The organism is Streptomyces sp. UW30 (assembly GCF_008042075.1).
Classification (GTDB): Bacteria; Actinomycetota; Actinomycetes; order Streptomycetales; family Streptomycetaceae; genus Streptomyces.
Genome location: NZ_RDBN01000005.1, coordinates 692,915 through 742,903, shown reverse-complemented (window position 1 = coordinate 742,903; position 49,989 = coordinate 692,915). Strand labels below are relative to the sequence as shown.

The following is a 49,989-nucleotide window of genomic DNA, read 5'->3' as shown; positions in this document are numbered from 1 at the left end:
CGCCACCGCCGCCCCGACCGAGCCCAAGGACGCCCGATGAGCACGCCCCAGCCCCCGATGCCGCAGACCGCCGCACCGAACTGGCAGGCGGCGCCCGGCACTCCGTACCCCACCTACACCTCGCCGATCCCCGTGACGCGCACGCACCTCGGGCACGCGCTCGCCTCGGAGTGGACGAAGATCCGCTCGGTGCGCTCCACGATGTGGACGCTGGGCGTGTTCGTGCTGCTCGTCGTCGGCATCGGCCTGGCCGCCGCCGCGCTGGTCTCCGCCAACTCGTCGGACGAGAGCCTGGCCGGCGAGAGCCCGCTGTCGTTCGGCTTCTTCGGGCTGCTGCTCGGCACCATGTGCATCATCACGCTCGGCGTGCTGACCACGGCCTCGGAGTACGGCACGGGCATGATCCGCACCACGATGACGGCGTGCCCGAGCCGTGGGCGGGTACTGGCGGCCAAGTCGATCGTGTTCTTCGTCGTCGCGTTCGTCGTGACGCTGGCCTCGGCCCTCTTGGTCGCCCTCGCCGACGTGGCCCTGCTGGAGGGCTCGCGCGAGCCGACCGGTCAGGAGTGGCTGAAGGGCACGGTCGGCATCTCGTTCTACATCGCGCTGCTCGGCCTGCTCTCGCTGGTCGTGGGCTCGATCATCCGGCACTCGGCGGGCGCGATCACGATCATGATCGGCGTCCTGCTGGCCCCGCTGGTCATCGCGCTGTTCATGTTCTCGGAGTCGCTCCAGGACCTCCAGCAGGCCCTGTTCGAGTACTCCATCCCGAACCAGCTCAGCGTCTTCTACGCCCAGTCCCTGTCCGAGTCCGGCCCGTCCGGCTGGGACCCGCTGTGGATCATGCTCGGCATCACGGCGGTCGCGTTCGCCGGCGCCTTCGCCCTGCTGGAGAAGCGCGACGTGTGAGCCCGACCGGCTAGAACTTCGGCGCGTTCCGGGACCGCTGCACCCTCGTGGTGCGGCGGTCCTTCGCGTTCCAGCACGCCTTGTGCCAGTGGCGGCGGTCGTCCACGCCCGCGTGCTCCGGCCAGGCGACGACGTGCGGGACGCCGTCCGGGATCATCTGGTCGCAGCCCGGGCAGCGGTACGCCTTGCCCTGGGCGCTGGAGCCCGCCACATGCCGTACGTTCCACTCCTCGCCGTCCCAGTTCTGGGTGGACTGCCAGCCGCCGTACCGGCCGGGACGGTCGTCCTCGGCGCTTTGTCCGGCCGAGCCTGAGTCCTTGGGTCGGTTGCGACGCGGGGACACGGAACACCTCACGGGGCTATACAGGATGCACGGGTCATGTTCCAGCCTACGCGGCGCGAACAGGGGTAGCCGTACGGCACCAACCCCCACAAGTCCCTCACAGCGGCTGTCGATTCTGCAGACAATCCGCAAATCCCTTCGCCAAGCCGTGTCCTCGTCACGTGTCAGACGGTTATGCCCGGTGGGGGAGCTCCGCGTCGGAGCCAAGGAAGCAGGAAAAAGCAATGCGTGTAGGAAGTTTCGTGCTGGCGGCCCGGTTCCCGGGTCAAGGCGATGGGGAGGCGCTGCACCGGGCGGTCCGCTCCGCCGAGGTCGCCGAAGAGGCGGGGCTCGACGCGGTCTGGCTGGCCGAGCACCACTTCGTGCCGTACGGCACCTGTCCGTCGGCGATCACCCTGGCCGCGTTACTGCTCGGCCGCACCAGTCGGCTGCGGGTCGGCACGGCGGTCAGCGTACTGCCCACCGCCCACCCCGTGGCCCTCGGCGAGCAGGCGGCGCTGCTGCACATCACGTCCGGCGGGCGGTTCTCGCTGGGTGTGGGGCGCGGTGGGCCCTGGGTCGACCTGGAGGTGTTCGGCTCGGGCCTCAAGGCGTACGAGGAGGGGTTCCCGGAATCACTCGATCTGCTGGTGCGCTGGCTGCGCGAGCCCTCGGTCGCGGCCGCCGGCGAGCGGTTCGGCTTCCGCGAGGTCGCCGTCGTACCGAGGCCGTCGGACTGCCTGACGGACGCCGAGGGGCCCGAGGTCGTCGTCGCCTGCACCTCGCCCCGCAGTGTGCGCCTCGCCGCCGAGCGCGGGCTGCCGATGCTGCTCGGGATGCATGTGGGCGACGAGGAGAAGGCCGAGATGGTCGCCCTGTGGCGGGAGCACGCGCGCGCGGCCGGGCGGCCGGCGGACGAGATCCGTGGCGCGGCCCATGTGTCGGCCGGCATCTGCCAGATCGCGGACCGGCGCACGGACGCGGTGGAGACCCTGACGAAGGCGATGCCGGGCTGGCTGCGGCAGGGCCTGGACGCCCATGTGACCGTCGACGGCCGCCATCGCGCGATGCGCGACCCGCTGGCGTACACCGAACTGCTCTGCGGGCTGCACCCGGTGGGCACCCCGCGCCTGGCCGCCGACCGCCTCGCGGCGACCAGCGAACGGACCGGCATCTCCCGCTTCGCGCTGCTCGTCGAGGGCTCGGGCGACCTGGCGGCGACCGAGGAGAACGTACGACGGCTGGGTGCCGAAGTCCTGCCGCACCTCGGCTGAAACGCCCCGTGCCCACGGAACGGGCCCGGTCCGCCAGGGGGCTTGCCGCCCCGGTACTGATTGCACCTCCCGCGTACGGAGCGGCAAGCAAGCGACTCAGTGCGTCAGCAGTCCCTGAACTCCGGGGACTGGTTCATCACCTGACTGCGCACCGAGGTGAAGCGGGACAGCGTCTCGTCGACCGAGGAGTCAAGCGGGAACACCGCCACCCGGTGGCAGTTCTGGAAGGCCAGTCGCACCCCGAAGTGCCGCTGTAGCGCGCCGCGTATCGCGTCACTCGCAAGCGCACGCAGCAGCTGGCCACGTGCCTGCTCGTCCGGCGGGGGCGTCTGGTTGTCGGCGAACGAACCGCCGTCGACCTTCAGCTGGGCCACCAGGGAGCTGATCATCTCCCATGCATAGGGCAGGGAGGTCCGGACGCAGTCGACGAAGGCGGCTTCGTCGACCTCGCCTCGCTCGGCCTGTTCGAGTAGGGCCGGTGAGACGTCGAGCGACATGGGTTCTCCTCTCGCACCCCCGCAGCAGCAGGGGTTGCCGGACAGATAAGGGAGTTCGCGATACCGGACACTCTGTGTACACGCCTCGCGACCTCCCGTTTAATACGGTAGGCAACAGACGGTGACGGCACCAGGAGAATGCGTACATGGGCGGGGCTCGTTAGGAGCACAATCGGCCAGAAATGAACAGGGGCAGTCCGGGGTCTTACGGACTCCCCCAGGGCGAATCGCGTCGACACCAGCCCGTCGAGTAGCGTTGCCGACCATGCGTCTCGTCATTGCCCGATGCTCCGTCGACTACGCGGGCCGGCTCACCGCCCATCTGCCCTCGGCGCCCCGTCTGATCCTGGTCAAGGCGGACGGCAGCGTCTCGATCCACGCGGACGACCGGGCCTACAAGCCCCTCAACTGGATGTCGCCGCCCTGCACTCTGAAGGAGGGGGACGGCGAGCAGCAGGACGTCTGGACGGTCACCAACAAAGGGGGCGAGAAGCTGATCATCACGATGGAGGAGATCCTCCACGACTCCTCGCACGAACTGGGCGTGGACCCSGGCCTGATCAAGGACGGCGTGGAAGCGCACCTCCAGGAACTCCTCGCCGACCGCATCGAGACGCTGGGCGAGGGCTACACGCTCATCCGCCGCGAGTACATGACGGCGATCGGTCCGGTCGACATCCTGTGCCGGGACGCGGAAGGCCGGACGGTCGCGGTCGAGATCAAGCGGCGTGGCGAGATCGACGGTGTGGAACAGCTCACGCGCTACCTGGAACTGCTGAACCGCGACCCCCATCTCGCCCCGGTACGCGGCATCTTCGCGGCCCAGGAGATCAAGCCCCAGGCCCGGGTCCTCGCGACGGACCGCGGCATCGGCTGCCAGGTCCTGGACTACGACGCGATGCGGGGCATCGAGGACGACAAGCTGCGGTTGTTCTGAGCGACGGTTCCTGTTCTTTCTTGACAGTTCTACGACGGTGAGGGCCGGGTCCGCTGGACGGACCCGGCCCTCTTGTCTTGATCAGTGCGTCAGATGACGGCGTCCGAGCTGCTCGGTGAGCCTGCCTCGGTCGTCTCCGGCGCGCTTGCCGAGGTGCTCGCAGGAGCGCTGGAGGCGGGCCCGCTGGCTGAGTCGGAGGAGGACGGCGACGTGGGAGGCGGTTCGCTGGTGGGCGGCTCCGACGTCGGAGGTTCACTCGTCGGCGGTTCGGAGGTCGGGGGCTCGGACGTCGGCGGCCTCGACGTCGGGGGCTTCGAAGTCGGCGGCTTCGTCGACGTCGGCGGCTTCGTCGGCGAGTTCGTGGAACCGCCGCTCGAACCCTGCGTCCCGCTCGGCTCGTCCGACGGGTCCGTCGGGTCGTCCGAGGTGCCGAGCGTGCCGTCAGTGCCCGGATCCGTCGGCCGGCTGGTGGCCGTGCCGGTGTCGCCGGAGCCCTTGTCGTCGTTGCTCTCCACCTTGTCCGCGCCCAGGCTGTCGTCACCGGGGCCCTGGCTGGCCGACGGGTTGACGCCGACCTGGTTGGACGGGGTGTTCGGGTCGTTGTCGGACGTGGCGCCGAGCGTCACCACCGTGCCGAGCACGGCCACGAGCAGCGCGCCCGAGCCGGCCGCGACGAGGTTGCGCCGCGCGAAGCTACGGATGCCGCCGCGGCCCTTGTGCGAGGTGGCGGAGGACGACGCCGAGGCCTGGTGGGTGACCAGCGTCGTGGCGTCACCGGCGGGCGGGAACGCGGCCGGTACTCCGCCGGGCGGCGACTGCGACTCCTCGTAGCGCGCGTCCGGCACCTCCTCCCCCGCGGTCGCGGCGAACGCGGCCACCCCGGGCGTCGTACCGGAGCGGTCCGAGACCAGCGCGAGCGCGCGGCGCCCGGAGACGGTGCCGCGCTTGTCGGCGAGGGCACCGCGCAGACCGATGGAGGTCTCCAGCTCGGTACGGGCCCGGTCCAGCTGGCCGCCGCAGAGCGCGAGGATGCCCAACTCGTGGTGAAAATAGGCCTGTTCGGATACGTCACCGGCCAGGCGGGCGGCCTCGGCACCGGCGCGCAGCGCACGCTCCCAGGCGCTCCAGTGCAGCCCTGCCGCGAACGCGGGCGCCGCCGTGCGGGCCAGCTCCACGGTGGGGCTCTCCTCGCCCTCGGCGGGCGGTGTCGTCGCCGGCACCAGCACGCCCAGCGCGGCGAGCACGGCGTCGGCCTCGGCGCAGACCCGCTCCGGCGTGACCGAGGGGTGTCCGGCCCACCAGGCGTAGTGCTGCACGGCGGTGCGGGCGTTGTCCTGGGCGTCCTCGGCGTATCCGGCGGCCTCCAGCTGGGCCTGTACGCCGGCGGACAGCCGGTAGCGGGAGCCGACCGGCGAGACCAGCCCGCAGTCGGCCAGCTCGCCCAGCGCGGCGTCCGCGTGGGTGTCACCGACCAGCGCGGGCAGGTGCGCCTGGTGCGGCACCTCGCCGCCGAGCGCGACGGCGAATCTCAGGGTGGTGCGGGCGGAGGCGCTGAGCCGGGAGGCGAGCAGCCGCGCCGGTCCCGCCGCCTCGCCGAGCGAGGGCAGGGGCGTGTCCTCGCCGCCGCCCTCGGTGGCCACCGGCGCCTCGAAGGGCGCGTCGGCGGGAGGGACGTCCTCGAAGACGCCGTACTCGTCGACGGCGTCCGCGCCTGCCCGCAGCCGGTCTCGCTGACGCAGCAGCGCCCCGGCCTGGACGAACCTGAGCGGCAGGCCCTCCGACTCGAACCACAGGTCGCCGGCCCAGTTCGCCTCGTCCTCGGTGAGGACCCGGCCGATCCCGTGCTCCAGGATCTCCACACCGGCGGCGCGGTCGAGCCCGCCGAGGACGACCTCCTCGATGCCGGATTCGGCGGACGGCGCGGGCGCGTCGGGTGTGGCGCCGAACAGGAAGGCGCACTCGGGGGTCGCGTCGAGCAGCTCGTCGAGCGCGGCGCCGCCGAACTCGACGTCGTCCAGGACGACGACCGCGCCGATCTCACGGACACAGGAGAGCAGTTCGTCGCGTTCCGGGCGGTACAGGGGCGCGCTGTAGACGGAGTAGAAGAGGTCGTACAGCAGATCGGCGGGCGTGCGACGGAAGCCGGTGAGGCGGACCACGCCGTCGGGGGCGAGGTCCACGCAGTCCTCGGCGACGAGGTCGAGCAGGCTCGTGCGGCCCGCGCCACGGGCGCCGACCAGACGTACGGAGCGGCCGCGGGCGAGCATCCGCACCAGCTGTTCGCGCTCGTCCTGGCGGGCCAGGAGCGGCTGCGCGGGACGGGTCGGCCCGGGCGGGACGGGCGGCCTTGCGGCGCGGTCGACCTCGGCGCGTTCGGCCGGGGTCAGCTTCTCGGGCCGCCCGGGACGCTCCGCGGGCGGGCAGACCTCGATCTCGCTGCCGTCGACGGGGTTGACGGTGAGCAGGTAGTCGCCCGAGACCAGTTGCACCGTGCGGGCGAGTGCGGGCGTGTGCTGTCCGAAGTCGGGTGTGAGGGGATCCCTGGGCGGGCGCTGGCGGGACGACTGGCCGTCGCCGTCATGGCCGTACTCCTCGGGTCCCCGGTTGTTCGGGTCCATAGGTTCAAGCCCCCCAAAAGCGTCGTGTGCGAAAGCCAAGCCCCTCCCGGCCTTGCTGCACACCGCGCTGTCGCTTCTGGTCCGGGCCCGCTCGAAGGGGTTTGTCTAGGCGGCGGGCAGCCGAACCCTAAACCTTTGCACAGTATCTACGACAGGCCGGGGTACCGCGCCGTCCGAGACATCACAGTCTCGTGAGAATTGTGCGCGTCGTGCGCTTCGCAACCGGAACGCCCGACTGTCCCGCCCCACCCGTGCCGGGTGTCACACCCGGGGCAGGGACTCCACCCCGATGCCGCCTTCGATCGCCAGGATCCGGTGCAGTCGGGTGGCCACCAGCAGGCGCTGCATCTGCGGCGGCACGCCGCGCAGCACCAGGCGCCGGCCGCAGCGGCCGGCCCGCCGGTGAGCCCCCATGATCACCCCGAGTCCGGTGGCGTCCCAGAACTCCAGCTCGGACAGGTCGAGCACCAGATCGCCGACTCCGTCGTCGACGGCCGAGTGCAGGACCGTACGGGCGTCCGCCGCGCTGCGGACGTCGAGGCGGCCCCCGACGACCAGCTCGGCGTGGTCGCCCCTGATGTGCATATCGCTCCCCTAAGCGTGCGTTCGTGCTCCGCGATGTGTTGTCTGTGCCGGTGTCTGTGCTTGCCGTGCCTGTGTTTGCTACGAGTCTTCGCTGTGGCCGGTGATGCAACCTCTGACTGCGTTGAGCGGTCAGAGGTTGCCGTCTGTAAGCGAACCGATACCGAATTCACCCCATCGCGTGACACGTCCAAGGGCTGTGCGGTGGTCTACGAAACCTCAGTAGCTGTAAAAGCCTTGCCCGCTCTTGCGGCCGATGTCACCCGCGTCCACCATCCGGCGCATCAGCTCCGGCGGGGCGAACTTCTCGTCCTGGGACTCGGTGTAGATGTTGCTGGTGGCGTGCAGCAGGATGTCGACGCCGGTGAGGTCGGCCGTGGCGAGCGGGCCCATGGCGTGACCGAAGCCCAGCTTGCAGGCGAGGTCGATGTCCTCGGCGGTGGCGACGCCCGACTCGTAGAGCTTGGTGGCCTCGACGACGAGGGCCGAGATCAGCCGGGTGGTGACGAAGCCGGCGACGTCCCGGTTGACCACGATGCAGGTCTTGCCGACGGACTCGGCGAACTCGCGCGCGGTGGCGAGGGTTTCGTCGCTCGTCTTGTAGCCGCGGACGAGCTCGACGAGCTGCATCATCGGCACCGGCGAGAAGAAGTGCACCCCGACGACCCGCTCCGGGTGGTCGGTGGCCGCCGCGATCTTGGTGATCGGGATGGCGGAGGTGTTGGAGGCCAGCACGGCGTCCTCGCGCACGATCTTGTCGAGCGCGCGGAAGATCTCGTGCTTGACCTCCAGCTTCTCGAAGACGGCCTCGACGACGACGTCCGCGTCGGCGGCCGCGTCCAGGTCGGTGGTGGCGGTGATGCGGGCGAGGGCCGCGTCGGCGTCGTGCGCCTCCAGCTTGCCCTTGCTGACGAACTTGTCGTACGACGCCTTGATGCCGTCGGTGCCACGCCTGAGCGCCTCGTCGGTGACGTCACGCAGGACCACGTCCCAACCCGCCTGCGCTGAGACCTGGGCGATACCGGATCCCATGAGTCCGGCCCCGATGACGGCGAGCTTCCGTGCCACTGACGACTCCCCTTTGAATCACGGCAGCATTACTGCGGATATGCGCTTACACGCTGCTTACGATTGCCTCTGCGGCGGACCTTAGCGGGCATGAGGCACTGTGTGACCGGTTAGTAACGCGAGTCACGTCTCAACTGACGGACATCACACCGGCACGGGTCATTGAAGGCCTCGGACGGCGTAGTTGAGCACCTTCTCGCTCAACAGCTCCTCGATGTCGTCGAGAAGCACGAGTACCTCCCGTGACACTTTGCCCGGTTTGCGCCCGGCGACCATCTCCCGTCCGATGCGGACGAACACCGTCTGGTGGATCCAGGCGATCTGACCGGCGATCAGCCCCGGCAGCGGGTCGGAGTCGTCCGCGCCGGCCTCCTCGCGCAGGGTCGTCTCCAGGTGGTCGTGGATCTCCTGCTGCAGGCTCCACAGCGCGGAGCGCAAAGGCGGCGCCTCGTGGATGCAGCGCATGAAACGGTCGTAGCCCTCCATGAGGCCGACCCGGGGCGAGACCGCCTCGACCTCGGCGCGCAGCTCGCGCAGCACGGCACGAGCGGCCGACTCACCCTTCTCCCGGCCGCGCACCCAGCGGGACAGCTGCTCGACGACGCCGGCGGAGCGGTCGAAGAAGAGGTCCTCCTTCGCCGGGAAGTAGTTGTAGACGGTGTTCACGGAGACGTCGGCGGCCTCCGCCACCTCCGCGATCGTCACGGTCACGAACCCGTGCTCCAGGAACAGCCCGGTGGCGATGTCCGAGATCCGCTGTCTCGTCTCGCGCTTCTTCCGCTCCCTGAGCCCTTCCGCCATGGCCCCATCCTAACTTCAGTGGGCACTCTTAAAGTTTGGGGTCATTGCAAAATTTAAGGGACTCTGTTTTTCTGGGGCCATGCCAATCATCAGTACGGCCGGACTGGCCCGTACCTTCCAGACCAAGCTCGGCCCGGTTCAGGCCGTGCGCGGCATCGACCTGGCCGTGCGCGAGGGCGAGATCCTCGGCTTCCTGGGCCCCAACGGGGCGGGCAAGACGACGACCCTGCGGATGCTCACGACCCTGCTGGCGCCCACCGGCGGCGCGGCCACCGTCGCCGGTCACGACCTCGCGACCGACCCCGCCGGGGTGCGCCGGGTGTGTGGGTACGTGGCGCAGTCGGGCGGGGTGGACCCGCAGATCACCGTGCGGGAGGAGCTGCTCACCCAGGGCCGTCTGTACCGCCTGACCAAGGCGCAGGCCGCCGAGCGCGCCGGGGAGTTGGCCCGCGACCTGGGCCTGACCGACCTCCTCGACCGCAAGGCGGGCGCGCTATCCGGCGGTCAGCGGCGCCGCCTCGACATCGCGATGGCGCTCACGCACCGCCCGAAGGTGCTGTTCCTGGACGAGCCGACGACGGGACTGGACCCCGGCAGCCGGGCCGACCTGTGGGACCTGATCCGGCGCCTGCGCGACGAGCACGGCACCACGGTGTTCCTGACCACCCACTACCTCGACGAGGCGGACGCCCTCTCCGACCGTCTGGTGGTCGTCGACCAGGGCGTGGTCGTCGCGGAGGGCACGCCGAGCGCGCTGAAGCTGGAGTACGGCGGCTCGATCGACGCGACCCTCCAGGACACGTTCCTCGCCATCACCGGCCGCAGCCCCACCGCGGCGGACGCCGCCCCCGTCGCCGTATAGGAAACCCACGAAGCCGCTTAGGAATCCCACGAAGATGCTGCTGCATGACACGGCCCTCATCTACGGCCGCTACCTCCGCCAGTCCCTGCGCTCGCGCTTCGCCCTGCTCTTCGGCGTGCTGATGCCGCTGCTGTATCTGCTGTTCTTCGGTCCGCTGCTGACGGATCTGCCGCTGGGTGGGCAGGGCAGTTCCTGGCAGGTGCTGGTCCCCGGGCTGCTGCTTCAACTCGGCCTGTTCGGGGCGTCGTTCGCGGGCTTCTCGATCATCATCGAGAAGGGCCAGGGCGTGGTGGAGCGGATGCGGGTGACGCCCGTCAGCCGGCTCGCCCTGCTGCTGGGCCGGGTCCTGCGGGACGCCACCGTGTTCGTCTTCCAGGCGGTGCTGCTGGTGCTGGCCGCGCTGGCGATGGGGCTCAGGGCTCCCCTGGCCGGAGTGCTGATCGGTTTCGCGTTCGTCGCGCTGCTGACGCTGTCGCTGGCCTCGCTGTCGTACGCGCTGGCCATGAAGGTCAGCACGCCGCAGGAGTTCGGCCCGGCGATCAACGCGATGACGATGCCGATGATGCTGCTGTCCGGTCTGATGCTGCCGATCACAATGGGACCCGCCTGGCTGGACGTGCTGTCCCACTTCATCCCGTTCCGCTATCTGGTGGACGCGGTCCGGGACGCCTATGTCGGCTCGTACGCCACGGCGCACATGTTCTACGGCGTCCTGGTCGCCGTGGCCTTCGCCGCGCTGGCCGTGACGGTCGGCACACGCGTGTTCCGAACGGCCGGGGCGTAACTAGGCTGACCTCATGGTCAATCTGACGCGCATCTACACCAGGACCGGCGACCAGGGCACCACCGCCCTCGGCGACATGAGCCGGGTCGCCAAGACCGACCTGCGGATCTCGGCGTACGCCGACGCCAACGAGGCGAACGCGGTGATCGGCACGGCGATCGCACTGGGCGGGCTGGAGGAGGAGGTCGTCAAGGTCCTCACCCGCGTCCAGAACGACCTGTTCGACGTGGGTGCGGACCTGTCGACGCCGGTGGTCGAGAACCCGGAGTTCCCGCCCCTGCGGGTCGAGCAGTTCTACGTCGACAAGCTGGAGGCGGACTGCGACCACTTCAACGAGCAGCTGGAAAAGCTCCGCTCCTTCATCCTCCCCGGCGGCACCCCGGGCGCGGCCCTCCTCCACCACTCCTGCACGGTCGTACGCCGGGCCGAGCGCTCGACCTGGGCCGCACTGGAGGTCCACGGCGAGACGATGAACCCCCTGACGGCGACCTACCTGAACCGCCTGTCCGACCTCCTGTTCATCCTGGCGAGGACGGCGAACAAGGAGGTCGGGGACGTGCTGTGGGTGCCGGGCGGCGAGCGCTGACCAAGCCGATTCCCCGCCGGCACGCCCTGCGCCCAAGCAGCGAGCCTCGCCGAACCCGACCTCCGGCCGGGGGCCCGGGGGTTGTCCCCCGGAAAATGCAGCATCCTCGCCAGGACGGCGAACAAGGAGGTCGGGGACGTGCTCTGGGTGCCGGGCGGCGAGCGCTGACCAAGCCGATTCCCCGCCGGCACGCCCTGCGCCCAAGCAGCGAGCCTCGCCGAACCCGACCTCCGGCCGGGGGCCCGGGGGTTGTCCCCCGGAAAATGCAGCATCCTCGCGAGGACTGCGAACAAGGAAGTCGGGGACGTGCTCTGGGTGCCGGGCGGCGAGCGCTGACGAAGCCGATTCCCTGCCGACACGTGCCCGGCGGCGAGCGCTAGGCGGTTATCTGCGGGCCTGTTCCTTCGACGTGGCGAAGTGGTCGGTGGACGCGGGCTCGCCCTTGGGCTGCTTCGGCCAGATCAGGTAGGCCAGGGCGACCAGGCCGTGGATACCGGCGGTCCGCAGTGCAGCCCACTGGAAGGTCCGCAGGGACGAGGTGTCGCCGTCCCCGACGTACCAGACCGCGCCCTGGAGAAGTGCACAGGCCACGGCCGCCGCGAGCAGTGTACGAAGCCACAGGCGTCCCTCGTGCCGGGCCCGTGCCATGCCGTACTGCGGAGGCTTGGGCGGGCGCGGGGCACCGCCCAGGCGGTGGGCGGCGTGGCCGTCCAGCCAGCGGATCGTGTAGTGGCCGTACGCCACGGTGAAGCCGATGTACAGCGCGGCCAGGCCGTGCTCCCAGCCCGGCTCGGCGCCGTTCTTCAGGTCGATCGCCGTCACGATGAACAGGACCAGCTCCAGCACCGGCTCGCACAACAGCAGAACCACGCTCGTACGGCGCCACTTCAGCAGGTAGCGGACGGCCAGGCCCAGTGCCAGCAGCACCCAGAAGCCGACCTCGCAGGCGATGATGAGGGCGACGATCACAACATGCTCCCTTCGGTCACCTTTCCAGGCTCCCGTCGGGACGGGCCGCTTTCGTCGTCGGCACTGACGAACTCGCGGTACATCGAAAGATGCAGTCCAGGACCCTTCCCCGGAATCAGGCGCGGACCGCGCCCACCGTGTTGGATGGAGCCATGGTCCTCCCCCGCCCGCGCCGCTTCGACGTGTTCATCGCCGTGGGCGGGCTGCTCGGCGGCCTGCTCCTGGTGGGCATCGGCCTGGGCAGCCGGACCCGCGACGACCCGATCACGCTCTTCGACGGCCCCTGGCCGATCCTGGTGCCGCTCGGCGTCATGTCCTGCTGCGAACTGCTGCGCCGGGCGGCCCCGCGCACGGCCCTGCTGACCGGCTCGGTCGCGATCTGCGGGGACGTCGTGACCCAGGGCAATCTGGCCACGGTCCTGATGTTCACCGACATCGTCTACGCGGCCGTGCTGTACGGCCCGCTCGCCTCCGCCCGCCGCATCCAGTGGATCACCGGCCTGCTCACGGTGTCCGCGACGCTGGTGCCGTTCGCGGTGTGGCGCAAGCCGGAGGCGCTGCTGATCGGCGTGGTCGTCGGTGTCGTGGCGTACGGCCCCGCCGCCACGGGCTGGATCGTCCGCAACCACCGTGACGCCGCCGAGGCCGCCCGGCTGCGCGCGGAACAGACCGCGCTGCTCGCCGAGATGGACCGCGCCCAGGCGGTCGTTGCCGAACGCTCCCGCATGGCCCGCGAGTTGCACGACATGGTCGCCAACCATCTCTCCGCCATCGCCATCCACTCCACGGCCGCGCTCTCCCTCGACGACCCGAAGACCTCCCAGGAGGCGCTGTCGGTCATCCGCGAGAACAGCGTCGAGGGCCTCGCCGAGATGCGCCGGCTCATCGGCATCCTGCGCGACGCCGGCGGCGACAAGGAGCCGGTCGCCGCACCCACGCTCGACGGCCTCGACGCACTGGCCGCGGGCGCCCGCACCAACGGCCTCGACGTCCACCTCGACGCAGACCCCGGCACCGTCCCCGCCCCCGTCGAACTGGCCGCCTACCGCATCGTCCAGGAGTCGCTGACCAACGCCCTCAAGCACGCCTCCCCGGGCCGCGTCACAGTCGCGCTCGCCCAGCGGGGCGGCAGTCTCACCGTCGCCGTGACCAGCCCGTTCGGTGACCGTGACGGGCCGCGCGCACCCGGCTCGGGCGCCGGTCTGGTCGGGATGCGCGAGCGCGTCGCGCTGCTCGGCGGCGACTTCGAGGCGGGACCCGTGGACGACCCGGACTCCGCGGCGGGCAAGATCTGGGTCGTACGCGCCACGCTTCCGCTGACCGAAGGAGACCCCGCATGATCCGTGTGCTCGTCGCCGAGGACCAGTCAGCCGTCCGCGCCGGGCTGGTCCTCATCCTGCGCAGCGCGCCCGACATCGACGTGGTCGGCGAGGCGGCGGACGGTGAGCAGGCGGTGGAACTGGCCCGGGAACTCAGGCCCGACCTGGTCCTGATGGACATTCAGATGCCGCGCCTGGACGGGGTGTCGGCCACCCGCAAGGTCGTCGAGCAGCGGCTCGCGGACGTGCTCGTGCTGACCACCTTCGACCTCGACGAGTATGTGTTCGGGGCGCTGCGGGCGGGCGCGTCCGGGTTCCTGCTGAAGAACACCGACGCCCGCGACCTGCTGGAGGCGGTGCGCACGGTGGCGCGCGGCGAGGGCCTCATCGCCCCGGCCGTCACCCGGCGTCTGATCTCCGAGTTCGCCGCCAAGCCCGTACGGGAGCCGACGGCCGATCCGTCCGTCCTGGACAGCCTGACCCGCCGCGAACGCGAGGTGCTGTCCTGCCTGGGCGAGGGCCTGTCCAACGCCGACATCGCGGCCCGGCTCCAGATGGCCGAGGCGACGGTGAAGACGCATGTCAGCCGCCTGCTGGGGAAGCTGGAGCTGCGCAGCCGGGTCCAAGCGGCCGTACTGGCGCAGGAGTTGGGGATCTGACGGACCGAGTCCGGACCGAGTCCGGGACTCAATGGTCAACTGGTCCAGACCTATTGACCGGTGGTCCAGACCTTTCTATTCTCACCCCACCATGAGTGGGCGTGAGGCTCAGTCATGCCCCCTGACTCCACAACAAGGAGGCGCAGCATGCGCTTCAGACACAGAGCCGTGGCGGGGTTCGCGACCCTGCTGCTCCCGCTGGCCGGTCTGGTCGGCCTCGCGAGCCCGGCCGAAGCCGCGACATCCGCCACCGCCACCTACGCCAAGACCCAGGACTGGGGCTCCGGCTTCGAGGGCAAGTGGACGGTGAAGAACACCGGCACCACGTCCCTCAGCTCCTGGACCGTGGAGTGGGACTTCCCCTCCGGCACCTCCGTCACCTCCGCCTGGGACGCCGACGTCACCTCCTCCGGCACCCACTGGACCGCCAAGAACAAGTCCTGGAACGGCACCCTCGCCCCCGGCGCCACCGTCTCCTTCGGCTTCAACGGCGCCGGCTCCGGCTCCCCCGCCAACTGCAAGCTGAACGGCGGCAGTTGTGACGGCGGCACCACCGAACCCGGCGACAGCGCCCCGAGCGCCCCCGGCACTCCCGCCGCCTCCGACATCACCAACACCTCGGTGAAGCTGTCCTGGAGCGCCGCCACCGACGACAAGGGCATCAAGAACTACGACGTCCTGCGCGACGGCGCCAAGGTCGCGACCGTCACGACCACGTCGTACTCCGACACCGGCCTGACCGCCGGCACCGACTACTCCTACACGGTCCAGGCCCGCGACACCGCCGACCAGACCGGCCCGGTCAGCGGCGCCCGCGCGGTGCGCACCACCGGCGGCACCACCGACCCGCCGCCCACCGGCGACAAGGTCAAGCTCGGCTACTTCACCGAGTGGGGCGTCTACGGCCGCAACTACCACGTCAAGAACCTGGTGACCTCGGGCTCCGCCTCGAAGATCACCCACATCAACTACGCGTTCGGCAACGTCAAGAACGGTCAGTGCACCGTCGACGACACCTACGCCGCCTACGACAAGGCCTACACCGCCGACCAGTCCGTCAGCGGCGCCGCCGACACCTGGGACCAGCCGCTGCGCGGCAACTTCAACCAGCTGCGCCAGCTGAAGGCCAAGTACCCGCACATCAAGGTGCTGTACTCCTTCGGCGGCTGGACCTACTCCGGCGGCTTCGGCCAGGCTGCGGCCAACGCGGCCGCGTTCGCCAAGTCCTGCAAGTCCGTCGTGGAGGACCCGCGCTGGGCCGATGTCTTCGACGGCATCGACATCGACTGGGAGTACCCCAACGCCTGTGGCCTGACCTGCGACACCTCCGGCCCCGCCGCCTTCAAGAACCTGATGTCGGCACTGCGCACGGAGTTCGGCCCGAACTACCTGGTCACCGCGGCCATCACCGCCGACGGCTCCTCCGGCGGCAAGATCGACGCGGCCGACTACGGCGGCGCCTCGCAGCACCTCGACTGGTACAACGTGATGACGTACGACTACTTCGGCGCCTTCAACGCGCAGGGCCCGACCGCCCCGCACTCGCCGCTCACCTCGTACGCCGGTATCCCGCAGGCGGGCTTCAACTCGGCCGACGCGATCGCCAAGCTCAAGTCCAAGGGCGTACCGTCCGCCAAGCTGCTCCTCGGCATCGGCTTCTACGGCCGCGGCTGGACCGGCGTCACCCAGGCCGCACCCGGCGGCACGGCGACCGGCGCGGCTCCCGGCACCTACGAGGCCGGCATCGAGGACTACAAGGTCCTGAAGAACTCCTGCCCGGCGAACGGCACCATAGCCGGCACCGCGTACGCGTACTGCGGCAACAACTGGTGGTCGTACGACACCCCGTCGACGATCGCCGGGAAGATGTCCTGGGCCAAGAACCAGGGCCTCGGCGGCGCGTTCTTCTGGGAGTTCAGCGGCGACACCAGCAACGGTGAGCTGGTGACCGCCATCAACAGCGGGCTCAACTAGCAGGCCAGTTAAGCGACATTGACGCGCTGACCGGGCGGGGCTGCCTCAAGCCACGCGAGAAATCCGGTCAGCGCGTCTTCGCTCATGGCGAGTTCGAGACGCGTGCCCCGGTGCAGACAGGTAAGGATCACCGCGTCGGAGAGCAGCGCCAGCTCCTCCTCGCCGTCGGGGACGCGACGGCCGGCCACCTCGATCGCGGAGCGCTCCAGGATGCGGCGGGGGCGGTAGGCGTAGGAGAAGACGCGGTACCACTCGATGCGGTCGCCGTTGTAGCGGGCGACGCCGTAGCTCCAGCCCTTGCCGCTGGTGTCGGGTTTCTCCGGCACGTCCCAGCGCAGGGAACAGTCGAAAGTGCCGCCCGAGCGCTGGATGAGTCTGCGGCGCAGGCCGAAGACGAACAACCCCAGCACCACAAGGGCGACGACGATTCCGCACACAGTCAGAGCGAGGACCATCGGCACCGACCTCCTCGTCTCCTAGGTAACGGAACGGAAAAAACTTCCATATCTGCCTCAGCCGCGACCGGCACCGGATTGCTCCGGTCCCAGCCGCGGCTGAGTGACGTCATCGCGTGCGCTCCCCCAGAGCCTAAAGGGCCCGGGAGGTAACCCCATGGGTCAGCGCGCCGTCGCCGCCCGCAGGCGGACCTCCGCGCGGCGCTCGGCGGAGGCGTCGTCCGCCCCCTTCGCGCGCTCGAGTGCCCGCTCCGCGCGCTGGACATCGATCTCGTCCGACAGCTCGGCGATCTCGGCCAGCAGCGACAGCTTGTCATCCGCGAACGAGATGAAACCGCCGTGCACGGCGGCGATGACGGTGCCGCCATCACTCATACGGATGGTCACCGGGCCCGACTCCAGCACACCGAGCAGCGGCTGGTGACCGGGCATGACGCCGATGTCGCCGGACGTGGTGCGCGCGACGACCAGGGTGGCCTGGCCCGACCAGACCTCACGGTCGGCGGCGACCAGCGCGACGTGCAGCTCAGCAGCCAAGGTGGCTCCTCGGGTCACCACCCGGCGGGTTCTGCCGGGTGTTGGTTACAAGTCTAGTAGGCGTGGAAGAGGGGGCGGGACGAACCCCCGCCCCCTCGTCAAGAGCTCAATGGCTCACAAGCACCGGTGCGTCAGGAGACGCCCAGTTCCTTAGCGTTCTTCTTGAGGTCCTCAAGACCACCGCACATGAAGAACGCCTGCTCCGGGAAGTGGTCGAACTCACCGTCGCAGATCGCGTTGAACGCGGTGATCGACTCGTCCAGCGGCACGTCGGAGCCGTCCACACCGGTGAACTGCTTGGCGACGTGGGTGTTCTGGGACAGGAAGCGCTCGACGCGGCGGGCACGCTGGACGACCAGCTTGTCCTCCTCGCTGAGCTCGTCGATACCGAGGATCGCGATGATGTCCTGGAGGTCCTTGTACTTCTGGAGGATCCCCTTGACGCGCATGGCGGTGTTGTAGTGGTCCTGCGCGATGTAGCGCGGGTCCAGGATCCGGGACGTGGAGTCCAGCGGGTCCACGGCCGGGTAGATGCCCTTCTCGGAGATCGGACGGGACAGAACCGTCGTCGCGTCGAGGTGGGCGAAGGTGGTGGCCGGGGCCGGGTCGGTCAGGTCGTCCGCGGGGACGTAGATCGCCTGCATCGAGGTGATCGAGTGACCACGGGTCGAGGTGATGCGCTCCTGGAGGAGACCCATCTCGTCGGCCAGGTTCGGCTGGTAACCCACCGCGGAGGGCATACGGCCGAGCAGGGTCGACACCTCGGAACCGGCCTGCGTGAAGCGGAAGATGTTGTCGATGAAGAACAGCACGTCCTGCTTCTGCACATCGCGGAAGTACTCCGCCATGGTCAGACCGGCGAGGGCCACGCGCAGACGGGTGCCCGGGGGCTCGTCCATCTGACCGAAGACCAGCGCGGTCTTGTCGATGACGCCGGACTCCGACATCTCCTCGATGAGGTCGTTGCCCTCACGGGTGCGCTCGCCGACACCGGCGAACACGGAGACACCGTCGTGGTTGTTGGCGACGCGGTAGATCATCTCCTGGATGAGCACCGTCTTGCCGACGCCGGCACCACCGAACAGACCGATCTTTCCACCCTTGACATACGGGGTGAGAAGGTCGATGACCTTGACGCCGGTCTCGAACATCTCGGTCTTCGACTCGAGCTCGTCGAAGTTCGGCGCCTTGCGGTGGATGCCCCAGCGCTCGCCGTCGTACTTCTCGTCGGCGTTCAGCACCTCACCGAGGGTGTTGAACACCTTGCCCTTGGTGAAGTCGCCGACGGGCACCGTGATGGAGGCACCGGTGTCGGTGACCGGGGCCTGGCGGACCAGACCGTCGGTGGGCTGCATCGAGATCGTGCGGACCAGGCCGTCACCCAGGTGCTGGGCGACCTCCAGGGTCAGCGTCTTCTTCGCGCCGTCCTGGGCCGGGTCGGCCACCTCGACGTGGAGGGCGTTGTAGATCTCCGGCATGGCGTCGACGGGGAATTCCACGTCGACGACCGGGCCGATGACCCGGGCGACGCGGCCCGTGGCCGTCGCGGTCTCAACAGTGGTGGTCATTAGCGGTCACTCCCCGCGGTCGCGTCGGCCAGGGCACTGGAGCCACCGACGATCTCGCTGATTTCCTGGGTGATTTCGGCCTGGCGGGCCGCGTTGGCAAGACGGGAGAGCGTGTTGATCAGCTCGCCCGCGTTGTCGGTGGCCGACTTCATCGCGCGCCGCGTGGCGGCGTGCTTCGAAGCCGCCGACTGAAGCAGCGCGTTGTAGATACGGCTCTCGACGTACCGCGGCAGCAGGGCGTCGAGGACGTCCTCCGCCGAGGGCTCGAAGTCGTACAGCGGCAGGATCTCGCCCTTGCTGGGCGCCTCCTGCGCGACCTCTTCGAGGCTGAGCGGCAGGAGCTGGGCGTCCAGCGCCTGCTGCGTCATCATCGAGACGAACTCGGTGTAGACGATGTGGAGCTCGTCCACGCCGCCCTCCGCCGTGTCCTTCTCGATGACCTCGATCAGCGGGGCCGCAACCTTCTTGGCGTCCGCGTACGTGGGCTCGTCGGTGAAACCGCTCCACGACTCCGCGATCTTGCGCTCACGGAAGTTGTAGTGCGCCACACCACGGCGGCCGACGATGAAGACGTCGACCTCCTTGCCCTCGCGCTCCAGGCGCGCGGTCAGCTGCTCCGCCGCCTTGATGGCGTTGGAGTTGAAGGCGCCGGCGAGGCCACGGTCGCTCGTGAGGAGCAGCACCGCGGACCGCGTGACCGTCTCGGCCTGCGTGGTCAGCGGGTGCTTGGTGTTCGAGCCGGTGCCGACCGCCGTGACCGCGCGGGTGAGCTCGGTCGCGTACGGCGTGGAGGCCGCCACCTTGCGCTGCGCCTTGACGACGCGCGAGGCGGCGATCATCTCCATCGCCTTGGTGATCTTCTTGGTCGCGGTGACGGATCGGATGCGACGCTTGTAGACCCGGAGCTGGGCTCCCATGAGTCAGGTCCCTTCCTTACGTCACTTGGCCGCGGCCGGGGCGTCCTCGCCGAGAAGCTTGCCGTCCGCGGTCTCGAACTGCTTCTTGAACTCCGCGATGGCGTCAGCAACGGCGGTGAGGGTGTCGTCCGACATCTTGCCGCCCTCCTTGATGGAGGTCATGAGGCCCTGCTCCTTGCGGTGCAGGTACTCCAGGAGCTCCTTCTCGAAGCGGCGGATGTCGGCGACCGGCACGTCGTCCATCTTGCCGGTGGTGCCGGCCCACACGGAGACGACCTGGTCCTCGGTGGACATCGGCTCGTACTGGGCCTGCTTCAGCAGCTCGACCATGCGCTGACCGCGCTCCAGCTGCGCCTTCGACGCGGCGTCCAGGTCGGAACCGAAGGCGGCGAACGCCTCCAGCTCACGGAACTGGGCGAGGTCGACGCGCAGACGGCCGGAAACCTGCTTCATCGCCTTGTGCTGCGCGGAACCACCGACTCGGGAGACGGAGATACCGACGTTCAGCGCGGGGCGCTGACCGGCGTTGAACAGGTCCGACTCCAGGAAGCACTGGCCGTCGGTGATGGAGATGACGTTGGTCGGGATGAACGCCGAGACGTCGTTGGCCTTGGTCTCGACGATCGGCAGACCCGTCATCGAGCCCTTGCCCATCTCGTCGGAGAGCTTCGCGCAGCGCTCCAGCAGACGGGAGTGCAGGTAGAAGACGTCACCCGGGTAGGCCTCACGGCCCGGCGGGCGGCGCAGCAGCAGGGACACGGCGCGGTAGGCGTCGGCCTGCTTCGAGAGGTCGTCGAAGATGATGAGGACGTGCTTGCCCTCGTACATCCACTGCTGACCGATGGCCGAACCGGTGTACGGCGCCAGGTACTTGAAGCCGGCCGGGTCGGACGCCGGGGCGGCGACGATGGTCGTGTACTCCAGCGCGCCGTTCTCCTCCAGCGCACCGCGGACCGACGCGATCGTCGAGCCCTTCTGGCCGATGGCGACGTAGATGCAGCGGACCTGCTTGTTCGGGTCGCCGGTGCGCCAGTTGTCACGCTGGTTGATGATCGTGTCGACGGCCAGCGCGGTCTTGCCGGTCTGACGGTCGCCGATGATCAGCTGACGCTGACCACGGCCGATCGGGGTCATTGCGTCGACGGCCTTGTAGCCGGTCTCCATCGGCTCGTGCACCGACTTGCGCACCATGACGCCCGGAGCCTGCAGCTCCAGGGCACGACGTCCGCTGGTCTCGATCTCGCCGAGGCCGTCGATCGGGTTGCCGAGCGGGTCGACGACGCGGCCGAGGTAGCCCTCGCCGACGGCCACGGAGAGAACCTCACCGGTGCGCTGCACCGGCTGACCCTCCTCGATGCCGCTGAACTCACCGAGGACGATGGCACCGATCTCGCGCTCCTCGAGGTTGAGGGCGAGGCCGAGGGTGCCGTCCTCGAACTTCAGCAGTTCGTTGGCCATGGCCGAGGGCAGGCCCTCGACCTTCGCGATGCCGTCGCCGGCAAGGGTGACCGTACCGACCTCCTCGCGCGAGGCCGCGTCCGGCTTGTACGACTGGACGAAGTTCTCCAGCGCGTCCCGGATCTCCTCCGGCCGGATCGTGAGCTCCGCCATCTGGGTTCCCTGCTCTCCTTGTTGGGCCCGAAGTTTCACTTTGGGGGGATGGGGACTCCCCCCGAAAAAGAGGTGAATCCTCTACACGGCCCAACATGGGCCGTCGTAAGTCCGTACTGCTCTTGCTTATGAAGTTGCTGCTAGCCCGCCAGTCGGCGGCCGGCGTCCTCGATGCGGTCCGCGAGGGAGCCGTTGATGACCTCGTCGCCGACCTGCACCCGCATTCCGCCGACGACCTCGGGGTCCACGTCGAGGTTGAGGTGCATCCTGCGGCCGTAGAGCTTGGCGAGGGCGGCGCCCAGGCGCTGCCTCTGCCCGTCACTCAGCGGCACCGCCGAGGTGACCACGGCCACCATGCGGTCCCGGCGCTCGGCGGCGAGCTTGGACAGGGACTCCAGTCCCGACTCCAGGCTACGTCCACGCGGCGCGGTCACAAGACGCGTCACCAGACGCTCGGTGGTCGCCTTGGCCCGACCGCCGAGCAGGCTGCGCAGCAGCTCGCTCTTGGCCGAGGTGGTGGCGGCGCGGTCGGTGAGCGCGGCGCGCAGCGCGGTGTTCGAGGAGACGATCCGGCCGAACCGGAACAGCTCGTCCTCGACGTCGTCGAGCGTGCCCGCCCTCTGCGCGGCGGTGAGGTCGGCGGTGTCCGCCAGCTCCTCCAGCGCGTCCACCAGGTCGCGGGACTGCGACCAGCGGGAGCGCACCATGCCGGCCAGCAGGTCGGTGGCCTCGCCGCCGACCTGGTTGCCGAGCAGGCGCTGGGCCAGGTCGGCCTTGGCCTCGCCGGCCTGCGCCGGGTCGGTCAGGACCCGACGCAGCGACACCTCGCGGTCGAGCAGCGCGGTGACGGCGGCCAGCTCGTCGGCGAGCCGTCCGGCGTCGGCGGACGTGTTGTCCGTCAGCGCGTCGAGTCGCTCGCGTGCGGCTGCCAGGGCCTCGCGGCTCGCTCCGTTCATCGTCCCGCCTCGGCCTTCTCCTCGAGCTCGTCGAGGAAGCGGTCGATGACGCGGCTCTGCCGGGCGTGGTCCTCGAGGGACTCGCCGACGAGCTTGCCTGCCAGGTCGGTGGCGAGCTTGCCGACGTCCTGGCGAAGCACGGACGACGCGGCCTTGCGGTCGGCCTCGATCTGGGCGTGACCGGCGGCGACGATCTCCTCGCGCTGCCGCTGGCCTTCCGCGCGCATCTCGGCGATGAGCGTGGCGCCCTGCTCCTGCGCCTCCTGGCGCAGCCGCGCGGCCTCGTGCCGGGCCTCGGCGAGCTGGGCCTTGTACTGCTCGAGGACGCTCTGGGCCTCGGTCTGCGCGGCCTCGGCCTTCTCGATACCGCCCTCGATGGCCTCGCGACGCTCTTCCAGAACCTTGTTGATGTTCGGAAGGAGCTTCCAGGCGAGGAAGCCGAAGACGATGACGAAGGCGATGAGGCCGATGACAAGCTCAGGAATCGGCGGGATGAGGGGGTTCTCGGTCTCCCCCTCAGTGGCCGCCAGAATGAGCAGCTGGCTCATGTCGTTGCCTTTCGTCTGGATTGCTGGTCGTCAGCCTGAAGTGATCAGGAGCCGTAGACGAACGGCATAACCAGACCGATCAGGGCAAGCGCCTCACAGAAGGCGAAGCCGAGGATCTGGTTGGCGCGGATCAGGCCGGCGGCCTCGGGCTGACGGGCCAGGGCCTGGGTGCCGTTGCCGAAGATGATGCCGACGCCGACGCCGGGGCCGATGGCGGCGAGACCGTAGCCGATGGAGCCGAGCGCCTTGAGGTCACCGGTGACAGCGGCGAGAGTCTGGGACATGCCAGTTCTTCCTTCTCTTTCAAGGACCGGTGGGGGTTGGCCACCGGACGACTGTGGGGTGGGAGTGGCGGTGCTCAGTGGTGCTCGGCGAGCGCGCCCTGGATGAAGGTGCAGGTCAGGAGCACGAAGACGTACGCCTGAAGGGCCTGCACGAAGAGTTCGAAGGCCGTCATCACGATGACCATGATGAAAGAGACACCCGCGTAGGCGATTCCGATGCCGTTGAGCAGGTACCAGCTGGCGATCGTGAACAGCAGCAGCAGGGTGTGGCCCGCGAACATGTTCGCGAACAGTCGCACCGCGTGGGTGAACGGCCGGACCAGCAGGTTCGAGAAGAACTCGATGGTCATGGAAAGCGGCAGCACCGGGCCCAGCGTCTTGTCGTAGCCCGTGAAGTTCTTGAAGGCACCGACGAATCCGTGCCGCTTAAAGGTCAGCGAGACCCACAGGATGTAGACGATCAGAGCCAGGACGATGGGATACGCAATGATCGATGTCACCGGGAACTGCGCGATCGGCACGATCGACCAGAGGTTCATCATCCAGATGAAGAAGAACAGCGAGACGACCAGCGGAACGTACTTCTCGCCCTCCTTCTTGCCGATCGTCTCGTAGACGACACCGCGGCGGATGAAGTCGTAGCCCGCCTCGGCGACCATCTGGAACTTGCCCGGCACGACCTTCGGATTACGGAAGGCCGCCCAGAAGAAGCCGATCACGATGACCGAGCCGAGCAGCGCCAGCAGCATCGTCTTGTTGAAGTAGACGTTGCTGTCGCCGTCGCCCCAGAGGGGCTCGAACAGGAACGAGTGCAGGCCGGGAGCCGGGAAGCCACAGRCGTCGAAGATGTGGCAGTCGGTCTCGAAGGCGAGCACCTGCGTCGGGTCAGCACTCACCGCGGGCTCCTTCAGCGTGGCGCATAGGTACGGCAACCTCGTTGTGTCGGCGCGGCGCGCAGCCGCGGTTCGGCACGGGACTGGTGTTACGGATATGGGGGCGGCTGGGGGGCATCTCGCCTCGCGATTGAGCAGGCGTCAGCTCAGATGCCCGCGCCCGCGATGCCGCAGTTGGCACCGGACGATAGCAGGACTTCTCGAGCGCCCTTATCCCGCCCCTACCTCTCACGACGAGTGCCCGGTCTTTTCGGACTTGCCGTCCTTCGAGGAGGTGTCCGAATCGGGTTCGACGTAGAGGATCTTGGCTTTCATGTGGGCCCGCGCCTGCATGGCGATCCACACCAGGGTGGTGCCGAGCAGCGTGAACGCGAAGACCCGCGGGTTGAACAGCGTCGTGTTCTTGAACGCGGCCATGAAGATGAACAGCAACAGGATCTGCGCCGCGTACAGCATCAGGCCCATTGCCTGGAACAGATGCGGAAGCGATTTGGCAGTGCGCTGAAGTACGTAGAGACCGAGCCCCATGAAGAGGATCACGACCAGCGTCGCGACGACGGCCCCGATCGCTCCCTTGCCACCGGCGACCACGCCACTGACGACGGCGGCGACAGCGCCGACGACGGCTGTGGGCACGGCGGCCTGGAGCAGGGTGCGGGCGTCATTGGACGGCATGGCGGCAACTCCGCTTTCACGGTGGGGGCAGGGTGTCGTCATGGACGAGCGTAGTCCCGGGCTGAGAGAGAACCTCACGCCGGTGGACCGTCGCACTTCGGTCCGATCGGCTCTGTCCCGGGTTCTCGTGAACCGTATCACAAACTATTTGATGAGGTCTTTACCTGAGAGGTGTGCTCACTGTCACACATGAGAGTGAAGGTGCACGTCTGTGCAGGAAGGTTGCCGTCTTGTCTGGTATTGGGACGCTTCGTTCCCCCATGACTTGGCAATGCTCTAGTCAGATTCTTACCTTGGCGTTCTCTTACCCGACCGTCAGCGCGACGTTCCGGCCTTACGCCGGTCCAGCAGGCGCGAACGGGCACCGATCGCGGTAGCCCCGTTGACGCGGGAGACCCCGGCGGCGACCGGAGTGCGCGGCTGCTCCCCGGCCTCGTCCGACCCCTCTTCGGCACAGGCCTCGGCACCCGCGGTCTGCGGCGTGGTGGCCGCGGGCTCGGCGAGGGCGGCGCCGCGGCGGTAGCGCGGCGGCACGAAGGCCTCGGCCCAGCGGGGGGCACGCGGCGTGAAGCGCGGGAGCAGCAGCAGGACCAGGCCGATGAAGCTGAGGAACACCACACTCAGCACGATCCACATGGACGCCGAGTTCACGGAGTAGGCGAGCGCGCCGAAGGCGATCAACGCCGACCAGAAGTACATGATCATCACCGCGCGGCTGTGGGAGTGGCCGATCTCCAGCAGCCGGTGGTGGAGGTGGCCGCGGTCGGCGGCGAACGGCGACTGGCCGCGCCAGGTGCGGCGCACGATCGCCAGCACCAGGTCGGCGGCCGGGATCGCGATGATCGTCAGCGGCAGCAGCAGCGGGATGTAGACCGGCACCGTCTGGTGCACGGCCGCCTTCTCGGAGCCGGCGAACAGCTTCAGCGCGTCCGGGTCGACCTGACCGGTGATGGAGATGGCGCCCGCGGCGAGGACCAGGCCGATCAGCATCGAGCCGGAGTCGCCCATGAAGATCCGCGCGGGGTGCATGTTGTGCGGCAGGAAGCCGAGGCACATGCCCATCAGGATCGCGGAGAACAGGGTGGCCGGGGCGGCGGCCTCGATGCCGTACGACACCCAGACGCGGTAGGCGTAGAGGAAGAACGCGGCCGACGCGATGCAGACCATGCCGGCCGCGAGGCCGTCCAGGCCGTCGACGAAGTTGACCGCGTTGATGGTGATGACGACCAGGGCGACGGTGAGCAGGGTGCCCTGCCACTGGGTCAGCGCGACATTGCCGACGCTGGGGATGGGCAGCCACAGGATCGTCAGACCCTGCATGACCATGACGCCGGCGGCGATCATCTGGCCGCCCAGCTTGATCAGGGCGTCGATCTCGAACTTGTCGTCCAGGACGCCGATCAGCCAGATGAGCGCCGCTCCGGAGAGCAGCGCCCGCGGTTCGTTGGACTTCTCGAAGACCGTACTGAGGTTGGTCAGGTGGTCGGCGACCAGCAGGCCGGCGCACAGGCCGAAGAACATGGCGATACCGCCGAGCCGCGGAGTGGGTTCGCGGTGCACGTCGCGTGCCCGGATCTCCGGCATGGCTCCGGCCACGATCGCGAACTTACGTACCGGCCCTGTCAGCAGGTACGTCACCGCGGCCGTGATGCAGAGCGTCAGGAGGTATTCACGCACGGGCTTCCCCACAAGTCTCGCTGGCCATCTCAGCCCCACACCCTAGCGACGTACGCATACGCGACGCATATGTGTGGGGACTTCCGGGTAGCGACGATGGTTGCACGTGTGGCTGTGTGCGCAGGTGCGTCTACCCCGCCTCAGCCGGGATACGGCGGAAATCTACCTGTGAGCTCCCGCACTTCTTCACGTGCCTTCTGGGTTTCGGTCCCGCCCCTCAGCACGCTCGCCAGCAGCGCGGCGAGCCACGCCATCTCCTCCTCCCCCATGCCCTGGGTCGTGACGGCCGCGGTGCCCAGGCGCAGGCCGCGGGCGTCGCCGTGCGGCAGCGCGCAGCAGTCCAGCACCATCCCGGCCGCCGCGAGCCGGCCGCGCGCATCGCGGCCGTCGACGCCGAGCGGTGCGGGGTCGGCGGTGATGAGGTGGGTGTCGGTCCCGCCCGTGGTGACGACGAGCCCCTCCTCGGCGAGGCCGGCCGCCAGGGTCCGCGCGTTGGCGACCACCTGATGGGCGTACACGGCGAACGCCGGCGTTGCCGCCTCCCCGAAGGCGACGGCCTTGGCGGCGATGGTGTGCATCTGGGCGCCGCCCTGGGTGAAGGGGAAAACGGCGCGATCGACGCGCTCGGCGAGGTCCGAGCCGCACAGGATCATCCCGCCGCGGGGCCCGCGCAGCACCTTGTGTGTGGTGGCACACACGACATCGGCGTACGGCACCGGACTGGGCGCCGCTCCCCCGGCGACGAGCCCCATGGGGTGGGCGGCGTCGGCGATGAGATACGCGCCCACTTCGTCGGCGATGTCGCGGAAGGCGGCGTAGTCGATGTGGCGCGGGTAGGCGATGGACCCGCACACGAGGGCCTTGGGCCGGTGGTTGCGGGCGAGGGTGCGCACCTGGTCGTAGTCGATGAGCCCGGTCTCGGCGTCCACCCCGTAGCCGACGAAGTCGAACCAGCGGCCCGAGAAGTTGGCCGGCGAGCCGTGCGTGAGGTGTCCGCCGTACGGCAGCCCGAGCGCGAGGACGGTGTCGCCGGGCCGCAGCAGCGCGGCGTAGGCGGCGAGGACGGCCGAAGACCCCGAGTGGGACTGCACGTTGGCGTGCTCGGCCCCGAACAGCGCCTGGGCCCGCTCCACGGCGAGCCGCTCGGCGACGTCGACCATCTCGCACCCGCCGTGGTAGCGGGCGCCCGGGTATCCCTCGGCGTACTTGTTGGCCAGCGCCGATCCGAGGGCCGCCAGCACGGCCGGCGACGTGAAGTTCTCCGCGGCGACGAGCTGGAGCGTCGTCGACTGCCGGTCGAGCTCCCCGAGCAGGATGTCGGCGAGCTGTGGGTCCTGACGGCGCAGGACATCGGCCTCGAGGGTAGGGCTGACCGACATGATGGGCTCCGGGCGTGCGTCGACGGTGACGTACGTCCAATGTAGGCCCGGCTCCCCGGGGACGCCCGGTTGTCAGGTCCTTGCGGGTACTCCGGTGAGCGCGGTGACGACCGGATCCAGCGCCTCGTGTATCTCGTCGCCCACCGAACGGAAGAACGTCAGGGGCGCCCCGTACGGGTCGTACACCTCGTCCGCCTCCGCCGTGGGTGCCAGGAGCCACCCGCGTAGAGCCGCCGCCGCGCGGACCAGGGCGCGTGCGCGCAGGACCACGCCCTCCTCCAGAGGAGGGAGCGTCGCGGGGTCTATGGCGCGGACCAGGCGGGTGAACTCCTTCAGGGTGAAGGTGCGCAGGCCCGCCGAGTGGCCCATGGAGATGACCTGGGCGCGGTGGTCGCGGGTGGCCGTGAGGACCAGGTCGGCCATGATGACGTGCTCGTCGAGGAGCTCGCGGCCGACGAAGCCGGAGGCGTCCGCGCCGAAGTCGGCGAGGACGGTCTCCGCGTTGGATTCCATGGAGGCGCCCTCATGGCCCCAGGTCCCCGCGCTCTCCACGATCAGCGAGCCGCCCAGCACACCGAGCCGCTGCGTCACGAAATGACGGGTCAGCCGCTCGGTGATCGGCGAGCGGCAGACGTTTCCGGTGCTGACGTGGAGGATGCGGAAGCTGTCGCGCGGGAGTCCCACGAAGGTCGTCGTGATCTCCGCCGCGCTTTCCCCGTTGCCTATGCCACGCCCCGCGTTAGGGGCTGTCAATTCGCCACCTCGAGGTCGGGGACGACCTTCCGCAGATCCTCCGCGGTGAGGGCACCGGCCCGCAGAAGGAGGGGGACCTCACGGGTGACGTCCACGATCGAGGAGGGGACGTTGCCGGGGGTCGGGCCGCCGTCCAGGTAGACCGAGACCGAGTCGCCGAGCATCTCCTGCGCGGAGTCGCAGTCCTCCGGCGCGGGGTGACCGGTCAGGTTCGCCGACGACACGGCCATCGGGCCGAACTCCGTCAGCAGCTCGATGGCGACCGGGTGCAGTGGCATGCGCACGGCAACCGTGCCCCGGGTGTCGCCCAGGTCCCACTGGAGGGACGGCTGGTGCTTGGCGACCAGCGTCAGCGCGCCCGGCCAGAAGGCGTCGACCAGCTCCCAGGCCAGCTCGGAGAAGTCGGTGACGAGACCGTGGAGCGTGTTCGGGGAGCCGATCAGGACAGGGGTGGGCATGTTGCGGCCCCGGCCCTTGGCCTCCAGCAGATCGCCCACGGCCTCCTTGGAGAACGCGTCGGCGCCGATGCCGTACACCGTGTCGGTCGGAAGGACCACGAGCTCGCCACGGCGGACGGCGGACGCGGCCTCACGCAGACCGGTCGTGCGGTCGGTCGCGTCATTGGTGTCGTATCGCCGTGCCATATCTAGCGGGCCTCCTCGTACACGAAGTACACGTGCTTCCGGGAAAGAGTCTGGGGGGCGGCGGTCACGGCAACGCCTTACGGGCGGTCGCGAACCGGGGGCGGTTGTTGAGGTCGGGGTGGTCGGCCGCGTCGGCCCAGCCCCGCTCCTCGGTGAAGATCCACGGCACCTGGCCGCCCTGGGTGTCGGCGTGCTCGATGACGACGACGCCACCGGGGCGCAGGAGACGGTGTGCGGTGCGCTCCAGGCCGCGGATGAGGTCCAGGCCGTCCTCCCCCGAGAACAGGGCGAGTTCGGGATCGTAGTCCCGCGCCTCCGGAGCGACGTACTCCCACTCGGTCAGCGGGATGTAGGGCGGGTTGGAGATGACCAGGTCCACCTGGCCGTCGAGGTCGGGGAACGCGTCCAGGGCGTTGCCCTGCCGCAGGTCGACCCTGGACCCCTCGACGTTCTTCCGCGTCCACACCAGGGCGTCCTCGGACAGCTCCACGGCGTGCACGCGCGAGCGCGGGACCTCCTGGGCGAGGGCGAGCGCGATGGCGCCCGTGCCGGTGCACAGGTCGACGATCGAGGGCTCGACGACGTCCATCGCGCGCACCGCGTCTATGGCCCAGCCGACCACCGACTCGGTCTCCGGGCGGGGCACGAACACGCCCGGCCCGACTTGGAGTTCGAGATAGCGGAAGTACGCCCGCCCGGTGATGTGCTGGAGCGGCTCGCGCTGCTCACGGCGGGCGATGACCTCCCAGTAGCGGGCGTCGAAGTCCGCGTCCTTCACGGAGTGCAGCTCGCCCCGCTTCACGCCGTGCACGAACGCGGCGAGCTCCTCCGCGTCGTTGCGCGGCGAGGGCACGCCGGCGTCCGCCAGCCGCTGGGTGGCCTGTGCCACCTCCGCGAGCAGCACGCTGCGGGGGCTTGGGGTCCGCCCCCCGATGAATTGCTGCACGCAAGTCCTCCGTGTCGTACTCGTACGTGCGTACGTCCCGTACGCCCTTACGCAGCCGCCAGCTTCGCCGCCGAGTCCGCGTCGACGCAGGCCTGGATCACCGCGTCGAGTTCGCCGTCCAGGACCTGGTCCAGGTTGTACGCCTTGAAGCCGACGCGGTGGTCCGAGATGCGATTCTCCGGGAAGTTGTAGGTACGGATCTTCTCGGAGCGGTCGACGGTGCGGACCTGGCTGCGGCGGGCGTCGGCGGCTTCCTTCTCGGCCTCCTCCTGCGCCGCGGCGAGCAGCCTGGAGCGCAGGATACGCATCGCCTGCTCCTTGTTCTGAAGCTGGCTCTTCTCGTTCTGGCAGGAAGCGACGACTCCGGTCGGAATGTGCGTGATGCGCACGGCGGAGTCGGTGGTGTTGACGGACTGACCACCCGGGCCGGACGACCGGTACACGTCGATGCGGAGGTCGTTCGGGTTGATCTCGACCTCGATCTCCTCGGCCTCGGGCGTGACCAGCACACCGGCCGCGGAGGTGTGGATACGGCCCTGGGACTCGGTCGCCGGGACGCGCTGCACCCGGTGCACGCCACCCTCGTACTTCAGCCGGGCCCAGACGCCCTGCCCGGGCTCGGTCGCGCCGTTCCCGCCCTTGGTCTTCACCGCGACCTGGACGTCCTTGTAGCCGCCGAGCTCGGACTCGGTCGAGTCGATGATCTCGGTCTTCCAGCCCACGCGCTCGGCATAGCGCAGGTACATACGCAGCAGGTCACCCGCGAACAGCGCGGACTCGTCCCCGCCCGCCCCGGCTTTGATCTCCAGAATGACGTCCTTGTCGTCACTCGGGTCGCGCGGGACGAGCAGGAGGCGCAGCTTCTCGGTCAGCTCGTCGCGCTGCTTGTCGAGCTCCTTGACCTCGGCCGCGAAGTCCGGGTCGTCGGCAGCGAGTTCGCGTGCGGTCTCGATGTCGTCGCCGGTCTGCTTCCAGGAGCGGTACGTGGCGACGATCGGGGTGAGCTCGGCGTAGCGCTTGTTGAGCTTGCGCGCGTTCGCTTGATCGGAGTGCACCGACGGATCGGCGAGCTTCGTCTCCAGGTCGGCGTGCTCAGTGACCAGTTCCTCGACGGCCTCGAACATCTTGGGCTCCTGTGTGAATACGTATGTGAAGGGCGGGCGACCAAAAACGCCGGTCCCGGCGCGCCTGAGGTAGGGCGCGGCCGTGGACCGGCGAATTGGGGCTCGCTACTTCTTGGAGCCGGCGGCCTTGCCGAAGCGGGCCTCGAAGCGGGCCACACGGCCACCGGTGTCGAGGATCTTCTGCTTGCCCGTGTAGAACGGGTGGCACTCGGAGCAGACCTCGGCACGGATGGCGCCGCTGGAGATCGTGCTACGGGTGGTGAACGAGGCGCCACAGGTGCAGCTGACCTGCGTCTCGACGTACTCGGGGTGGATGTCGCGCTTCAAGGTGTCTCCTAGTTTCGGGAGGGCGCCGGGTCGCTGCCGCGGGATACGGGAGCGTGAACCGGAGCCGACGTACCAGTCTGCCAGGACTGGGGCCATCCCCCAAAACCGGGGGTTGCCGTGAGGTATTCCCGGCGCCTCTAACCGGCGCTGACGACACCGTTGGCATCGCCCTTCGCCGTGCCTTCGGTGGCGCTCTTCGGGATCGCCTTGTCGGCCTTCAATGCCTCCCACACCTGCTTCGCCTTCGCCTCGGCCACGATGACCCGGTTCGGGTCCGCCGGGTCGTACTGGACCGGCATCGTGACCATGGACATGTTCTTGGAGCTGATGCCCTTGAGGCCGCCCGCAAAGGACATGAGCCGGTTGACCGAGCCCAGGTCGGAGTCCGTCGTCACCGTCTTGGTGGCGGTGTCGGCCAGGTCGAACAGCCTCTTGGGGTTGCCGAAGAGGTTGATGTCCTTCATCTGGTCGATCAGCGCCTTGATGAAGGCCTGCTGGAGCTGGATGCGGCCGAGGTCGGAGCCGTCGCCGACGCCGTGCCGCGTGCGGACCAGGCCGAGGGCCTGCTTGCCGTTGAGCTGATGCGTGCCGGCCTTGAGATCGAGGTGGCTGTCGGGGTCCTTGATGTCCTTGGTGGTGGTGACCTCGACACCGCCGAGCTCGTCGATGAGCTTCTGGAAGCCGGAGAAGTCGACCTCCAGATAGTGGTCCATGCGGATGCCGGTGACGGACTCGACGGTCTTCACCGTGCAGGCGGCGCCGCCCGTGGAGTACGCCTCGTTGAACATCACGCCGGACGCCGCGTCGTGCGTGTTGCCGTCGGTGTCGGTGCACTCGGGGCGGTCGATGAGGGTGTCGCGCGGGATCGAGACCACGCTGGCCTTCTTGTGGCCTTCGTAGACGTGCAGGATCATCGCCGTGTCCGAGCGGGCGCTGCCGTCGTCGGCGCCGCCCCCGAGCTCCTTGTTGCCGCCGGAGCGGGTGTCCGAGCCGAGGACGAGGATGTTCTCCGAGCCGTTGTCGACCTTCTCGGGCCGGTCGGTGCCGAGGGCCTGGTCGATGTCGACGCTCTTGAGGTTGCCGTTGAGCTTGAAGTAGAGGTACCCGGCTCCGGCGCCGCCCAGGACCACGATCCCGGCGGCCGTCCAGGCCATGATCCGCAGGCCCTTGCGCTTGTCGCGCGGCTTGCGGCGGCGGCCCTTGGCGCGGTGGCGCTGGCCGTTGGTGCCGGACTCACCCGGTATGCCGGGCTCCGGCGTGCTCTCGGCGGACACTGTGCTCCTCGCTTGTCGTCCCGGTCGGTTACCCCCTGCTTTCAGGGTCAGGCATGGCCCAAATGGCCCTTACCGCACCATCGTCACCCCGTCCGGTCAGACGGGGAAACCCGGGACAGGGTTGCACAACGGACTGTGCCCACCACCTGTCAGGTGATGGGCACAGTCCGTAGTCGGCGATACCGGGTATGCCGGTCTCACCTGCGATTTCAGCCGAAGATGTCGTACTGCTTGAAATCAGTGCCGACGGACTTCGGTGTGGCAAAGATCTCGCTCGTGGCCTTTCCGGTGCCCGGGTACAGATAGAGCGTGCCGGAGGAGTTGCGGGCCAGGAAGTCGGCCTTGCCGTCGCCGGTGACGTCACCGACGGCGTCGAAGCCGGTGTAGGTGGACCAGGTGCGCACCTTGACGCGGGTGGCGAACGCGCCGGTGCCGGCCTTGCCGGTGCCCTTGAACAGGTAGATGTAGCCGCCGGACGAGCTGCGCGCGATCAGGTCGGCCTTGCCGTCGCCGGTGAAGTCGCCGTGGCCGCGCAGGGAGTTGTAGCTGTTGAAGCCCGTGCCGGACTTCACCGGGGTGGCGAAGGTGCCGTTGCCCTTGCCCGCGTAGATCCACAGGGCGCCGGCGGAGTCGACCGACAGCAGGTCGGGCAGGTAGTCGCCGGTGACGTCACCCGGTGCCACGATGCGGGTACGGGTCTTCCAGTTGCTGAAGATCGTCTTGGTCGCCCAGGTGCCGCTGGCCGGCACGAAGTGCGCCCAGAACATGGCCCCGTCGGAGCTGCGCCGGAACACCAGGTCCTGGTAGCCGTCCCGGTCGAGGTCGGTCTGCAGGACGACGTTGACGCCGCTCCAGTCGCCCCAGGACTCGCGCGCGGCGAAGGTGGTGCCGTTGGAGTCCTTCGAGTAACCGGTCTTGGTGGAGGCGTTGCGCAGCCACATGTCGGCCCGGTGGTCACCGCTGATGTTGGTGTCCTCGATCCGCGGGTAGGCGGCACCGACGTAGGAGGTGACCTTGGCGAACACGCTGTACGCGCCCTTGGCGACGCAGTCCTGCACGCCCCAGGAGACGACACCGGCGATACGGCCGTTCACGACGAGCGGGCCGCCGGAGTCGCCGTTGCAGGCGGACACGGTCCCGCTGTCGCTGCCGGTGGCCGGGTTGCCCGCGCAGACCATGTGGCCCTTGACGAAGTCGGTGCCGTAGTAGCCCGCGCAGGTGGTGTCGGACTGGACGGGCAGCGTCGCCGACTTCAGCGTCTGCGAGATGTCCTGGCTGGTGGAGCTGGTGCGGCCCCAGCCGTAGACCTTGGCGTTCGTCCCGGCGGCGTACGAGGCGGTGTCGCCGGACGTCGTCATGCGGATCGGCGTCGCCTTGACCGGATTGGCCAGGGTGATGACGGCGATGTCGTTGTCGATCGTCGCCGCGCTGTACGACGGGTGGTTCCACTGCCGGTGCGGCAGCGTGACGGTGCCGCCGTGCAGGTCGCTGTTGCCGGCGTCGTCGGTGGTCGGGAGCTGGTTGGTGCCGGTGATGACGGCGCCGTAGTTGTACCAGTCGTAGCCCTTGACGCAGTGCGCGGCGGTGAGGATCTTCGTCGGCGCGACGACGGCGCCGCCGCAGAAGAAGCCGAGGTCGTCGGCCTCGTCGGTGGTGCCCTGGTCGTCGTAGTACCAGAGCTGCGCCATCCAGGGCGCCGAGGTGATGCTGGTCGTGGTACCGCCGATGACCATGGGGCTCACGGTCGAGTCATCGGCGGAGCCGCTGGTGTCGGCGCCGTACGACGACTTCTTCGCCGTCTCCCCCGCGGTGTCGTCACCGGCGACGGCGCCCGCGACGCGCCGCTCCAGCTCGGCGAGCGAGGCCGAACTGGTGGCGGGCTTCACGGTGGGCTCGGGCAGCGCGGTCGCGGCCCCCGCGGACGAGGTGAGCAGCGCGGCGGCGACGGCAGCGGCGAGGCCGGCGGCGGCGACGGGCAGCCCGAAACGTATCCGGCGTCTGTGACGACCGCTGCCGGACGTGGTGGTGGTCAAGAAAGTCCCCCCAGAGACACTTGAGTCGGAAGGGACGCACAGATGCGTCCGTTCCTATCAGCGCCAAAAGGCCGCTCCCCGTCACTGTTTGACGGGGAGCGGCCTTTGTCGGATCGCTTCTGATCAGTCGCCGTTGCCGGGGGACGGCGTCGTCTTCTGGATCTGCAGCAGGAACTCGCCGTTCGACTTCGTCTGCTTCATCTTGTCGAGCAGCAGCTCGATCGCCTGCTGCTGGTCGAGCGCGTGCAGCACCCGGCGCAGCTTCCAGACGACGGCGAGCTCGTCGTTGCCGAGCAGGATCTCTTCCTTACGGGTGCCGGACGCGTCCACGTCCACCGCCGGGAAGATGCGCTTGTCGGCGAGCTTCCGGTCGAGCTTGAGCTCCATGTTGCCGGTGCCCTTGAACTCCTCGAAGATCACCTCGTCCATGCGGGACCCGGTGTCGACCAGCGCGGTCGCGAGGATGGTCAGCGAGCCGCCGTCCTCGATGTTGCGGGCCGCACCGAAGAAGCGCTTCGGCGGGTAGAGGGCCGTCGAGTCGACACCACCGGACAGGATGCGGCCGGAGGCCGGGGCGGCGAGGTTGTACGCACGGCCCAGACGGGTGATCGAGTCGAGCAGCACGACGACGTCGTGACCCAGCTCCACCAGACGCTTGGCGCGCTCGATGGCGAGCTCGGCGACCGTGGTGTGGTCCTCGGCCGGACGGTCGAAGGTCGAGGAGATGACCTCGCCCTTCACCGACCGCTGCATGTCGGTGACCTCTTCCGGACGCTCGTCGACGAGGACGACCATCAGGTGGCACTCGGGGTTGTTGTGCGTGATCGCGTTGGCGATCGCCTGCATGATCATGGTCTTGCCGGTCTTCGGCGGGGCCACGATCAGACCGCGCTGGCCCTTACCGATCGGCGACACGAGGTCGATGATGCGGGTGGTCAGCACGCCCGGGTCGGTCTCCAGACGGAGCCGGTCCTGCGGGTACAGCGGGGTCAGCTTGTTGAACTCCGGGCGGCCACGGCCGTGTTCGGGCGCCATGCCGTTGACGGAGTCCAGGCGGACCAGCGCGTTGAACTTCTCGCGCCGCTCGCCTTCCTTGGGCTGACGGACCGCGCCGGTGATGTGGTCGCCCTTGCGCAGGCCGTTCTTGCGGACCTGGGCGAGGGAGACGTACACGTCGTTCGGGCCCGGCAGGTAGCCGGAGGTCCGGATGAAGGCGTAGTTGTCGAGGATGTCGAGGATGCCCGCGACCGGGATCAGGACGTCGTCCTCGTTGATCTGCGGCTCGGAGGCGATCTCGTCGCGGCCACGACGGCCACGGCGGTCGCGGTAACGCCCGCGACGGCCACGACGGCCACCCTCGAAGTCGTCGTCGTCCTGCTGCTGCTGGCCACGGTCCTGACGACCGCCGCCCTGCTGCTGGTTCTGCTGCTGACCGCGCTGGCCACCCTGCTGGTCGTCACCCTTGCGACGGTCACCGCGGTCACCGCGGTCACCGCGCTCGCCGCGGTCACGGTCGCGGCCGCGCTCACGGCGGTCACGACGACGGCCCTCGCCGCCCTCACCGGCGTCGCCCTTGGCGTCGCCCTGCGACTGCGCGGGCGTCTCGGCCTTCGGCTCGCTCTTCGCCTCGGCGGCGACCGTCTCGGGGGCGGCCGCGGGGGCACCGGCATCGGCGGTGGCGCGGCGACGGCGGCGCTCGGTCGGGGCGTCGTCTCCCCCACGCTCGGCTTCGCTCGCGCGGGAGGGGCCCCCGGCCGGCTGGCCGGGAATCTCGATCTGCTGCTGGGCCGCGGCCTTCTCGGCGGGGGCCTCAGCCGCCTTCTCCGCCTTCTTCTCGGCGTCGTCGCCGGTACGGGCCTTGGAGGTGGCGCGGCGCTTGGGCTTGGTCTCGGTCGCGGCCTCCGTCTTGGGAGCCGCGGCACCTCCCCCGGCCTGCGCCTCCTTGATGACCTCGATCAACTGGCTCTTGCGCATGCGCGCCGTGCCCCTGATGCCGAGGCCGGAGGCGACCTGCTGCAGCTCTGCCAGCACCATGCCCTCGAGGCCGGTACCGCGGCGCCGCCGGGAGCCTGCACCGGTGGCAGGCGCGGAGGCGTCCGTGGCGGGCGCGGCAGCGGTCTCCTCGACACGTGCGCCCATCAGATCGGTGGTGTCGCTCACGAAGGGTCCTTCCCTGGAGCGGACGTCGGCCTGTCTGGCTCGGCGACCGGTTGTGCTGTCCGGCTTCGGTCCCTGGTGTGTGGACCGTGCCGGGGCGGTGGTCCGCCAAAGCGGCGGAAGAAATATCTGGTGATGACGCTTCCCAGAGCCGTGGCACGGAGTGTCTGTGTCACTCGGCTCGGTCGCGCCGGTTCCGGAGCGTGCCCGGCAGGTCGCTCAGCGCCCGCGTACGTCGTACGGAACACAGTGCGACTTGGGAGGCTCCCGGAAGAATGTCTGTCCCGGACGGGGACACGAAGCACCTCGCCATGGTGGGGTCGGGTGCAGACTTGAGGTTAACACTACCGGATCCAACAAACATTCCCCCTCTCGAAATCCGGCAACCGTGTGTCAGGTCGCAAGCGGCAGCACGCTCGCTCCCTGGGCGTCGAGGTCGAGCCGGTTCGCGGCCCACCCGTCGCCTGCCAGATCGGCCACCTTGTCGGCGCTGTCGGCGTCGGCCAACGCCAGCACGGTGGGGCCCGCTCCTGAAATGACTGCCGGGACTCCGTCGGCCCGCAGCCGCTCCACCAGCGCGGCGCTCTCCGGCATCGCGGGAGCGCGGTACTCCTGGTGGAGACGGTCCTCGGTGGCGGGCAGCAGCAGCTCGGGGCGCCTGGTGAGGGCCTCGACGAGCAGCGCGGCACGGCCCGCGTTGGTGGCGGCGTCGACATGCGGGACGCTGCGCGGGAGCAGTCCGCGCGCGGTCTCCGTCAGTACCGGCTTACCGGGTACGAAAACCACCGGAACGATGGAATCGGCGGGCTCCATCCTGATGGCCCGCGCGGCGCCGGCCTCCATCCAGGACAGGGTGAATCCGCCGAGCAGACAGGCCGCGACGTTGTCGGGGTGGCCCTCGATCTCGGTGGCGAGTTCGAGCAGGGCCGCGTCGTCGAGCCTGGCCTCGCCGCCTATGGTCACGGCGCGCGCGGCGACGATGCCGGCGCAGATGGCGGCGGAGGAGGAGCCGAGGCCGCGGCCGTGCGGGATGCGGTTGGCGCAGACGATCTCCAGGCCGCGCGGCTGGCCGCCCAGCAGATCGAAGGCGGTGCGCAGGGAGCGGACGAGAAGGTGGTTCTCGTCGCGCGGCAGTGTCTCGCTGCCCTCACCCGCGATGTCGATGTGCAGCCCTGAGTCGGCCACCCGGACGACTACGTCGTCGTAGAGCCCCAGCGACAGGCCGAGGGCGTCGAAGCCCGGGCCGAGGTTGGCGCTGGTGGCGGGGACGCGCACCCGGACGGCGGCGGCGCGGAACGCTGGACCGGCCATCGCTCGATGACTCTCCTTGAGCTGCGTGATTGTCGAAGATTTTCGATGACGTACGAGAACCTCTGGGGCCGCTTCCGGGCCGCGGAGACGGCGCGGCACCGCACCCATGCGGAGGCATATGCGGCGGGCGGGTTCAGTACAGCGTATCGAAGGTAGGTTCTGTGGCGACATAGGGCGCACAGGAGGCGCACGATGCGTGTCGTATGCCCCCTGTGCACCCCCTGTCGGGAAGCTCCCCAGGTGAGCGCCGTCGTAGTCGCGTACGCGAGCCTGCTGCGACGGAGCGTGGCCCGGCTTACGCCAGTCCGAGCCGCTCTGCCGCCGTCGCCGCGTCGACCGGGACGGTGACGGGCTGCGGGGCGCCGGCGACGGCCCAGTCGGGGTCCTTGAGGCCGTTGCCGGTGACGGTGCACACGATGCGCTGGCCCGGGTCGACCAGGCCCTGCTCGGCGGCCTTCAGCAGACCGGCGACGGACGCGGCGGAGGCGGGCTCGACGAAGACGCCCTCCTGCGCGGCCAACAGCCGGTAGGCGCGCAGGATTTCACGGTCCGTCACCTCGTCGATGAACCCGCCGGACTCGTCCCGCGCGGCGAGCGCGTACTGCCAGGACGCCGGGTTGCCGATGCGGATGGCGGTGGCGATGGTCGACGGGTCCTTGACGATCTCGCCGCGCACGATGGGCGCGGAGCCGGAGGCCTGGAAGCCCCACATGCGCGGGGTCCGCTTCGAGACACCGTCGGCGGCGTACTCCTTGTAGCCCTTCCAGTACGCGGTGATGTTGCCCGCGTTGCCCACCGGCAGGACGTGGATGTCGGGGGCGTCGCCCAGCATGTCCACGATCTCGAAGGCGGCCGTCTTCTGCCCCTCGATACGCACCGGGTTGACCGAATTGACCAGCGCCACGGGGTAGTTGTCGCTCAGGTCGCGCGCGAGCGTGAGGCAGTCGTCGAAGTTGCCGTCGACCTGGAGGATCTTCGCGCCGTGCACGAGGGCCTGGCCCATCTTGCCGAGCGCGATCTTGCCCTGCGGGACGAGAACGGCCGAGACCATGCCCGCACGCACCGCGTAGGCGGCGGCGGAGGCGGAGGTGTTCCCGGTGGAGGCGCAGATAACCGCCTTGGCCCCCTCCTCCTTCGCCTTGCTGATGGCCATGGTCATGCCGCGGTCCTTGAAGGACCCGGTCGGGTTCGCACCCTCCACCTTGAGGTGGACCTCGCAGCCCGTGCGCTCGGAGAGCACCTGCGCGGGCACGAGGGGCGTGCCGCCCTCGCGGAGCGTCACGACCGGCGTGGTGTCGGAGACGGGCAGCCGGTCCCGGTACTCCTCGATGATTCCGCGCCACTGGTGGGTCATTGCTGGTTACTCTCCTTCAACCCGCATGATGCTGGCGACACCCCGCACGGTGTCGAGCTTGCGCAGCGCCTCGACGGTCCCGCCGAGGGCCGCGTCGGACGCACGGTGGGTGACGACGACGAGGGAGGCCTCGCCGTCCTTGCCCTGCTGGCGAACCGTATCGATCGAGACACCGTGCTCGGCGAACACGGTCGCCACCTGGGCGAGAACACCCGGTTTGTCGGCCACGTCGAGGCTGATGTGGTAGCGGGTGACGACGTCACCCATCCCCTCGACGGGCAGGGCGGCGTACGCCGACTCGCCGGGCCCCGTTGCCCCGCTGAGCCGGTTGCGGCAGACGGCGACGAGGTCGCCGAGCACGGCCGAGGCGGTGGGCGAACCCCCTGCGCCGGGGCCGTAGAACATGAGCTGACCGGATGCGTCGGACTCCACGAACACGGCGTTGTACGCGCCGCGGACGGAGGCCAGCGGATGGGTCAGCGGGATCATCGCGGGGTGCACGCGCGCGGTGACGGAGGCCCCGTCCTCGGCCCGCTCGCAGATGGCGAGCAGCTTGATGGTGCAGCCCATCTCCTTGGCGGAGGCGAAGTCGGCCGCGGTCACCTCGGTCATGCCCTCGCGGTAGACGTCGTCGAGGCGCACGCGCGTGTGGAAGGCGATACCGGCGAGGATGGCGGCCTTGGCGGCGGCGTCGAAGCCCTCGACATCGGCGGTCGGGTCGGCCTCGGCGTACCCCAGGGCGGTGGCCTCGTCGAGGGCCTCCTGATACCCGGCGCCGGTCGAGTCCATCTTGTCGAGGATGAAGTTGGTGGTCCCGTTGACGATGCCGAGCACGCGGTTGACCTTGTCGCCGGCGAGGGACTCGCGCAGCGGCCGGATCAGCGGGATGGCACCGGCGACGGCGGCCTCGTAGTAGAGGTCCTTGTCGTGCTGCTCCGCCGCCGCGTGCAGGGCGGCGCCGTCCTGCGCGAGGAGCGCCTTGTTCGCGGACACGACGGAGGCGCCGTGCTCGAAGGCGGTGGTGATGAGGGTGCGGGCGGGCTCGATGCCGCCGATGACCTCGACCACGACGTCGATGTCGCCGCGTTTGACGAGCGCGGTGGCGTCGGTGGTGATCAGCGCGGGGTCGATGCCCTCACGGACCTTGGAGGGCCGCCGTACGGCCACACCCGCGAGCTCCACGGGGGCGCCGATACGGGCGGCGAGGTCGGCGGCGTGCGTCGTCATGATGCGCGCCACCTCTGAGCCGACCACTCCACAGCCCAGCAGCGCCACCTTCAGCGGACGCGTACGCATCATCCGACCTCGTTTCCTCATACCGTCTACGGTTGCACCAGTCTCACTCACCGGACGGGAGTTTCTGCCCTTCGTCCGGATCGTGAGACATCTATTTCATTTTTACGAGGGTGAAAGACAGGAGATCTTCCACCAGATCTTCCACCCCCGGGCCTGTGGGGTTACCCGACGTCGAGACGGAGGAGGTCCTCCTCCGTCTCCCGGCGGACGATCACCCGGGACTCGCCGTCGAGCACGGCGACGACCGGCGGCCGGAGCACGTGGTTGTAGTTGCTGGCCATGGACCGGCAGTAGGCACCCGTCGCCGGTACGGCGACGAGGTCACCCGGTGCCAGGTCGGCGGGAAGGAACGCGTCCTTCACGACGATGTCCCCGCTCTCGCAGTGCTTGCCGACGACACGGGCGAGCATCGGCGCGGCGTCGCTCGTCCGGGACACGAGGGCGACGCTGTACTCGGCGTCGTACAACGCCGTGCGGATGTTGTCGGACATGCCGCCGTCCACGGAGACATACGTCCGCAGCCCGTCGAGGGGCTTGATGGTGCCGACCTCGTAGAGCGTGAAGGCGGTGGGCCCGACGATGGCGCGCCCGGGTTCGACGGAGATACGAGGCGTACGCAGCTTGGCGGACTCGCACTCACGCGTGACGATCTCGGTCAGCGCCTTGGCGATCTCGTGCGGTTCGCGGGGATCGTCATCGCTGGTGTAGGCGATACCGAGCCCGCCCCCGAGGTCGATCTCGGGAAGCTCGACACCGTGCTCGTCACGGATGTCCTTCAGCAACCCGACGACCCGATGCGCGGCGACCTCGAAGCCGGACATGTCGAAGATCTGCGACCCGATGTGCGAGTGGATGCCGATGAGTTCGAGCCCGTCGAGCTGGAGGGCCCTTCGCACCGCCTCGGCGGCCTGCCCCCCGGCGAGCGGAATGCCGAACTTCTGGTCCTCATGAGCGGTGGCGATGAACTCGTGCGTGTGCGCTTCCACCCCGACGGTGATACGGATCTGGACGCGCTGGCGCTTGCCGAGTTCCCGGGCGATGTGCGCGACGCGGACGATCTCCTGGAAGGAGTCGAGGACGATCCGCCCGACGCCGGCGCGGACGGCCCGCTCGATCTCCTCGACGGACTTGTTGTTGCCGTGGAAGGCGATGCGGTCGGCGGGCATCCCGGCGGAGAGGGCGGTGGCGAGCTCGCCACCGGAGCAGACGTCGAGGTTGAGCCCCTCCTCGTGCAGCCACCGCACGACGGCACGGGACAGGAACGCCTTGCCGGCGTAGAAGACGTCCGCGTCGGAACCGAAGGCGCTGCGCCAGGCCCGGGCCCGGGAGCGGAAGTCGGCCTCGTCGACGAAGTAGGCGGGGGTGCCGTGCTGTTCGGCGAGGGTCTTCACGTCGACACCGCCGACGGTGACGACGCCTTCGGCGTCACGGGCGACGGTCTGCGCCCACACCTTCGCGTCGAGGGCGTTGAGGTCGGCGGGCGGCGCGGAGTAGTGGCCCTCGGGAAGGACGTCGGCGTGGCGGGGCCCGGCGGGATGTGCGGAACGGCTCATGACTGTCTTGGGCTCTCTCAGAGGTGATCGGGTGCGTCGATGCCGAGCAGGGACAGGCCACCGGCCAGCACCGTCCCGGCGGCTTCGGCAAGCGCGAGCCGGGCACGGTGGGTGGCCGAGGGTTTCTCCGCACCGCGGGGAAGGACGGCGGGCAGGAGGGAAGCAGCGGCATCGGCGACGCTGACGAGGTGCCGGGCGAGACGGTCGGGAGCGCGATCGGCGGCCGACTGGGCCAGGACGCGGGGGTGGTCGGCGAGGGAGGCGAACAGGTGGTGCACGTCGTGCACGTACTCCATGGATGCCCCGGCCGATGGCTCGCCGGCCTGCCCCGGGGACTCGGGCTCGGCGTGGAATCCCAGGTCGGCGGCGTTGCGGCTGAGGGCCCGGGTGCGGGCGTGGGCGTACCGGACGCGGAAGAGAGGGTTGCTCTCGCGCTGGACGAGGTGGTCGTCGGTGATACGGGGCCGGTCGTGGCCGGCGGGGTGGAGCAGGGCCCAGCGGGCGGCGTCGCGTCCGAGAGGGAGAGGGTCGACCGGGGCGGGGACCGGACGGACGGTGTAGTGAGGCAGGGCGGGGTGCTGCCGCGCGGGCTGCGCATCGACCCGTACGCCCAGGATGTCGGCCCACTCCGACGGGAGCTCGGCCTCGCAGCGGGTGCGGACGGCGGCGCCCTGTGAGCGCAGGATCCGGGCGACGGCGTCCATCACGACGACGGCCCGGACCTCGCGGGGACAGGACAGCGGCACGAAGTCCGCGGAGGGGCCATGGGCGTACCCGTACCGTTCGCCGCGCCGAAGGATCTCCTCGACGAGGGCGACGGGCGCGGCGGCGCCGAGGCTGATGTTCAGGAAGCCGGGCCCGGTGACGACGACGTCGGCGACACCGCGCACGCCCGCGAGGTGCGGCCGCAGAATCTCGGCGACGCGCAGGGCGGGCTGCCCGGCCGGGCGGGCCAGCTGGAGGGCGATGTTGGTGGCGTAGTCCCCACACCCGCCGGGCCCCGGCACGGTGACCATGGCCCGCTCGGGCACGGCGACGGCCAGTTCCCCTTCGTCGACAGCACGACGCACCGCGCACAGCACGGAACGGGAGAGCTCGACGGGGGTCACGGGACAAGCGTATGGGGAGTCCCCGGGGCAGGCCGGCGAGCCATCGGCCGGGGCATCCATGGAGTACGTGCACGACGTGCACCACCTGTTCGCCTCCCTCGCCGACCACCCCCGCGGTGCTTGAGGCGGAGCTTGAGGCGGAGCTTGAGCGGCGAGCTGCGSCTGCCGGCGCCGACGAGGCCCGCCGATTCCTGCACGCGCACGGCGTCACCGGCGAGCCGGCCGACCGCCGGCCCGAGCTTCAGCCTCCGGTCCGCCCCGCTGCCTCTCCTGCTCCCAGGACGCCCCCGAACACGGCGTCGCCCGCATCCCTGCCGTCGACGTCACCCTCGGACTCCCGGCTCCGCTTCCGCTCGATCAACCGCCGTACGAGGCTGATGAGTTCGGCCGGCTCGAAGGGCTTGGCGAGGAAGGCGTCGACACCGATGTCCAGACCGCCGTCGACCTCGTACTGGGTACAGGCGCTGACGATGGCGAGAGGAAGATCGCGGGTACGGGGATCGGCGCGCAGCATCGCGGCGGTCCGAAGCCCGTCCAGCCGCGGCATGACCACATCCAGGGTGACCACGTCGGGCCGCACCTGGTGGACGACATCCAGACACTCGGCACCATCAGCCGCGGTCACCACCTCGAGCCCCTCCAGCTCGAGATTGACCCTGATCAGCTGCCGGATGACCTTGTTGTCGTCCACAACAAGGACCCGGCCAAAAGCGCCTGGCACAACTCGAGAGTAGGTCCGGACCGGCCACCGCGTCCGGGTTTTCCCGACTTCCGCCCCCTGCGGGCGACCCACCCCAGGTCGCACCGGGTGCGAGGGCCCCGTAAACCGGTTCATGAACACCCCACCGAAGCTGGTAGGGTTCTACCCGTCGCCGCCAAGCAAGGCGCCCGACACGCCCCCGTAGCTCAGGGGATAGAGCAACGGCCTCCGGAGCCGTGTGCGCAGGTTCGAATCCTGCCGGGGGCACCCTGTATGAGGTGCCCAAAGACCCCGTCACCAGCGGAAACGCTGCGGTCGGGGTCTTCGCGTATGTGCAGCCATATGCAGCGCTGAGCGGCCCTAGGTCGGGGTCTGTGGACTATTCGTGGACAGGATCTTGGGACATCCGCCCAGGTCAATCTGGAGAATCGCGGTTGGGAGCCCCCGCGTTCCCGAGGCGTCATCACCCCGCGTCAGGCCACAACTCCGGGGGCCTCGGTGGTTCCGGGTCCTGCTCGCGCTTCACTCGTCGCTCGTTCTCGGCGCGCAGCGTCGTCAACCACGGCCAGAGACCTGGCAGCTGTTGCGCCGAACAGGCAAGCCGGTGCTCGATACGGCACCGCTGGAACGGATCCGGCGGGCCCACGCCGTACACGGTCACCCGTCCGTCGGACAGCTCTATCCACCGGTGCTCCGCTGGCACCGTGTGAGCCAACGGGGCCATGTCGGGTTCAAGCAGCACCCAGTCCTGCTCCAGCGTCATCACTCGATCCGCCGGCAGTCCGCAGTACAGGCAGCGTGACTGGCCGCCGCCCAGCTTGCTCGGCCTCTCTCGTAAAACCCCCATACCGCGAGGGTCGACAGCTGGGAGCGCAATGCAAAGAGGGCGAATCGGACGAGACGCATGATGCGCTCAGCCATCGTTGAAACCACACGCAACGCGGAAGGTGCAATCTGCAACTAGCGACCGACTACACACGGCCGAGGCACCACGAAGCCCCCCAGCCTTTTCGGACTGAGGGGCTAGCGGGCGAGGCTCGTATCTACTCGTACTCGCGCAAGAGCTCTTCAATTTTCCTGTTGGCGATCTCCTGCCGTCCATCGATGCACTTGGCATAGCGACTCAGTAGAACTTCCACACTGTTACCCGCGCGTTCGGCCACCTCGGTCGCGTCGACGCCGGAGTTGAGCCAGGTCGACAGCGCCGAGTGCCGTAGATCGTACGGGCGCGCGGCGAGCGGCGAAGCGACAGCGGCCGGCGGTAGTGCGAGAGTTCGCGCCTCCTGCCACACACGGTAATAGGTCGACGAGCCGACGACTCCCCCGCGCTCATTCGTGAACAACCGCCCGTCGTCCGCAAGGCCGAACGTGTCGATATGCTCGCGGAGGATGATGACAAGTTGCGGTGGGATCGGCACAGGCCGGACCTCTTCAACGGGCCGGTTCTTGAGCCCGCGGTCGTCGTGCGTTTCGCCGGAGTCGGTCCACAGCTTGCCGGCGCTAGGCCGAGTGCGATTCAGCAGCGCCGTGCCCCAGCCCGCTTCCGGCAGCTTCAGATCTGCCTGTTTGAGAGCGACAGTCTCAGCCGGACGGAAGGCTCCGTAGTACATGCAAGCGAACAGGCCAACGAGTCGACGTCCGCGGGCACGGCTGTATCCACCGATGTAGGAGACGGCAGCAAGCAGAGCCCGAGCCTGTTCGGGGTTCGCCACCACCCGGGGATCAACCTCTTTGGCCACCTTCGGCTTCTTCCAGCGGACCGCGGTGATCGGATTCTCTTTGAACTCACCAAGGTCCACCGCATAGTGCAGGGCATTGACCAGGGTCCGTCGCTTGCGCCGAACGGTCTCTGCCGCAGCAGCCGTTCCATCGAGCTTGAGTTTCAGGGAGTCCAGGACAGCCCTGCCGATCGCCGCATCTGCGAGATCCGAGAGAGGGCGCGACGCCTTGGCCACCCAGTGCAAGGTGTTCGCGATCTCCGTCGGCAGCTCCCGGTCGTCAGGCGCAGGAAGGACGAAGGCCCAACTACGCAGCGCCTTCCTGACGAGCTCATCGGTCGGCCGGCCGGGACGATCGTCGAGAAGAGCCATGGTCACAGCGGTCAACGACTCGTTGATCCCGTTGCGTGTGTTCGGCGCCGCATACGGCCACTTCATGGCGAGGTACTTCAGCGCGAAGGCGAACCAAGTCATCGAGGGCGCCTGCTCGACCATCGAACCGGGCAGCCCGCTAGCCGTGTCGAAATCCTCGCCGTCGCGCGTCGCACGCAGCAGCTTGGAACGGTAGTTGTCCGCAAGTCCCTTGGTGCGGAACTGCTCGGAAAAAACGCTCCCTGAGACTGTCCATCTGACGTCGTAGGACGGCTTCTTTGTGTTCCTCTTCCGGACACCCCAGATCTTCACGTCGAGTGACTTCATGCCGCGGTCCGTTCTCGGCTGTTCAGCCACGCCGTGAAGTTGCTGCGCCAAACCCTCAGTTCGCCATTGGGCAACTTGAAAGCCTCCGGAGCCTGTCCCAATTCGCGCCAGCGGTAGAAGGTACGACGCGAGACGCCCTTGAGCTCGACAAGAATCTCGGCAACGGTCATCAGTTCGTCTTTCACGTCGGTTCTCCCTTCATGGCTTCGCGGGCGGTTTCGCGGTTGAGCTGGAGGTCGCGGGCGATCGATGCGGCGAGAGCAGACTCGCCGGGAGTGTGGCCGTGGCCGGCGTACTGCCAGGAAGCGAGGACGAGCACCGTGTCCGGCTCGTGGCCGTCGAGGCCCAGGGCATCGCGTTCCTGGGCGGCGCGGTAGTCGGCGCGGATCTGTCGTAAGACGCCGAGGGTGGTGGAGTAGCGGCGAGACTTCGAGGAGAAGTGACCGCGGAAGCCGAGCATGTGCGCCCATGCGGTCAGCCGGCGGTCCGGGTAGACCGGATCGAGGTCGAAACAGGCTTCGATGAGACGGCGGGGGTGGTCGGGCAGGCCGAGGAGGACGGCGGCTTCACGGTTGCCGATGCGTCGGTCCACGGTGCCGGTGTTCTCGGCGGCCTTGGTGGCGTACTTGGCAACGTACGAGGCCACAGCTTGTTCCGTAATCTCGGAGCCATCGCCGAACGCTTTGATCGGTCGAAGGTCGAGCTGCCGGCCCCAGCGCAGCTCCCAGCCGTGAGAGAAGCCAGCGGCTGCACGCGCGGGAACCTTGACGGTGACGTACGGATGCGCAGCGGCAGCGCGGATGGCCTGGGTGAGTAGTTCGGTGCTCGCCCATGAGGGCGGCGCGGTGTCAGGTCCGTCGGCACCGTCGATGCGGATCACAGCGTGAAAGTGGACGGCGCCGCGCTTTTGGAACTCGGCGACCTTGCCGTACGACAGGCGGGCGACCTCTTTGAACGCCTTCTGCGTGATGCCGACCTGGGCGGCGATCTCTCGACGCAGCCGGTTGACGAAGCGGTGCCACAGGTCGCCGGCGTGGTTGTTGAACAGCACCGCCCCGGCGTAGTCGTACGAAGCGGGATCGAGCGGTGTGCCGAGTGCCGGGTCGTCGTCGCGGTGGGCGTTGCCGCAGCGGCAGGCGCCGTGCGTGGGCTGGTTGTGGACGGGGCCGAAGGACGGCGCGGTGAGGGTGGCGAAGACGCGGGGGCAGTTGCGGATCGTGGCGGGGATCTCGTGACGGGTGTCGCCGACGAGCCCGGCGCGGATGAGGTGGAAGGTGTCGCCGGCGTACGTCCAGGCACAGGCCGGGCAGCGAGAGGCGCGGCGGTTGCCGCAAGCGATGCGCAGCCGGCCGCCCGGCTCGGTGTCGGTGGTGTAGTTCCGCAGCGTCTCGCCAGTGGCCTTGTCCTTCGTGATGGACCAGCCAGTGAGGTGGATCGGGTCGGAGCAGCCGCCGGTGCGGCGGATCTGGACCTGCCATTGGTCGAAGCCGGCCGATCCGGCCACCCTCAGCACGTCGGTGAGGGTGGCGGCATCGAGGCCCGCCAGGGTGGCGGTGTCACTCACGCGGCCACCTCCAGCGCGGCAGGCACCAGGGAGCGCAGGACGGCGGAGGCGAGCAGGGGCGGAACGGCGTTGCCGATCTGCTCGAACTGCCGGGTCTTGGTGCCCTGGAAGGGGTAGCCGGTGGAGAAGGTCTGGAGGGCGGCGGCTTCCTGGACGGTGATGCGGACGGATTCCGGCCCCGCGGAGCCGTCCTTGTGCCATGACACGTCGTTGCTGGCCCGTGCGAAGAGCAGGGTGGCGGCGGGTTCGTCGGCGCGGCGGACGGTGGCGTTGCGGCGGTTGCTGTGCCGCAGCACCCACTGGCCGCCCGCCTTCGCCGTGAACGTGGGTGCGGGCGCACTGTGCGGGTCGGTGGTCTGCCGACTGCCGTCGGGCAGCTGCCTGCGGTTGGTGTGCAGGACCCACGCGCCGCGCCGCTGGGCGTCGAGTAGCGCTTTGCGGGCCGAGGTGGGGAAGGGTTCCGGTCCGCCGTTCTTGCCGCCGCCGGCGGTGACGGTGGGGACGGGGCGGTCGGTGGCGCCCCAGCCGAGGGCGTCAGCCATGGTGACCCACGGCGCCAGAGCGGGACCGAACAGCGTGTCCGGGCCGGGGTCTTTGGCGTGGGTGGGCTCGGGCGGTGTCGCGGTGCGGGTGCGGGATGCGAGGAGGAAGGCACGGCGGCGGGTCTGGGGGACGCCGTAGTCGGCGGCGTTGAGTACGCCGGTCCATGCCGAGTAGCCGAGGCGGCGCAGGATGCCCGCAATGTGCGCGAACAGGGGTGCCACGGCCGGGACTTCCTCTAAGGCGATCCAGTCGGGACGCAGTTCCAGGGCGTAGCGCAGCGGCTCGACGACGAGGAGGGAGCGCGGGTCGGTGCAGGCGGCGCGCAGGGCGGTGCGGGTGTCGTGCCCGCGGGCGAGGGCGTCGAGGCCCTGGTGGCACAGGTCGATGTCGTCGTTTCCGGCGCGCAGGCCGGCGGCGCTGAAGGTCTGGCAGGGCGGGGAGGCGATCAGCGCGGAGACGTTCCCGCGGAGCGGTGCGGTGGGGTAGTCGGCGACGTCGGCGCGGATCGTGGTGTGCCGGGCGGCGGTACGGGTGGCGCACGCGGACGGGTCGATCTCGATGCCGATGTCACGGAGTCCTAGGGCGTACAGGCCTTCCGACCAGCCGCCGGGACCGGCGAACAGGTCTAGGACGCGGGAGTGGTTCATGCGGCAACCGCCCAGTCCATCGGGCGAGGGCGGCGAGCCGACGCGGTTCCGGTGCCGTGGCACGCCGGGCAGTGGGCGGTGACGGTGCGCAGGTGGCCGATGCGATCGCGTCCGCCGAGGGTGACCTTGGCGGACGCGAAGCCGTCGCAGTCCCGGCAGATCTGCGCGTTGGCGGTGGTGGCCGGGGTAGGACCGGTCATGGTGGAGGTTCCTTCCGGTTCAGTGGATCGGACAGGGACGGCGCCCGGAGCGGACGAAACTTGGCGGTAGAGGCCGCTCCGGGGGCCGGTCAGCGTCGCTTCGCCTCGGAGGCAAGCAGGGAGCGCAGGACGACGGCGCACACCGCGACCGAGGCACCGGTGATGGCGACCGCGAGGAGCATGGAGACCAGGACGGCGCCGACGACGAGGACCACGGCAGTGCCGCCGCCGACGAGGGCGATCACCGTGCCGGGGGTGAGCTGGACCACCGGCCGGGACGGTGCAGGCGTCACCGGGACGGACGGCGGGGTCTGGGCGGCCGGGACGACGGCGGTCGGCTCGACCACGGCGGGCGGGGCGGTGTGGACGGTCGGGG

At 69.4% G+C, this 49,989-nt stretch carries 49 protein-coding genes, 1 tRNA gene and 1 pseudogene; 11 read left to right on the top strand and 40 right to left on the bottom strand.

What is annotated here, in order from left to right; genetic code table 11:
* The first annotated feature begins 36 nt into the window (after nucleotides 1-36).
* Entirely contained in the window at nucleotides 37-909 is an 873-nt protein-coding gene (locus EAO75_RS05080) for an ABC transporter permease subunit (RefSeq protein ID WP_147993770.1), read from the top strand.
* Between the two features lie 10 nt (nucleotides 910-919).
* Here the strand turns inward: EAO75_RS05080 and EAO75_RS05075 are convergent, their stop codons facing one another.
* Nucleotides 920-1,252, bottom strand: coding sequence for an ATP/GTP-binding protein (locus tag EAO75_RS05075; RefSeq protein WP_147993769.1), 333 nt, complete (start codon nucleotides 1,250-1,252; stop codon nucleotides 920-922).
* Nucleotides 1,253-1,476: 224 nt separating this feature from the next.
* On the opposite strand from EAO75_RS05075, the gene EAO75_RS05070 reads away from it, so the two are divergent.
* On the top strand, nucleotides 1,477-2,505 hold the full coding sequence (locus EAO75_RS05070) for an LLM class flavin-dependent oxidoreductase (RefSeq protein WP_147993768.1): 1,029 nt from the start codon (nucleotides 1,477-1,479) through the stop codon (nucleotides 2,503-2,505).
* Nucleotides 2,506-2,609: 104 nt separating this feature from the next.
* On the opposite strand, the gene EAO75_RS05065 is transcribed toward EAO75_RS05070, so the two are convergent.
* Entirely contained in the window at nucleotides 2,610-3,002 is a 393-nt protein-coding gene (locus tag EAO75_RS05065) for an SCO5389 family protein (RefSeq protein WP_147993767.1), read from the bottom strand.
* A 265-nt stretch (nucleotides 3,003-3,267) separates the two neighbouring features.
* Between EAO75_RS05065 and nucS the strand changes: the two genes are divergently transcribed.
* Nucleotides 3,268-3,939 carry an endonuclease NucS gene (nucS, locus tag EAO75_RS05060; protein WP_187284309.1) on the top strand — a complete coding sequence of 224 codons (672 nt, stop codon included), beginning with the start codon at nucleotides 3,268-3,270 and terminating at the stop codon, nucleotides 3,937-3,939.
* Nucleotides 3,940-4,028: 89 nt separating this feature from the next.
* Here nucS and EAO75_RS05055 read toward each other — a convergent pair whose 3' ends face one another.
* The 4 genes from EAO75_RS05055 to EAO75_RS05035 form a co-directional block, all read right to left on the bottom strand.
* Nucleotides 4,029-6,557, bottom strand: coding sequence for an ATP-binding protein (locus EAO75_RS05055; RefSeq protein WP_147993766.1), 2,529 nt, complete (start codon nucleotides 6,555-6,557; stop codon nucleotides 4,029-4,031).
* 261 nt (nucleotides 6,558-6,818) lie between these two features.
* The gene (locus tag EAO75_RS05045; protein WP_019760944.1) at nucleotides 6,819-7,142 is read right to left on the bottom strand and encodes an STAS domain-containing protein; all 324 of its coding nucleotides are present in this window, start codon (nucleotides 7,140-7,142) and stop codon (nucleotides 6,819-6,821) included.
* 216 nt (nucleotides 7,143-7,358) lie between these two features.
* The gene (locus EAO75_RS05040) at nucleotides 7,359-8,207 is read right to left on the bottom strand and encodes a 3-hydroxyacyl-CoA dehydrogenase family protein (RefSeq protein WP_147993764.1); all 849 of its coding nucleotides are present in this window, start codon (nucleotides 8,205-8,207) and stop codon (nucleotides 7,359-7,361) included.
* 159 nt (nucleotides 8,208-8,366) lie between these two features.
* Nucleotides 8,367-9,008 (bottom strand): TetR/AcrR family transcriptional regulator, encoded by a 642-nt coding sequence (locus EAO75_RS05035; RefSeq protein WP_147993763.1) that lies wholly within the window; start codon nucleotides 9,006-9,008, stop codon nucleotides 8,367-8,369.
* Between the two features lie 79 nt (nucleotides 9,009-9,087).
* On the opposite strand from EAO75_RS05035, the gene EAO75_RS05030 reads away from it, so the two are divergent.
* From EAO75_RS05030 to EAO75_RS05010, 4 genes and pseudogenes are all read left to right on the top strand, one after another.
* A complete protein-coding gene (locus EAO75_RS05030; protein ID WP_147993762.1) occupies nucleotides 9,088-9,870 on the top strand; it encodes an ABC transporter ATP-binding protein in 783 nt (260 codons plus the stop codon).
* A gap of 34 nt (nucleotides 9,871-9,904) precedes the next feature.
* A complete protein-coding gene (locus tag EAO75_RS05025) occupies nucleotides 9,905-10,654 on the top strand; it encodes an ABC transporter permease (RefSeq protein WP_147993761.1) in 750 nt (249 codons plus the stop codon).
* A gap of 13 nt (nucleotides 10,655-10,667) precedes the next feature.
* Entirely contained in the window at nucleotides 10,668-11,240 is a 573-nt protein-coding gene (locus tag EAO75_RS05020) for a cob(I)yrinic acid a,c-diamide adenosyltransferase (protein WP_147993760.1), read from the top strand.
* 270 nt (nucleotides 11,241-11,510) lie between these two features.
* Nucleotides 11,511-11,576, top strand: a pseudogene (locus EAO75_RS05010) (cob(I)yrinic acid a c-diamide adenosyltransferase); the annotation flags it as partial.
* Nucleotides 11,577-11,624: 48 nt separating this feature from the next.
* Here EAO75_RS05010 and EAO75_RS05005 read toward each other — a convergent pair.
* Entirely contained in the window at nucleotides 11,625-12,209 is a 585-nt protein-coding gene (locus EAO75_RS05005; RefSeq protein WP_147993759.1) for a hypothetical protein, read from the bottom strand.
* Nucleotides 12,210-12,361: 152 nt separating this feature from the next.
* Here EAO75_RS05005 and EAO75_RS05000 point away from each other — a divergent pair, with 152 nt between their 5' ends.
* From EAO75_RS05000 to EAO75_RS04990, 3 genes are all read left to right on the top strand, one after another.
* Nucleotides 12,362-13,549: a sensor histidine kinase gene (locus EAO75_RS05000; RefSeq protein WP_410092200.1), complete on the top strand. Its 1,188-nt coding sequence runs from the start codon at nucleotides 12,362-12,364 to the stop codon at nucleotides 13,547-13,549.
* Nucleotides 13,546-14,187 carry a response regulator gene (locus tag EAO75_RS04995; RefSeq protein WP_147993757.1) on the top strand — a complete coding sequence of 214 codons (642 nt, stop codon included), beginning with the start codon at nucleotides 13,546-13,548 and terminating at the stop codon, nucleotides 14,185-14,187. Before EAO75_RS05000 ends, EAO75_RS04995 begins: the two co-directional genes overlap by 4 nt.
* A gap of 147 nt (nucleotides 14,188-14,334) precedes the next feature.
* A complete protein-coding gene (locus EAO75_RS04990) occupies nucleotides 14,335-16,161 on the top strand; it encodes a glycoside hydrolase family 18 chitinase (RefSeq protein ID WP_147993756.1) in 1,827 nt (608 codons plus the stop codon).
* A gap of 8 nt (nucleotides 16,162-16,169) precedes the next feature.
* On the opposite strand, the gene EAO75_RS04985 is transcribed toward EAO75_RS04990, so the two are convergent.
* The 26 genes from EAO75_RS04985 to EAO75_RS04860 form a co-directional block, all read right to left on the bottom strand.
* A complete protein-coding gene (locus EAO75_RS04985; protein WP_062709764.1) occupies nucleotides 16,170-16,616 on the bottom strand; it encodes a DUF2550 domain-containing protein in 447 nt (148 codons plus the stop codon).
* Nucleotides 16,617-16,778: 162 nt separating this feature from the next.
* Nucleotides 16,779-17,153 (bottom strand): F0F1 ATP synthase subunit epsilon, encoded by a 375-nt coding sequence (locus EAO75_RS04980; protein ID WP_147993755.1) that lies wholly within the window; start codon nucleotides 17,151-17,153, stop codon nucleotides 16,779-16,781.
* A gap of 131 nt (nucleotides 17,154-17,284) precedes the next feature.
* Nucleotides 17,285-18,721 (bottom strand): F0F1 ATP synthase subunit beta, encoded by a 1,437-nt coding sequence (gene atpD / locus EAO75_RS04975; protein WP_147993754.1) that lies wholly within the window; start codon nucleotides 18,719-18,721, stop codon nucleotides 17,285-17,287.
* Nucleotides 18,721-19,638 carry a F0F1 ATP synthase subunit gamma gene (locus EAO75_RS04970; RefSeq protein WP_147993753.1) on the bottom strand — a complete coding sequence of 306 codons (918 nt, stop codon included), beginning with the start codon at nucleotides 19,636-19,638 and terminating at the stop codon, nucleotides 18,721-18,723. The genes atpD and EAO75_RS04970 overlap by 1 nt, the downstream gene beginning before the upstream one ends.
* 21 nt (nucleotides 19,639-19,659) lie before the next feature.
* A complete protein-coding gene (atpA, locus tag EAO75_RS04965) occupies nucleotides 19,660-21,249 on the bottom strand; it encodes a F0F1 ATP synthase subunit alpha (protein ID WP_147993752.1) in 1,590 nt (529 codons plus the stop codon).
* A 140-nt stretch (nucleotides 21,250-21,389) separates the two neighbouring features.
* Complete coding sequence (locus EAO75_RS04960) at nucleotides 21,390-22,205, bottom strand: F0F1 ATP synthase subunit delta (RefSeq protein WP_147993751.1); 816 nt, start codon at nucleotides 22,203-22,205, stop codon at nucleotides 21,390-21,392.
* The gene (locus EAO75_RS04955; RefSeq protein ID WP_147993750.1) at nucleotides 22,202-22,753 is read right to left on the bottom strand and encodes a F0F1 ATP synthase subunit B; all 552 of its coding nucleotides are present in this window, start codon (nucleotides 22,751-22,753) and stop codon (nucleotides 22,202-22,204) included. The genes EAO75_RS04960 and EAO75_RS04955 overlap by 4 nt, the downstream gene beginning before the upstream one ends.
* Before the next feature lie 44 nt (nucleotides 22,754-22,797).
* Nucleotides 22,798-23,037, bottom strand: a complete 240-nt coding sequence (locus tag EAO75_RS04950; RefSeq protein WP_005311859.1) for an ATP synthase subunit C — start codon at nucleotides 23,035-23,037, stop codon at nucleotides 22,798-22,800.
* A 74-nt stretch (nucleotides 23,038-23,111) separates the two neighbouring features.
* The gene (gene atpB / locus EAO75_RS04945; RefSeq protein WP_147993749.1) at nucleotides 23,112-23,933 is read right to left on the bottom strand and encodes a F0F1 ATP synthase subunit A; all 822 of its coding nucleotides are present in this window, start codon (nucleotides 23,931-23,933) and stop codon (nucleotides 23,112-23,114) included.
* 225 nt (nucleotides 23,934-24,158) lie between these two features.
* Nucleotides 24,159-24,605, bottom strand: coding sequence for a hypothetical protein (locus EAO75_RS04940; protein ID WP_147993748.1), 447 nt, complete (start codon nucleotides 24,603-24,605; stop codon nucleotides 24,159-24,161).
* 315 nt (nucleotides 24,606-24,920) lie between these two features.
* Entirely contained in the window at nucleotides 24,921-26,282 is a 1,362-nt protein-coding gene (locus tag EAO75_RS04935; protein WP_147993747.1) for an MraY family glycosyltransferase, read from the bottom strand.
* 140 nt (nucleotides 26,283-26,422) lie between these two features.
* Nucleotides 26,423-27,661, bottom strand: coding sequence for a serine hydroxymethyltransferase (glyA, locus tag EAO75_RS04930; protein WP_147993746.1), 1,239 nt, complete (start codon nucleotides 27,659-27,661; stop codon nucleotides 26,423-26,425).
* A 72-nt stretch (nucleotides 27,662-27,733) separates the two neighbouring features.
* The gene (locus EAO75_RS04925) at nucleotides 27,734-28,414 is read right to left on the bottom strand and encodes a protein-tyrosine-phosphatase (RefSeq protein ID WP_147993745.1); all 681 of its coding nucleotides are present in this window, start codon (nucleotides 28,412-28,414) and stop codon (nucleotides 27,734-27,736) included.
* Entirely contained in the window at nucleotides 28,411-29,058 is a 648-nt protein-coding gene (locus tag EAO75_RS04920) for an L-threonylcarbamoyladenylate synthase (RefSeq protein WP_147993744.1), read from the bottom strand. The genes EAO75_RS04925 and EAO75_RS04920 overlap by 4 nt, the downstream gene beginning before the upstream one ends.
* Nucleotides 29,059-29,122: 64 nt before the next feature.
* Nucleotides 29,123-29,962: a peptide chain release factor N(5)-glutamine methyltransferase gene (gene prmC / locus EAO75_RS04915; protein WP_147994293.1), complete on the bottom strand. Its 840-nt coding sequence runs from the start codon at nucleotides 29,960-29,962 to the stop codon at nucleotides 29,123-29,125.
* An 89-nt stretch (nucleotides 29,963-30,051) separates the two neighbouring features.
* A complete protein-coding gene (prfA, locus tag EAO75_RS04910; RefSeq protein WP_147993743.1) occupies nucleotides 30,052-31,128 on the bottom strand; it encodes a peptide chain release factor 1 in 1,077 nt (358 codons plus the stop codon).
* Between the two features lie 105 nt (nucleotides 31,129-31,233).
* Nucleotides 31,234-31,455 carry a 50S ribosomal protein L31 gene (rpmE, locus tag EAO75_RS04905; RefSeq protein WP_145867232.1) on the bottom strand — a complete coding sequence of 74 codons (222 nt, stop codon included), beginning with the start codon at nucleotides 31,453-31,455 and terminating at the stop codon, nucleotides 31,234-31,236.
* Between the two features lie 137 nt (nucleotides 31,456-31,592).
* The gene (locus tag EAO75_RS04900; RefSeq protein WP_147993742.1) at nucleotides 31,593-32,729 is read right to left on the bottom strand and encodes an LCP family protein; all 1,137 of its coding nucleotides are present in this window, start codon (nucleotides 32,727-32,729) and stop codon (nucleotides 31,593-31,595) included.
* Between the two features lie 209 nt (nucleotides 32,730-32,938).
* Complete coding sequence (locus EAO75_RS04895) at nucleotides 32,939-34,720, bottom strand: trypsin-like serine protease (protein ID WP_147994292.1); 1,782 nt, start codon at nucleotides 34,718-34,720, stop codon at nucleotides 32,939-32,941.
* Nucleotides 34,721-34,885: 165 nt separating this feature from the next.
* Nucleotides 34,886-36,922, bottom strand: coding sequence for a transcription termination factor Rho (gene rho / locus EAO75_RS04890; RefSeq protein ID WP_147993741.1), 2,037 nt, complete (start codon nucleotides 36,920-36,922; stop codon nucleotides 34,886-34,888).
* 390 nt (nucleotides 36,923-37,312) lie between these two features.
* Complete coding sequence (thrB, locus tag EAO75_RS04885) at nucleotides 37,313-38,230, bottom strand: homoserine kinase (RefSeq protein WP_147993740.1); 918 nt, start codon at nucleotides 38,228-38,230, stop codon at nucleotides 37,313-37,315.
* Nucleotides 38,231-38,525: 295 nt separating this feature from the next.
* Nucleotides 38,526-39,584 carry a threonine synthase gene (gene thrC / locus EAO75_RS04880; protein WP_147993739.1) on the bottom strand — a complete coding sequence of 353 codons (1,059 nt, stop codon included), beginning with the start codon at nucleotides 39,582-39,584 and terminating at the stop codon, nucleotides 38,526-38,528.
* Between the two features lie 6 nt (nucleotides 39,585-39,590).
* Entirely contained in the window at nucleotides 39,591-40,883 is a 1,293-nt protein-coding gene (locus EAO75_RS04875) for a homoserine dehydrogenase (protein WP_187284308.1), read from the bottom strand.
* 158 nt (nucleotides 40,884-41,041) lie between these two features.
* Nucleotides 41,042-42,433 carry a diaminopimelate decarboxylase gene (lysA, locus tag EAO75_RS04870; protein ID WP_147993738.1) on the bottom strand — a complete coding sequence of 464 codons (1,392 nt, stop codon included), beginning with the start codon at nucleotides 42,431-42,433 and terminating at the stop codon, nucleotides 41,042-41,044.
* 17 nt (nucleotides 42,434-42,450) lie between these two features.
* Entirely contained in the window at nucleotides 42,451-43,542 is a 1,092-nt protein-coding gene (nrtL, locus tag EAO75_RS04865) for an ArgS-related anticodon-binding protein NrtL (RefSeq protein ID WP_147993737.1), read from the bottom strand.
* 241 nt (nucleotides 43,543-43,783) lie between these two features.
* Complete coding sequence (locus tag EAO75_RS04860; RefSeq protein WP_261989185.1) at nucleotides 43,784-44,377, bottom strand: response regulator; 594 nt, start codon at nucleotides 44,375-44,377, stop codon at nucleotides 43,784-43,786.
* Between the two features lie 60 nt (nucleotides 44,378-44,437).
* Between EAO75_RS04860 and EAO75_RS04855 the strand changes: the two genes are divergently transcribed.
* A tRNA-Arg gene (locus EAO75_RS04855) sits at nucleotides 44,438-44,509 on the top strand.
* 196 nt (nucleotides 44,510-44,705) lie between these two features.
* On the opposite strand, the gene EAO75_RS04850 is transcribed toward EAO75_RS04855, so the two are convergent.
* From EAO75_RS04850 to EAO75_RS04820, 7 genes are all read right to left on the bottom strand, one after another.
* Nucleotides 44,706-45,089: a DUF6083 domain-containing protein gene (locus EAO75_RS04850; protein ID WP_147993735.1), complete on the bottom strand. Its 384-nt coding sequence runs from the start codon at nucleotides 45,087-45,089 to the stop codon at nucleotides 44,706-44,708.
* 196 nt (nucleotides 45,090-45,285) lie between these two features.
* Entirely contained in the window at nucleotides 45,286-46,659 is a 1,374-nt protein-coding gene (locus tag EAO75_RS04845; protein WP_147993734.1) for a tyrosine-type recombinase/integrase, read from the bottom strand.
* Nucleotides 46,656-46,829, bottom strand: coding sequence for a helix-turn-helix transcriptional regulator (locus tag EAO75_RS04840; protein WP_187284337.1), 174 nt, complete (start codon nucleotides 46,827-46,829; stop codon nucleotides 46,656-46,658). The genes EAO75_RS04845 and EAO75_RS04840 overlap by 4 nt, the downstream gene beginning before the upstream one ends.
* A gap of 11 nt (nucleotides 46,830-46,840) precedes the next feature.
* Nucleotides 46,841-48,223 (bottom strand): replication initiator protein RepSA, encoded by a 1,383-nt coding sequence (gene repSA, locus EAO75_RS04835; RefSeq protein WP_147993732.1) that lies wholly within the window; start codon nucleotides 48,221-48,223, stop codon nucleotides 46,841-46,843.
* The gene (locus tag EAO75_RS04830) at nucleotides 48,220-49,413 is read right to left on the bottom strand and encodes a DNA cytosine methyltransferase (RefSeq protein ID WP_147993731.1); all 1,194 of its coding nucleotides are present in this window, start codon (nucleotides 49,411-49,413) and stop codon (nucleotides 48,220-48,222) included. Before EAO75_RS04830 ends, repSA begins: the two co-directional genes overlap by 4 nt.
* Nucleotides 49,410-49,613, bottom strand: a complete 204-nt coding sequence (locus EAO75_RS04825) for a hypothetical protein (RefSeq protein WP_147993730.1) — start codon at nucleotides 49,611-49,613, stop codon at nucleotides 49,410-49,412. Before EAO75_RS04825 ends, EAO75_RS04830 begins: the two co-directional genes overlap by 4 nt.
* Nucleotides 49,614-49,702: 89 nt before the next feature.
* A partial coding sequence (locus EAO75_RS04820; protein ID WP_147994290.1) for a SpdD-like protein occupies nucleotides 49,703-49,989 on the bottom strand: 287 nt, incomplete at its 5' end.

Coding starts and splice junctions, on each gene's coding strand:
- atpA (WP_147993752.1), bottom strand. CDS start 21,249: ATGGCGGAGCTCACGATCCGGCCGGAGGAGATCCGGGACGCGCTGGAG.
- EAO75_RS05000 (WP_410092200.1), top strand. CDS start 12,362: ATGGTCCTCCCCCGCCCGCGCCGCTTCGACGTGTTCATCGCCGTGGGC.
- EAO75_RS05055 (WP_147993766.1), bottom strand. CDS start 6,557: ATGGACCCGAACAACCGGGGACCCGAGGAGTACGGCCATGACGGCGAC.
- EAO75_RS05025 (WP_147993761.1), top strand. CDS start 9,905: ATGCTGCTGCATGACACGGCCCTCATCTACGGCCGCTACCTCCGCCAG.
- EAO75_RS04845 (WP_147993734.1), bottom strand. CDS start 46,659: ATGAAGTCACTCGACGTGAAGATCTGGGGTGTCCGGAAGAGGAACACA.
- EAO75_RS05030 (WP_147993762.1), top strand. CDS start 9,088: ATGCCAATCATCAGTACGGCCGGACTGGCCCGTACCTTCCAGACCAAG.
- EAO75_RS04850 (WP_147993735.1), bottom strand. CDS start 45,089: ATGGGGGTTTTACGAGAGAGGCCGAGCAAGCTGGGCGGCGGCCAGTCA.
- EAO75_RS04970 (WP_147993753.1), bottom strand. CDS start 19,638: ATGGGAGCCCAGCTCCGGGTCTACAAGCGTCGCATCCGATCCGTCACC.
- EAO75_RS05045 (WP_019760944.1), bottom strand. CDS start 7,142: ATGCACATCAGGGGCGACCACGCCGAGCTGGTCGTCGGGGGCCGCCTC.
- lysA (WP_147993738.1), bottom strand. CDS start 42,433: ATGAGCCGTTCCGCACATCCCGCCGGGCCCCGCCACGCCGACGTCCTT.
- atpD (WP_147993754.1), bottom strand. CDS start 18,721: ATGACCACCACTGTTGAGACCGCGACGGCCACGGGCCGCGTCGCCCGG.
- EAO75_RS04825 (WP_147993730.1), bottom strand. CDS start 49,613: ATGACCGGTCCTACCCCGGCCACCACCGCCAACGCGCAGATCTGCCGG.
- EAO75_RS04830 (WP_147993731.1), bottom strand. CDS start 49,413: ATGAACCACTCCCGCGTCCTAGACCTGTTCGCCGGTCCCGGCGGCTGG.
- EAO75_RS04875 (WP_187284308.1), bottom strand. CDS start 40,883: ATGATGCGTACGCGTCCGCTGAAGGTGGCGCTGCTGGGCTGTGGAGTG.
- EAO75_RS04990 (WP_147993756.1), top strand. CDS start 14,335: ATGCGCTTCAGACACAGAGCCGTGGCGGGGTTCGCGACCCTGCTGCTC.
- EAO75_RS04840 (WP_187284337.1), bottom strand. CDS start 46,829: ATGACCGTTGCCGAGATTCTTGTCGAGCTCAAGGGCGTCTCGCGTCGT.
- EAO75_RS05035 (WP_147993763.1), bottom strand. CDS start 9,008: ATGGCGGAAGGGCTCAGGGAGCGGAAGAAGCGCGAGACGAGACAGCGG.
- EAO75_RS05070 (WP_147993768.1), top strand. CDS start 1,477: ATGCGTGTAGGAAGTTTCGTGCTGGCGGCCCGGTTCCCGGGTCAAGGC.
- EAO75_RS04985 (WP_062709764.1), bottom strand. CDS start 16,616: ATGGTCCTCGCTCTGACTGTGTGCGGAATCGTCGTCGCCCTTGTGGTG.
- EAO75_RS04860 (WP_261989185.1), bottom strand. CDS start 44,377: ATGAACCGGTTTACGGGGCCCTCGCACCCGGTGCGACCTGGGGTGGGT.
- EAO75_RS04995 (WP_147993757.1), top strand. CDS start 13,546: ATGATCCGTGTGCTCGTCGCCGAGGACCAGTCAGCCGTCCGCGCCGGG.
- EAO75_RS05020 (WP_147993760.1), top strand. CDS start 10,668: ATGGTCAATCTGACGCGCATCTACACCAGGACCGGCGACCAGGGCACC.
- EAO75_RS04940 (WP_147993748.1), bottom strand. CDS start 24,605: ATGCCGTCCAATGACGCCCGCACCCTGCTCCAGGCCGCCGTGCCCACA.
- glyA (WP_147993746.1), bottom strand. CDS start 27,661: ATGTCGGTCAGCCCTACCCTCGAGGCCGATGTCCTGCGCCGTCAGGAC.
- thrB (WP_147993740.1), bottom strand. CDS start 38,230: ATGGCCGGTCCAGCGTTCCGCGCCGCCGCCGTCCGGGTGCGCGTCCCC.
- EAO75_RS05080 (WP_147993770.1), top strand. CDS start 37: ATGAGCACGCCCCAGCCCCCGATGCCGCAGACCGCCGCACCGAACTGG.
- EAO75_RS04955 (WP_147993750.1), bottom strand. CDS start 22,753: ATGAGCCAGCTGCTCATTCTGGCGGCCACTGAGGGGGAGACCGAGAAC.
- EAO75_RS04950 (WP_005311859.1), bottom strand. CDS start 23,037: ATGTCCCAGACTCTCGCCGCTGTCACCGGTGACCTCAAGGCGCTCGGC.
- EAO75_RS05065 (WP_147993767.1), bottom strand. CDS start 3,002: ATGTCGCTCGACGTCTCACCGGCCCTACTCGAACAGGCCGAGCGAGGC.
- EAO75_RS04960 (WP_147993751.1), bottom strand. CDS start 22,205: ATGAACGGAGCGAGCCGCGAGGCCCTGGCAGCCGCACGCGAGCGACTC.
- EAO75_RS04920 (WP_147993744.1), bottom strand. CDS start 29,058: ATGGCACGGCGATACGACACCAATGACGCGACCGACCGCACGACCGGT.
- thrC (WP_147993739.1), bottom strand. CDS start 39,584: ATGACCCACCAGTGGCGCGGAATCATCGAGGAGTACCGGGACCGGCTG.
- prfA (WP_147993743.1), bottom strand. CDS start 31,128: ATGTTCGAGGCCGTCGAGGAACTGGTCACTGAGCACGCCGACCTGGAG.